Source organism: Streptomyces sp. NPDC001980 (assembly GCF_040296885.1).
Taxonomy (GTDB): Bacteria; Actinomycetota; Actinomycetes; order Streptomycetales; family Streptomycetaceae; genus Streptomyces.
Genome location: NZ_JBEOYD010000002.1, coordinates 1 through 56,477 on the forward strand (window position 1 = coordinate 1; position 56,477 = coordinate 56,477).

Below are 56,477 nucleotides of genomic sequence, written 5' to 3' on the forward strand. Positions count from 1 at the left end.
CCCCTCTTCCCCCCCCCCCACCCCGCGTGCGGCTCCCACCCCGTCTGGGGGGTGGACGCCGGTACGGCGACCCTGCGCGAGGCCGACCACCTGATCCACCGGCTGCTGGACCGACTGGCCCTCAAGGAGGGTGTGTTCGCCTGCACCCACCTGTTCCGCACCGACGAACGCCGGGGTACGACGGTCTCGCTGGCCGTCCCTGGCCCGGACGCGGACGCGGTCTGGCAGCAGCTGGTCGACCTGCTCCCGAAGGGCGCCGGCCTCGCCCTGGCCGACCGCGCCCACGGCCCCGACGACGCAGTGGACACCGCCCGGCTGGCCGCCGCCGCGCCCCCCGCCTCCGGCCGGGCCGTGGCCTACCCCGGCGTGGCGCACCTGACCGGCACCGTCACCGTCGCGGACCTGCTCGACCGCACCGCAGTCGAGCGCCTGGTCGTGCTCGGCGCACCCGACGCCGAACTCCCGCCCGACAGCGAGGTCCTGACGCAGGATCATGTACGCCCGGAGTGGCGCGACGGTGTCCTCACCCTCGCCCTGGTCCCGGCGGTGGGCGGCCGGCTGGCCCCCTTCGAGGTCCCCAACCCCACCCCCTGCTGCGCGGACCACGCCTGACGCGAGGGTAACCCCTTAGTGACATGGCCTGGTCAAGTCTGACAGGCTTCCGACTCGCACCACTTCGTAACGTGTGAGGCCGCCACCGGCGCACCCCAGCCGGACCGGCGGTCACTCAGCAGGCCAGGATCCCGGCCTCCGCAAAGGAGTTTCGTGTGAGATCGACCCCCCACAAGGCCTTCGCCACCAGCGCGCTGGCCATCGCGGCGCTCGCCGCGGCCCTGCTCCCCGGCAGTACGGCGTCGGCCGCCGACCAGGCGGCCTGCACCCCCGCCCAGGTCGTCACCAACGGCGGCTTCGAGAGCGGCACGTCACCCTGGACCCAGTCCTCGACCAGCGTGATCACCAACCGCTCCGGCCAGTCCGCCCACGGCGGCTCCAGCTTCGCCTGGCTGGACGGCACCGGCGGCACCCACACCGACACGCTCTCGCAGAGCGTCAGCATCCCCTCCGGATGCGCCGCGACGCTCACCTTCTGGCTGCACGTCGACACCGCCGAGACCACCTCGTCCACGGCGTACGACAAACTCACGGCGAAGATCGGCAGCACCACGCTGGCGACCTGGTCCAACCTGGACAAGAACACCGGGTACGTGAAGAAGTCGTTCGACGTGTCCGCCTTCGCCGGCCAGACCGTCACCGTCGCCTTCACCGGCACCGAGGACTCCAGCCTCCAGACCAGCTTCGTCGTCGACGACGTCGCTCTCGACACCTCGGCCGCCACCACCCCGGGCGACACCACCCGCACCCCGGCCTCGCCGTCGTACACCGTGAGCCTGACCAGCAACTCCACCGGCACCGGCTGGACCGGCCACGAGAGCGTGACCTTCACCAACGCCTCCGCGACCGCGCTCAGCGAGATCTACCTCCGGCTGTGGGACAACTACCACGGCACCTGCTCGGCCCCGCCGATCACGGTCAGCAACGTCACCGGCGGCACCGCGGGGGCACTCTCGGTCGCCTGCACGGCGCTTGAGATCGCCCTGCCGACACCGCTGGCCCAGGGCCAGAGCACCACGATCGGCTTCGACCTGGGCATCACCGTCCCCAGCGGCGCCGACCGGTTCGGCTACGACGGCGCCTTCAGCATGATCGGCAACGCCCTGCCCGTCCTCGCGGTCCGCGACGGCTCCGGCTGGCACCTGGACCCGTACACCAACAACGGCGAGTCCTTCTACTCCCTCGCCGCCGACTTCAAGGTGACCCTGGACCACCCCACCGGCATCCTGGTCCCGGCGACCGGCACCTCCGTCGACACCCCCGGCTCCAGCGGCCGTACCGTCACCACCGCGACCGCCTCCAAGGTCCGTGACTTCGCCTGGGCGGCCGGGCCGTTCACCAAGATCTCCGGCACCTCCCCGGGCGGGGTACCGATCAACATCTACTCGGTGTCGGGCATCAGCTCCTCCAGCGCCCAGTCCATGCTCACCACCGCCAAGTCGGCGGTCGACGCGCACGCCGGCCGCTTCGGGGCCTACCCGTACGGCGAACTGGACGCGGTCATCGACAACAACTTCTGGTTCGGCGGCATGGAGTACCCCGGCTTCGTCCTCGACCTGGTCAGCACCACCGCGCTCACCCACGAGATCGGCCACCAGTGGTGGTACGGCATCGTCGGCGACGACGAGTACAACAGCCCCTGGCTGGACGAGGCGTTCACGGACTACGCCACCGACCTGGCGCAGGGACTGACCGGCACCAACTGCTGGAACAGCGTGTCCTGGGCCTCGTCGGCGGAGAAGATCACCAACTCGATGGCGTACTGGGACGCCCACTCGTCCCGCTACTCCACCGTCGTCTACGGCTACGGCAAGTGCGCCCTGCACGACCTGCGCCGCCTGATCGGCGACACCGCCATGACCAACCTCCTGAAGAGCTACGCGAGTTCGCACTGGTACGGCGTCTCGACCACCGCCGAGTTCAAGGCGGCGGCCCAGGCGGCCACCAGCACCGACCTGACGTCGTTCTGGACCACGCACCGCATCGACGGCTGACACCCGTCCGGAAGGGGCGGGGAATTTCCCCAACGGGCAAAGTACAGACCAGGGGATCTTTCCCGCTCCGTGCGTACACCGCCGTGTGGTACCTCTTGCGTCGTCCGTACGCCGACGAACCCATGGTGTCCTTTACATGAGCAACTCCCGCCCCATCGCCCTGCGGCGCAGCGAGATCGCCGTGAGTCCCGAGCGACTGGCGATGCTCGGCGATGCCGTCTTCGCCATCGCCATCACCCTGCTCGCCCTCGACATCACCGTCCCCGAAGGCCTGCACGATTCGGAACTCCCGCACGCCCTGCGGGAGTTGCTGCCCGCGATCGGCGCGTACCTGCTGAGCTTCGCCGTCATCGGCATGCTCTGGCTGACGCAACACGCCCTGTTCCGCCTGATCAGGACCGTCGACCGCTGGCTGCTCTACCTGTACTTCGCCCTGCTCGCGGTCGTCGCGGCGCTGCCCTTCCCGACCAAACTGATCAGCGAGTACGGCGAGACGGCAACGGCCACGGCGTGCTATTCGGCCTCGATCGCGCTGTCCCTCGGTTTCCTCGGCGCGATGTACCTGCGCCTGCTGATCGCCCCGGCGCTGGCGGCCCCGGGCACGGACCCCGGGGAGCTGCGGACGACGGTCCGCCGCAACGTCCTGCACGTCCTGGTCTTCGTCACCGCGATCCCGCTGGCGTCGTTCTGGTCACCCGGCCTCGCCAAGTACTGGTGGCTGCTGGTGATCCCGGTCCGCGCCCTGCACCGGACGCCGGCACCGGCCGCACCGGCCGCGGCCGGGGAACAGCAGCCGTAGGCCTGCTCGGGTCACGGGATGGCCAGTTCGGCCCAGATGGTCTTCCCGGACCCGGTGTAGCGCGTGCCCCAGCGCTGTGACATCTGGGCGACGAGGAACAGGCCGCGGCCTCCCTCGTCGTCCCGGCGGGCCCGCCGCAGGTGCGGCGCAGTGTGCGCGTTGTCGGAGACCTCGCACAGCAGGCTGCGGTCCCTGATCAGCCTCAGCAGCACGGGCCCGGTGGCGTACCGGATGCTGTTGGTGACCAGCTCGCTCACCACCAGCTCCGCGGTGAACGCCAGGGCGGACAGGCCCCAGGTCTCCAGCTGGCGCTCGGTGTCCGTGCGCGCCCTCGCCACCATCGCCGGGTCGGGCGGCAGCTCCAGGTCCGCCACCTGTCCGGCGCCCAGTCGCCGGGTGCGGACCAGCAGCAGCGTGGCGTCGTCCGCCTGCGGTCCGGGCGGCAGCGTCGACAGCGCCCGGTCGCACAGCTCCTCCAGCGGGCACCGCTGCCAGGTCAGCACATGGGCGAGACGGTCGATACCGCTGTCGATGTCGGTGCGCCGGTCCTCCACCACCCCGTCGGTGAAGAACGCCACCACGCTGCCGTTGGACAGGCTCAGCTCGACGTTCTCGTAGGGCAGGCTGCCCAGCCCCAGGGGCGGCCCCGGCGCCAGCGCGGACAGTGCCACCGAGCCGCTCGCGTCGGCCACGATCGGCGGGGGATGGCCCGCGCTCGCCCAGACACAGCGGCCGCCCACCGGGTCGTAGATCGCGTACAGGCAGGTCACCCCGAGCGCCTCGTCGCCCAGCCCGTCGTCCGCGTGGGGTTCGGAGTCCTGCGCGACCAGACCGTCGAGGCGGGTGAGCAGCTCCGCCGGGTCCAGGTCCAGCAGGGCCAGGGTCCGTACGGTGGCGCGCAGCCTGCCCATGGTCGCGGCCGCCTGCACGCCGTGGCCGACCACGTCGCCGACGGTCAGCCCCACCCGGGCACCGGACAGCGGGATCAGGTCGAACCAGTCGCCGCCCACGCCCACCCGGCTGTCGGCGGGCAGATAGCGGTACGCGACGTCGACCGCGCTCTGCTCGGGCAGGCGTTGCGGCAGCAGGCTCCGCTGCAGTACCAGGGCCGTCGCGTGCTGGCTGGTGTACCGGCGGGCGTTGTCGATGCCGACGGCGGCCCGCTCGGTCAGCTCCACGGCGAGCGTCTGTTCCTCGGGCCCGAAGGGATCGGGGTTGCTGCTGCGCCGGAACGTGGCGAGGCCGAGGACCGCGTCCCGGGCGAGCAGGGGGACGAACAGGCTGGAGCGCCGGCCGGCCGGAGCCGGCCCGCCCGGTGACCCGGGCGGGTCGGCGTCGACGACGGGGCGGCTGGTGGCCAGGCTCAGTGCCTGCGGCGACGACGGCGGGTAGGAGACGGGACTGGTCCGGAACTCCTCCGGGGTCCGGCCGTGCATCCGCAGCAGGCTGTGCCCCGGCGCCGAACCCGTCGGCGGCTGCCGGCCCTCGATGACCGCCGGCGGGAGGTCCACCAGCACCTCGTCGGCCAGCTGCGGCACCGCCACGTCGGCGAGCTCCGCGGCCGTACGGCGCACGTCCAGCGAGGCACCGATGCGCTTGCCCGCCCGCACGAGCAGCGACAGGCGTTCCTGGGCGCGGTAGCGGTCGGTGATGTCCAGGGACTCCTCGAACAGCCCCAGCGGCTCGCCACGGGCGTCCAGCAGGCGGTGGTACGAGCAGGACCAGACGTGCTCGCGCACCGGGTCGGCGGGGGCCCGTCCCCGATAGTGCATGCCCATGATCGGTTCGCCCGTCGTGAGCACGTGCTCCATGATCTGGTCCTCGTCCGGAGGATGGTGGCGGGAGATGAACTCGCCCTCGGGAAAGAGGTCCGCGGCCGGACGGCCGACGTACTGGGCGACTCCCGCGAGCTCCAGATCGGTGGAGACGTTCCCCCAGACGACCCGCATGTCGGTGTCGAAGATCGTCAGGCCCACGGAGGACTCGGTGGCCAGCCCCTGCAACATGGCCAGCTGCGCCTCCCAGCTGCGCAGCGCTTCCAGCTCCGCCGCGAGCACGACGGTCGCGGCCACGCCCTGGGACGCGAGCGGGCTGAAGTTCACGGCCGCGCGCAGGGTACGCCCGTCCCGGCAGGCCAGATCCAGGACCGTGGCGCGGGGCCGGTGCGCCGTGCAGAGCGAGGAGGGCCGCGGTCCCGTCGCCAGCAGCAGGGCCGCCGGCCGGCCGAGCACGTCCTCGGCCGGATGCCCGAGGAGGCGCTGGGCCGACGGGCCCCAGCCCGAGATGCGGCCTTCGGCGTCCAGCACCGCGGCCGCGGCCTTGGTGAGGTCCAGAGGACTGTGGAAATCGACGTCGGCCGCGTTCGGAAAACGATCCATGGGCACCGCTTCCCTCCGTGCTCCCTCAGCATCCCGTGCCGCACGACGGACGACAACCGCACGCCCGGCCGGCGCCGCCTACCGGGGCTGCGCCGGGAGTAGGCCCCCGCCTACCGGATCCGGCTCGGCGCCGCTGCCGAGACCGCCGCTGCCGCCGGGCCCTGCGGCCGCGGCGGCAGCGGGAGCGGCCCCGACGGTATCCGGACGCTGATCGGTACCCGGCAGCCCCGGGCCGCAACGCCGTCCTCGACGCGTTCCTGATGCCGGAGCTGCGGGAGCCGCACACGGACCGGGCGGCCATGACCGCCCGGCCGGCCCCCTACCTGCGCTCGGGCGCGGGTCCGGACGTCTACGATCCGCGCCCTGGACGCCCCCGCAGCCGGACCCTCCCGTACCGGCACCGACGGCGGGGACGTCCCCGCACCCTGACCGTCGGGCACCGGTGCGAGCCGCGTCGCGAGGTCAGCCCGTGTGGCCCTCGTGTCCGCCGTGCGCTGCGCCGTGGTCGAACTTCATCGCCTCCTCGGGCATGAGCACGAAGGGCCGCATCATGCCCATGTCCTCGTGTTCGAGGAGATGGCAGTGGTACATGAAGCGGCCGTACGCGCCGTCGAACCTCCCCATCACGCGCAGGACCTGACCGCCCGGCACCCGGAAGACGTCCTTGTGGCCGAGCTCGTTCGGCGCGAGCGGAAGCTGCGTCGCCGGGTTGAACGCGATCGGCTTGTTCGTGCCGCCCAGCGTCGGGTCGAACCCGGAGACGTCGTACGCGTCACGGCCCAGCAGCTGGAAGTCGGCCAGGTGGATGTGCATCGGGTGGACGATCGGCGCGAGGTTGAGGAAGCTCCACTGCTCGTAGGAGCCCTCGGCGATGGTGAAGCCCAGCGCGTCGTTGAAGGTCCGGGAGGTGCGCCGGTAGGTCTTCGTCGTGCCGTCCGCCCCGGTCAGCTGGATGACGCCCTCGGCCGGAACCTGGTGGCTCTCTCGTGTTCTGCGGTTCTTTTCCCTTCACTCCACAGGACTCCCGAGCCACGGCCGACGTTCCAGGAATGCCCCGTTCCACCCGAAAGGGTGAGTATTTCCGGCCGGCCTTCCGGTGCCGCAAACGCCGCTCGGCACGGTCCGGGGAGGAGGACCGTGCCGAGCGGGTCAGGGCTGGGGTGGCGTCAGGCGGTGGTGCGGTGCCTGCGGCGGAGCGTCAGGTACGTGCCCGTGGCGCCGGCGGCCACCAGGGCGCCCGCACCGAGGCTGACCGGAAGGGCCGGGAACTGGCCGGAGTCGGTCGTGGCGGCCGTGTTCACCATCGCCGGGCCCGGGGTGATGTGGGTGCTCACTGCGGAGACGTGGCGGATCGGGCCGATGTGCTTGACGGAGCCGTCCGAGTTCAGCAGCACCTGCTTGTTGTTCGGGTGCCGGAAGTCGAACATGTTGGTCAGCGAGCCCGCGGTGGCGTCGAAGGAGTGGTCGCCGACGCGGCCGGTGTGCCAGTTGTCCTCGATGAAGCGGGTGATGGAGGACTGGTCGGTCTGGGTGTGGTCGACCTTGTTCACCTTGCTGTAGGGCGAGATGACCAGCAGCGGCTGCCGGGTGCCGGGGCCGCAGCGGTCGGCGTAGCCGCCGGACGCGGCCGGGCCGGACTGGCAGGCCGCGCTGTCCAGGGCCTTGCCGTTGGAGCCGACCGTGGTGTCCTTGGAGCCGTTGCGGGGCTTGGCGTAGGCGTGGTCGTACCAGCCGTCGGAGTCGTCGTAGGCGATGACGATCGCGGTGGACTTCCACTGCGGCGAGCTCTGGACGGCGTTGATCTCGTTGACGAGGAAGTGCTGCTCGTCGGTCGGGTCGGAGTAGCCGGCGTGGCCGTCCTGGTACTCACCGGCCTTGAGGAAGCTGACGGCCGGGAGCTTGCCCGCCTTGGCGGCCGCGCTGAAGTCGGTCAGGTCGTAGTTGTGGTTCGCCTGGCCGTTGTGACCGATCTCGTTGACGTTCTTCGGCGCCACGTGGTGCGGGTTGGACGTCGACTTGTAGTACGAGAACGGGTTGTGGTGCGGGCTGTAGTCGACCACGGAGGCGCCGCCGACGTTGGTGTGCGTGGTGTCGCACTTGGCCCAGGAGCCGGACGTGCCGTTGTAGGCCGTCGACGGGCGGAAGCCGCCCTGGAACCAGCCCCAGGTCACCTTCTTGGAGTTGAGCAGGTCACCGATGTTCCTGCCCTGCAGCGACGCCAGCGCGCTGGTGCTGGTGTGGTCCTTGTCGGAGCAGTCGTCGTAGGCCGGGTCGGGGTCGTTGACGACCGTGCCGACACCCTTCGCGTCCGGGGAGGCGATGGCGTACGAGTCGGGCGTCGACGTCTGCTTGCCGGTGACCGAGTCCACCGAGATCGCGCCGTGCGTCTGACCCGAGACCAGGTTGAGCGCGCCGGGCGTGGACGGGCCGTAGACCGAGCTGTAGGAGCGGTCGTTGAGGGCGTACTGCTGGGCGTAGTTCCACAGACCGGTGACGGTGTTGCCGTCGTAGTAGTCCATGACCAGGCCCGGCTCGCCGAACAGGCCGCCGGAGCACTTGTCGACCTCGGTGTTCTGCACGAACTGGTCGGCCTTGCCGCCGTCGTAGGCCAGCTGCTCGGGCCCGTAGGAGTGGTTCTGGTCGCAGGTCATCGCCTGCGACGGGGAGAGCCGCTTGGGCGCGTACTGGTTCGGGTTCTTCGTCAGCAGCCCGGCGTGCGCGACGGTGTCGATGTCCTTCGGGGTCTTCTTGGACGCCGTGAACTTCGTGCCGTCGGTGTTCGCGGCCTTCGGGTAGGTCGCGAAGTAGTGGTCGAAGGAGATGTTCTCGTCGAACAGCACGACCACGTGCTTGATCGGGGTCGCGGTCGACGAGCCGCCGCTGTGCCCGGCGGGTACGGCGGCCCAGCTGGGCGCGGTGCCTCCGAGGACCGTGAGTGCGGCGGCCCCCGCGAGAGCGCCGAGGCTCCTCATCGCCGTTCGTCTACCTGTGCTGGCCATGCTGGTTCCCCTCCGGGCATGAACGTCAGTGCGTCGTACAGGCAGGGATGCTTCGCCCGCTTCCCGGCGCTCCGGCGGAGCCATGATGGCGGGTGAATGAACACCGGGTCAGGGATGCTGGGGCAAACCTTGACTGTGTATTGACCATGTGGGCCACGGAATTGCCATGAAGTTGTTCGAACAAGCTCAGGCCAGCAGAGCGCGTCCGTACCAGTCGTTCCGGTCCCGCACCCCGGGCAGCGCGAAGAAGTAGCCGCCGCCGAACGGGGAGATGTAGTCGACCAGCGGCTCCCCGGCCAGCCGCTTCTGCACGGTCTCGAACTGCCGGGCCAGGTCCTGCTGGTAGCAGCAGAACAGCAGGCCCATGTCGAGGTTGCCGTTGCTGTCCATGCCCCGGTCGTAGTTGTAGGCGCGGCGCAGGAGCCGCTGCTCCGCGGTGGCCGTGGTGCGCGGGTTGGCCAGCCGGATGTGCGCGTCCAGCGGGATGACGTCACCCTTGGGGTCGTCGGCGTAATCAGGCGTGTCGTGCTCGGCGTTGCCGTCCAGGGGCGCCCCGGACTCGCGGGACCGGCCGAACATCCGCTCCTGCTCGCTGAGCGAGACCCGGTCCCAGAACTCCACCAGCATCCGGATCAGCCGAACCACCTGGTAGCTGCCGCCGACCGTCCACTCCGGTTCGCCGGAGTCCTTGCCGACCCACACCAGGCGGTCCATCTCCCGGGCGCTGGTGGTCTCCGGGTTGGCGGTGCCGTCCTTGAAGCCCAGGAGGTTGCGCGGGGTGCCGGACGGGCGGGGCGGGCTGGTGAAGCCGTCCAGCCGCCAGCGGACCTGTATGCCGCCCCGGGTGTGCCGGGCGATGTCGCGCAGTGCGTGCAGCACGGTGTCGGTGTCGTCCGCGTGCAACTGCAAACTGAGGTCGCCGTGGCACCACTCGGGCCGGAGGTCGTCGTCCGGGAAGGCGGGCATCGTCGTCAGCCGGCGCGGTCTCAGTTTTCCGAGCCCGTAGCGGTCGTCGAAGAGCGAGCCGCCGACGCCGACGGTCACCGCCAGCGCCCCGGAGGGCAGTTGCTCACCGAGGACGCCCGAGTCGGCGGGCGGGCCGGTGACCCCGACCGGGTCCGGGGTGCCGCCCGAGGTCAGGAAGCGGGCGCGGTCGGTGAGCGTGTGCAGCAGCTCGGTCAGCTCGGCGCGGCTCTCGGCGGTGACGTCGAAGGAGGTGAACACGGTCGTCCGGCGGGGCGCGGCGATCGCGGACTGCTGGCGGGCGCCGTGGAAGGGCGCGATCGCGGGCGCGGCGGTGGTGGTGTCCGCGGTGTCCGTGCCGGGCGCGGCCGCACCGCCCGCGGCCAGTCCCGCCCCCGCGAGGGCCGCGCCGCGCAGGAACCCGCGGCGGCCCACTCCGCCCTTGCCGGCCGTCTCGTTCGCGCTCATACCGTCCTCCGCGGATCGCACAGGGTCGCCACCGACGCCAGCCGCTCCACCAGGTCGCCGAGGACCGCGTCGACGTCCTCGCGCTGCCGGTGGCCGAGCTTTCCGAGAGGCGTCCAGGCGCCGCCGTGCTCGAAGCCGTCGAGCACCGTGCCCGCCTGCTTCAACTCGCTCTCCAGACCGGCCAGATCCGCGTACCGGGTGGCCAGCAGCGGGTGCAGCCGGGACATGACCTCCACCGTGCCGTCCAGGTTGGCGCGGGCGGTGGCGAGGTTGCTGCCGCTGCCGTAGTCGGTACGGCCGGTCAGCTCGAACTGCACCGTGTTCTCCAGGATCTCGTGCGCCCGCAGCCCCAGCTGGGCGGGGTCCATCCGGGTCTGTGCCCAGTCGTCGCGCAGCGCGGTGACCGCCTTCACCAGGCCGGCGGCCGGGCCGCGCAGACCGGCGGCGGACTCGCCGTGCCACAGGCCGTACTCGATCCGGTGGAAGCCGGTGAAGTCCTTGTCGTGCACCCCGCCCGGCAGCCCCGCGTCCGTGCCGTTGATCGCGCCGTCGGCGTCGCCGAAGGCGTCGTACGCCGCGCCCAGCCGCTCGTACTCCAGGTGCGCCGGCAGCCAGGCGGTGCGGGCGGCGCCGAGATCGCCGCGGTCGATCGCGTCCCGGAGGGTGGTCGTCAGCCGTACGACGTCGGACAGGCCGCTGCCGATCCACTTCTGGTAGGCGAGCGCCGGCGGGATCAGGTCGTGCTCGGTGACCGGCGCCGCGGCCGGGCCGTTGCTGCCCCTGGCGATCCGGACGGTCGGCCCGGTGACGGCGTCGGCGTCGTCGGGCACGCACTTGAACGCGTACGCGCCCTTGCCGAGCCGGACGGTCAGCTCCCGGGTCGTACCGGGCCCGATGTCCTCCACCTCGCCGTACACGGCCTGGCTCTTCGGGTCCTCCAGGAGGACCTCGGCGGACCCGTCGGTCGGGTTGTGCAGGTCGAAGACCTGGACACCGGAGACCGGCGCGCTCCAGCCCCGGCCGCAGCGGCTGGCGGACACCTCCACGGTGGTGTGCGGCAGCGCGGCCGGGTCGGCGTGTGCGGGGCGTGAGTCGTGCGTGAGCGCCAGTACTCCGGCCACCAGGCATACGACGGCGACACCGACGACCGTCCAGGGACGCAACGACCTCCAGTTGAGGCCGGACAACACCATCCCGAGCTCCCGGGGGTTCGTACCGTTCGTGATCGCCTCATGTTAGGCAGCCCTTTGTACTCGAACGGCCGTCCAGGGAAACCCATGACCAAGAGTTCCCTGCCGGTTCACCGGACCTCCGGAGGAACCCCTCAGTCGGTGCCGGGCTGGACCAGCCTGAAGAAGGCGCGGGCACCGGCGCGCCGCACGGACTGCCGCAGCCGCGCCGGGAACGGAGGGGCGGCGGGAACCGGGGCGGGGGCGCCGGCCAGGCGGGGGAAGAGCACCTCGGCGTTGCCGCGGTCGACGGCCGCGAGGGCGCCGGGGTCGACACCGCTGTCCAGCCCGTTGGCGAAGTACTGGCCCGCCGCGGCCGGCGCGAACGGCCAGTCGCTGCCGAACAGGACGTGCCCGGGCCGGGCGAAGGCGAGCAGCGTGGGCAGCGCGGCCGGACTGGAGGAGAGTGCGGTGTCGAAGTAGAAGCCGCGGAGGTCCTCCAGGATGTCCAGCGGGCTGCGCCCGGTGTCGGCCGCGAGCGCGACGGCCATGCGGTGGGAGGCGTACGGCACGAAACCGCCCGCGTGGCTGAGGACGAACCGGATGTGCGGATACCGGCGCACGACACCGTTTCGCACCAGGAGATAGGCGGCGCGGGTGGTGTCGAGGAGGAAGTCGGCGGCGAACGGCGGGATCCCCGCCACGGCGGGCCCGGGCAGCTCGGCCGGGTGCACGAACGCGACGGCGCCGTGCTCGTCCAGCACCCGCCACAGGGCGTCCTGGCCGTCGGCCCCGAGATAGTCGCCGGCGGTGTTGGCGAGGAGCGTGACGCCGTCGGCGCCGAGCCCGGCGAGCGACCGTTCGGCCTCCCGGGCGGCCGCGGCGGCGTCCGGCAGCGGCACGGTGGCGAACCAGCCGAAGCGGCCGGCGTGCTCGGCGGCGAGCGTGGCGGAGTAGTCGTTCAGCCGCCGCGCCATGGCGGCGGCCTCGCCGGGGTCGGGGAGGAATCCGGTGCCCGGCACCGAGACGGACAGGATCGCCGTCTCGGTGCCGAGCAGATCCATCAGCTCCAGCGCCGCCTCGGGACTCCACGCGGGCAGGGCGCGGCCGCCCGCCTCGCTGATCCCGTGCCCGGCGAGGGCGTCCCGGTAGAAGGGCGGGACCAGGTGCTGGTGGACGTCGATCCGGCGAGGTGCGCTGGTCATGGGACTGCCTTTCCCGTCGTGACGGCACTTGACCGCCCTCTGACGGCCTGCTTACCGTAGCGTCTATTCCAATTGGAATAGACGCTACAACAAAGAGCCGCGACAGGAGCGACATGAGGTGGCCCGGTGAGCAGTGAGACGAGCGCCGTGACCAGAGCCGGCGACGACGCCTACGACGTGGCGGTGATCGGCTACGGACCCACGGGGGCGACCGCGGCGAACCTGCTGGGCGGGACGGGCCTCAGGGTCGTGGTGGTGGAGCGGGAGGCCGACGTCTTCTCCCGGGCGCGGGCGATCTCCACGGACGAGGAGGTCATCCGCATCTGGCAGCGGATCGGGCTGGCCGAGCGGCTGAAGCTGGACATGCTCGCCGAGCGGCCGCTCGACTTCGTCGACGCGCGAGGCCGCACCTTGCTCAGCGCCTACCCCGCCCCGCGCGGCCATGGCCATCCGCCGCAGATGTTCATCTACCAGCCCGCGCTGGAACAGGTCCTGCGCGACGGCGTCGACCGCTACCCGAACGTGGAGGTGCTGCTGCGCCACGAGTGCCTGCGGCTGCGCCAGTCCGCAGACGGTGCCGGCGTCGAGCTGACGGTGGTCGGTGCCGACGATTCGGTACGACGGCTGCGCGCGAAGTACGTGATCGCGGCCGACGGCGGTGCCAGCCTGACCCGTGCCCAGCTGAACGTGGGGTACGAGGGGCGGACGTACGAGGACCGCTGGGTGGTCATCGACACGAAGATGCTGAAACCGTGGCCGGACCACGACCGGCTGCGGTTCCGCTGCGACCCGGCGCGCCCGGCGGTGGACTGCCCGACGCCGCTCGGCCATCACCGCTGGGAGTTCCCGATCCTGCCCGGTGACGACGAGAAACAGCTGACCAGCGATGATGCGATCCACGCGATGGTGTCGCGGTACGGGATCGGCCGGGACCAGATCAAGATCCTGCGGGCCACCGTGTACAGCCACCATGTGCGGTTCGCCGCCCGGTTCCGGGTGGGCCGGGTCTTCCTCGCCGGGGACGCGGCGCACGCGATGCCGCCGTGGATCGGGCAGGGCATGGCGGCCGGGGTGCGGGACGCGGCCAACCTGTGCTGGAAGCTGGCCGCCGTGCTGCGGGGCGAACTGCCGGAGGACCTGCTCGACTCCTACGAGGCCGAGCGAAAGCCGCACGTGAAGGAGGTGACCCGGCGGGCGGTGCTCGTCGGCCGGCTCATCACCGAACGCCGACTCCCGGTGGCCCGGGCCCGCAACGGCGTGCTGCGCGCGATCCGCCCGGTGTCGGGGCTCACCGCCCGCCTGGTGGACGCCAACTGGATTCCGGTCGCGTCCTACGCGAAGGGCTTCCAGGCCCGTCCGCGCACCAAGGCCTCCGGCCGTCAGATCCCGCAGCCCTGGGTGACCGGCTCCGACGGCGAGCGGGTCCGGCTGGACGACGTGCTCGGCGGCCGCTGGCTGCTGCTGCACCTCGGCCTGCCCCGCCCACAGCCCGCCTGGGAGCGGCCCGGTGTGCCTTCACTGGCCGTCCTGCCGGCGGGCTCGCGCCCCGCCGAGAACGCGGTCGTGGACAGCGACGGCGTGCTGCTGCCCTGGCTGGCGGAGCGTGGCGTGACCACGCTCGCCCTCCGCCCCGACGCCTACGTCTACGCCGCCGCGCCCGCCGGCGCCCAACTCCCTCCGCCTCCGGCCGGATTCGCGCCCGCACCGCGACCGGCCGCCGTCTCCGCCCAGTGAGGACCACCCCCATGACCACACAGAACCAGCCGCCGTCCATGCACGAGTCCCTGCTCGACGTCTCGGGCAAGAAGATCTTCGTCGCGGAGACCGGCGACGGCCCGCCCGTCCTCCTCCTGCACGGTGGCGGTCCCGGCGCCTCGGGAGTCTCCAACTACGGCCGCAACATCGCCGAGTTGGCCAAGGAGTACCGGGTCATCGTGCCCGACCTGCCCGGCTACGGCCGCAGCACCAAGGGCGTCGACGGGAGCGACCCGTTCGGCTACCTGGCCGACCACATCCGGGGCGTGCTGGACCGACTCGGCCTGGACAAGGCCCACCTGGTCGGCAACTCCTACGGCGGCGCCTGCGCGCTGCGCCTGGCCCTGGACACCCCCGACCGGGTCGACCGCATGGTCCTGATGGGCCCCGGCGGCATCGGCACCACCCGCGCCCTGCCCACCCCCGGTCTCCACAGCCTCCTCGACTACTACTCGGGGGACGGTCCTTCTCGGCCGAAGCTGGAGAAGTTCATCCGCACCCACCTCGTCTTCAACGCGGCCGGGGTGCCCGACTCGGTCATCGACACCCGTTACCAGGACAGCATCGACCCCGAGGTCGTCGCGAACCCGCCCCTGACCCGTCCGAAGTCCCTGCGCACCGTATGGAAGATGGACTTCACCCGTGACAAGCGTCTGGAGCGGCTGCCGGTGCCGACCCTGGTGCTGTGGGGCGCCGCGGACGGGGTCAACCGGCCCGGCGGAGGCCGGATGCTGGCCGAGCGCATGCCCAACTGCGACCTGTACATGGTGGCGAACACCGGGCACTGGGTGCAGTGGGAGCGCGCGGAGCTGTTCAACAGTCTGTGCGCGGACTTCCTGGCAGGCCGGCGATGAACGCGGATCCCGACGTCTTCGGGTCCGTCCATCTCGGCTACATCGTGATGGAGACCAACAGGTTCACCGACTGGCGCCGTTTCGGCACCGACGCCATCGGTATGCACCACGACGACCTCTCCCGCGACCTGATGAGGTTCCGCCTCGACGACCACGCATGCCGGTTCCTCCTGCGGCGCGGCCCCGCCGAGGACGTGGTCGCCATCGGCTGGCACCTCGACGACCACACCACCTTCGAGCAGATCGAGGCCCGCGTCCGCGCGCACGGCGTCCCCGTCGCCACGGGCACCGCCGAGGAGGCAGGACTGCGCGGCGTCGAGCGACTGCTGCGCTTCGCCGGCCCCAAGGGCATCACCCAGGAGATCTACACCACCCCCGTCCTCGCCGCGGACCCCCTGACGATGCTCGCGTCCGGCTGGGTCACCGGTGACTCCGGGATGGGCCATGTCGCCATCACCTCGGCCAGGCCCGCCCTGACGCGCGGCTACTTCGACACCGTCTTCGACGCCCGTCTCACCGACTACATCGACGAGACCATCAGCGGCGTCAAACTCAAGATCCGCTTTCTGCGGGTCGACGAACGCCACCACTCCATCGCCATCGCCGCGGTCCACGGCCTGCCCATCGACCCGATCCGCACCCGGGTCCAGCACCTCAACATCCAGGCGGCCTCCCTGGACGACCTGGCCCGCAGTTACGAGCGCATCCACGAACTCGGCTTCGACATGGCCCTGTCCGTCGGGCAGCACACCAACGACAGGGAACTCTCCTACTACGCCCGTACTCCCTCGGGCTTCGAGTGGGAGATCGGCTGGAACCCCCTCGTCGTCGACGAGTCCACCTGGGAACCCAGCACCCACCAGGGCATCAGCGTCTGGGGCCACACCCCGGTCGGCCAGACCATCGTCGACAGGCTCGGCCAGTTCCGCATCGCCGCCCGCTCCCTGCTCCACCCGGAGAAAACCGTCCCCGCGCTGAGCGGCGGCGGCATCCCCTAGACCGACGGCCTGCCCGCGTCGTCCGTCGCGGCGAGGATGCGGCGGCCGATCTCATGCAGTTGCCGGACCTGGGACCGGGTCAGCGGGTCGAGGACCATGCGGCGTACGGCGGCCACGTGGCCGGGTGCCGCGGCGGCGACCTTCTCCCAGCCCGCTTCCGTCAGCGTCGCCACGGTGAAGCGGACGTTGTCGGGGTCCGGCTCCCGGCGCAGCCAGCCCCGGTCCTCGAGCCGCTTGGCGACGTGGGAGAGCCGGGACAGCGAACCGTTGGCGAACATCGCCAGCTCGCTCATCCGCAGGGTCCGGCCGGGTGCCTCGGAGAGTCCCGCCAGCACCTGGTACTCGAAGTGACTGATCCCCGCGTCCCGCTGCAACTGCGCGTCCAGCTCCGCCGGCAGCCGGACCAGCACCCCGGCCAGCACGAGCCAGCACTGCGTCTCGTCGTCCGTCAGCCAACGAGGCTCGGGAGTCTCCATGGGAAAAGGCTAGCTTGACGGCTCAAGCGTCTTTACTCGTAGGTAGGTTGTCACTCAAGGCCAAGTCCCCACCGGGCAAAGCATGTTCACCCCTGCCATGAACGGAAGGGCAGTCATGGGGGACGAACGGCCACGGACCGGGTGGATCGGCTGGTCCGTCCTGGCCGCCGACCCTGGCCGGCGGTGAGGGTCGGTGCGACTGAGGCCCGGGACGCCCTTCGACGGGTCGGCGTGCTCCGGACGCAACGGTCAGGAGAAGATCGTCCCCGACCCACGCGTCCACCCGCTCCCGGAAGGAACCGACGAGATCATGCTCCTCATCGTGGCCCGCGGCCCGGCGGAGGTGTCCGGATGACCGGCGCCGAGGAACACGTCCTGCTGCACGTCGACGGACGCGCCGCGCACCTCACGCTCAACCGGCCGAAGGCCATCAACGCGCTGTCGCACGCCATGGTGCGCCGTATCGACGAGGCGCTCACGGCGTGGGAGCGGGACCCGGCCGTCCAGACCGTCGTCATCACCGGCGCGGGGGAGCGCGGCCTGTGCGCGGGCGGGGACATCCGCGCCGTCCACGACGACGCCAGGGACGGCGACGGGTCGGCGGCGGCCGCGTTCTGGCGGGACGAGTACCGGCTCAACGCCCGCATCGCCCGGTACCCGAAGCCGTACGTCGCGCTCATGGACGGCATCGTGATGGGCGGCGGGGTCGGTGTCTCGGCGCACGGCCGCGTCCGGATCGCCACCGAGCGGTCGCGGATCGCCATGCCGGAGACCGGGATCGGCTTCGTGCCCGACGTCGGCGGCACGTATCTGCTCGGCCGCGCGCCCGGCGAACTCGGCACCCATCTCGCCCTGACCGGCGCCCAGATCGGCGCCGCCGACGCCATGCTCTGCGGACTCGCCGACCACTCCATGCCGTCCGGCTCGATCCCCGCGTTCGTCGCCGACCTCGCCGCCCTGCCGGTACCCGAGGCGCTCGCCCGGCAGGTACGGCAGGCGCCCGAGGGGGAGTTGGCCGGGCACCGGGCGTGGATCGACGCCTGCTATGCGGCCGACACCGTCGAGGAGATCGTCCAGCGGCTGTTCGCGCACGGCGACCCGGCGGCGAAAGAGGCGGCGGACACCCTGCTCACCAGGTCACCCACCGCCCTGAAGGTCACGCTGGCGGCGCTGCGCCGGACCCGGCGACTCGGCACGCTGGAGCGGGTCCTGGACCAGGAGTACCGCGTCTCCTGCGCGACCCTCGCCACCCATGACCTGGTGGAGGGCATCCGCGCCCAGGTCGTCGACAAGGACCGCACCCCGCACTGGTCCCCGGCCACCCTCGCCGAGGTCACCGACACCGACGTCGACCGCTTCTTCGCCCCGCTCGGCGAGCGCGAACTGGGCCTCGCCCCACCCGCCTGAGCCGCCCCACCGGCCGCCCAGCAGGCGCGAGATGAAGATCACGCCTGGTGGTGCGGTCTTGGCCGTGCCCCTGACACGCGGTACGGTCTGTCCGATATCGACGACGGCGAGACGGAACCCGGTGGGAATCCGGAACGGTCGCGCCACTGTATGCGAGAGCCCCAGGGCTGCTCGTGAGTCAGACCCGTGGCCGTCGTCCTGTGCACCACCGAGTTGGGACGCGAACTCCCAGAGGAGGTCCTGCCATGGCGCAGACCGTCGCTCCGCCGACAGCCACCACCCCCGCCGTTCCCGCCAAGCTGCCGCTGTCCGCGATAGCTCCCTGGGCGGTCTTCTTCGGCATCCTGATGCTGATCCTGCTCTACTTCGTCGGCGCCGAACAGGGTGCCACCTCCGTGTTCAGCGGCACGGACGTCCACGAGTGGGTGCACGACGCCCGCCACCTGCTCGGCTTCCCCTGCCACTGACGCGAGGGACGCCGTACCACCCATGAACTCCGCAACGGTCCGGAACCTCCTGGTGCGGGGCATGCTCGCCGGCCTGGCCGCCGGCCTGCTCGCCCTCGTCGTCGCCTACGTACTCGGTGAGCCGAACGTCGACAAGGCGATCAGCTTCGAGGACGCCCATTCGCACGAGCACGAGATGGAGGTCGTCTCCCGCTCCCTGCAGTCCACCGCCGGCCTGGCCACCGGTGTCCTCGTCTACGGGGTCGCCTTCGGCGGCATCGCCGCCCTGGCCTACTGCTTCGCCCTCGGCCGCGTCGGCCGGTTCTCGCCGCGGGCGACGGCGCTGCTGCTGTCCGGCTGTGCCCTGGTCGCCGTGTACGTGGTGCCGTTCCTGAAGTACCCGGCCAACCCGCCGTCGGTGGGCGACCCGGACACCATCGGCAAGCGGACCACGCTGTACTTCCTGATGATGCTGCTCAGCGTGCTCCTCGCGGTCGCCGCCACCATCCTCGGCAAGCGGCTCCAGCCGCGGCTGGGCACCTGGTGGGCGACCGTGCTCGCGGTGGTCGCGTTCGGCGTCCTCATCGGGCTGGCGTACCAGTTCCTGCCGGTCGTCAACGAGGTGCCGGCGGACTTCCCGGCCACCCTGCTGTGGCGGTTCCGGCTCTCGGCGCTCGCCATCCAGGCGGCGCTGTGGGGCGGATTCGGCCTGCTGTTCGGCGAGTTGGCCGAGCGCGTCCTCAACCCGAAGCCGGCGAAGGCGCCGGCCGCCGCACGCACGGTGCCCGCTCCACACTGACCGGCGCCGCACGACGCCACGGCGGCACACCGCACGACACGAGAGGGCCCACCGGAACCGTCCGGGGGCCCTCTCGCCTTCGCTCACCTCGGCCTCGACCGGCCGGCGGCCGTCCACGAACAGCGCACACCCGTTGCGGTACGTCTGCTGTGAACCCGCCGTGAACCCGCCGTGTCTTCGGCGCGCGGCCGGTGCCGCACTCGCGTCCGGGGCCGCTGACAAGGAAAGATGGGCGGCGAGCGATCGATCAACGACTGCGGAGGAAGTGGACTCATGCCGCATGAGCGAGCGGGCCGGCCGGCGGCTCCGGAGGACCTCGTCGACGTGGCCCGGCTGGTCACGGCCTACTACGCGCTGCACCCCGACCCGTCCGACCCGGGCCAGCGGGTGGCGTTCGGCACCTCGGGACACCGCGGATCGTCGCTGACGACCGCGTTCAACGAGGACCACATCGCCGCCACCAGCCAGGCCATCTGCGAGTACCGGAGCGGCCAGGGCACCGACGGCCCGCTCTTCCTCGGAGCCGACACCCACGCCCTGTCCGAGCCGGCCAAGGTCACCGCCCTTGAGGTGTTCGCCGCCAACGGCGTGACCGTCCTGATCGACAGCGCCGACGGCTACACCCCCACCCCCGCCGTCTCGCACGCCATCCTCACCCACAACCGGGGCCGTACCACCGGCCTCGCGGACGGCGTCGTGGTCACCCCCTCGCACAACCCGCCCGCCGACGGCGGCTTCAAGTACAACCCGCCCAGCGGCGGCCCCGCCGCCTCCGACGCCACCTCCTGGATCCAGGACCGCGCCAACCAGATCATCGCGGGCGGGATGAAGGACGTACAGCGCATCCCGTACGAGCGGGCGCTCGCCGCGCCGGCCACCGGCCGGTACGACTTCATGGGCGTCTACGTCGACGACCTGCCCAGCGTCCTCGACCTCGACGCGGTCCGGGCCTCCGGGCTCCGCATCGGCGCCGACCCGCTCGGCGGCGCCTCCGTCGCCTACTGGGGCCGGATCGCCGAACGGCACCGTCTCGACCTCACCGTGGTCAACCCGTACACCGACCCCACCTGGCGGTTCATGACGCTGGACTGGGACGGCAAGATCCGCATGGACTGCTCGTCGCCGTACGCGATGGCCTCGCTGATCGAGAAGCGGGACGAGTTCCGCGTCGCCACCGGCAACGACGCCGACGCCGACCGGCACGGCATCGTCACCCGCGACGCCGGCCTGATGAACCCCAACCACTACCTCGCCGTCGCCATCTCCTACCTCTACCGCCACCGCGAGCAGTGGGCGGCGGGCGCCGGCGTCGGCAAGACCCTCGTCTCGTCCTCGATGATCGACCGGATCGCCGCCGACCTCGGCCGTCAACTGGTCGAGGTACCGGTCGGGTTCAAGTGGTTCGTCGACGGACTGGTCAGCGGCGCCATCGGGTTCGGCGGCGAGGAGTCGGCCGGCGCCTCCTTCCTGCGCCGCGACGGCTCGGTCTGGACGACCGACAAGGACGGCATCCTGCTCGCCCTGCTGGCCTCCGAGATCACGGCCGTGACGGACAAGACCCCGTCCGAGCACTACGCCGGCCTCACCGCCCGCTTCGGCGAACCCGCCTACGCCCGCATCGACGCCCCCGCCACCCGCGAGGAGAAGGCCCTCCTCGGCAAGCTCTCCCCGGCCCAGGTCACCGCCGAGACCCTGGCGGGTGAGCCGGTCACCGCCGTCCTCACGGAGGCCCCGGGCAACGGCGCGGCGATCGGCGGCATCAAGGTGACCACGGAGAACGCCTGGTTCGCGGCCCGCCCGTCCGGCACCGAGGACGTCTACAAGATCTACGCCGAGTCCTTCCGGGGCCCCGACCACCTGGCCCGGGTGCAGGATGAGGCCAAGGCGGTGGTGAACTCCGCGCTCGGCGGCTGACGACGGGGACGGCCCGGTGCCGGGTCGTCAGGTCGCGAAGGTGCGGCGGCGGGCCCGGGCGTCGGCCAGGTCCGCCGCGGCCCGGCGGGCGTCCGCCGCGAGGTGGGCCGAACCCCAGGCGAGCGCGGTGCGTTGGGCCAGCGCGTAGCCCTCGGCCGCCGCCCGGTCCTCGCCGAGCAGCCGGTCCAGGTCGGCGAGGGCGTGCGCGAGCGGACGGCTCGCGTACGCCGCGCCCGCCGCGCCGGCCAGCTGGTCCCGCAGCGGCCGCAGGTGCCCGAGGAGGGCGGCCGCCGTGTCGTGGTCCCGGTGCAGCACGGCGAGCTGGGCGCGGAAGTCGAGCTCCAGGCCGTGGAGATGGTCCCGCGGCGGTTCCGCGGAGACGGGTACGGCCAGCGCCTCGTCGAGTCTGCCCAGGCGCGCCAGGACCAGTGCCCACGCCACCGCGACCTGGCCGGGCGCCGACTCGAACACGGCCCGGACCAGCGGCTCGACGTCGGCCGCACGGTCCTGGACGAGCCGCATGGTGATCAGCCCGAGCGTGCGCAGACCGGTGGCGTGGTGGGCGCCCACCCGCTGCAGCAGAGTGTCCGCCTCGGCATATCCGGCCTCCGCGGCCTCGAAGCGCCCGGTCACGCAGGCCAGCATGGCGGTGGTCGCCGCGCTGAGCCCCTGCGCCCACACCAGTCGGTAGCGGCGGGCGAGCACCACACCCTCCGCGGTGTGCCGGTGCACGGCCGCCGGGTCGTTGCGGGCGGCGGCGGTCATCGCGTCCAGGTTCTCGCAGACCCAGCGATAGGCCGGCAGGTCGTGGGCCCGGGCGAGGTCGCGCAGCTCGGCGGTGAGCGGCGGCCGGGTGCCGGCCCGGGTCTCGTGCGGCAGCAACCGGGCCGAGGTCATCAACGCGGCGGCCATCAGGCGCGGTTCACCGTCGGCACGGGCGAGCGCCAGCTGGGCGCGGGACGCCTGCAGGGCCCGGGACGGGTCCTCGGCGGCCACCGCGTCGACGAGCACCTGGAGGACCCGGGCCCGCGTCGGACCGTCAAGGCCGGTATCGGCCGCGAGCCGTTCGAGACGGGCCAGCGTGGTCCGGTCGAACGGCCCTTCGAGCCGGCTGCGCCAGGGCGCGGGCTCGGTCCAGGCCCCGTACACGGCCGCGACCAGGTCGCCGCGGTCGGCCTGTTCGGCGAGTTCCACCGCGCGCTGCCGGGTGCGCCGGGCCGTGTCCGTGGCGCCGGTGCGCACCTGGGCGCCGAGGAGCCGTACCGACAGCTCGATCAGCCGGTCGGGCGGGGTGTCGTCGTCGCCCGTGGCCGCGGTATGGGTGTCGATCGCCTGCTGGATCAGGGTGACGGCGACGTCGTGGGCGTAGCGCTGCTCGGCGGCCTCGGCGGCCCGCAGTGCGTAGTCGACGGCGAGCGGGGCGTTGGCCGTACTGCCGGAACGGGCGAAGTGATGGGCCAGTGCGGCGAGTTCGCCGGGACGGTGGTGGCGCAGGAGGCGCGCGACACGGGCGTGCAGCCGGGAGCGACGGGCGCCGGACAGGTCGGCGTAGACGGTGTCGCGGACCAAGGCGTGCACGAACCGGACACGGCCGGGCCCGGGTTCGGCGAGCAGGTCGGCGGCGAGCGCCGCGTCGAGCCCCTCCAGCACCTGCTCCTCGTCCGCGTCGGCGGCATCGACGAGTAGGGCGACCTCGGCCTCCAGACCCAGCACGGCGGTGAGCTGTACGACGGACCGGGCGGCGGCGGGCAGCAGGGCGAGGCGCCTGCGCAGCACGTCACGCACCCCCTGGGGGACCTCGGAGACCGCGACCAGGGCGCCCTCGTCGGCCAGGAGCCGGGCGCTCTCCAGGACGTAGAACGGATTGCCGCCGGTGCGTTCGGCGAGCGCCGCCACGGTCTCCGGAGCCACGGGCGCGCCGCAGACGGCGTCCACCAGGGTGGCGGTGTCCTGGAGCGGCAGGCCGCCCAGCGCGATCCGGTGCGGGGCGGCCGGGGCGAGGTGGGCGAGGGTCTTGACCAGATGCTCGCCGACCTCGGCGGGCCGGTACCCGGCGACGGTGAGCAGGGGCACCCCGGTGACGGCGGCCGCTGCCTCGACCAGGGCCAGGGTCTCGGCGTCCGCCCGGTGCAGGTCCTCAAGCAGGACGGCGACGGGCGCCTGGGAGGCCGCGGCGCGCAGCCAGGCGGCGAAGGCGCGGTGCATGCGGAAGCGGCCGGCGCTGGCCTCGCCGTCCGTGGTGGGGGCGGCCGTGCTCGGCTCCGGCAGCAGTACCGTCAGCTCCTCCGGCCTGGCCGGGGGCACCTCGCGGGCGAGCGCGCCGAGCGCCTCCACCCAGGCCCAGGCGGGCGGTGCGCCCTCGTACTCGGGGCAGCGCCCGATCACCACCCGCCAGCCGGCCTCGCGCAGCCGGGCCGCGGCCCGGTCGAGGAACGCGGACTTGCCCGCCCCGGCCGCGCCCGTCACCAGCACCAGGCCGCCGCCCTGGCGTGCGGCCCGGGCCGCCCCGTCCAGGGCCCGCAACTCCTGGCCCCTGCCGATGAACAGACCGGGTCCGGTGCGCGCGGGGAGTTCGGCGACGGGCTCGGGCACGGCCGCCCGCAGCACGTCGAGCCGCCCGTTGAGCACGGCGTGCTCCACCTCCCGCAGGGCGGACCCGGGATCGCAGCCGAGCTCGGCACGCAGGACGGCGCCGGCGCGGCGCAACGCGGCGAGGGCGTCGGCCTGCCGGTCGCAGGCCCAGTGGGCGAGCGCGAGCAGCCGCCAGCCCTCCTCGCGCAGGGGACTGTCCCGGACGAGCGACTCGGCGTCGGCCGCGGCCTGTGCCGCCCGGCCGGTGCGCAGATCCGCGCCCACGGCCAGCTCCCGGGCCTCCGTGTACAGCCCGGTCAGCCGGGCCACCTCGGCGGCGGCCCACTCCTCGTCCGCGTGCTCGGCGAAGGCCGGCCCCCGCCACCAGCCCAGTGCCTCGGCGAGCAGCCGCCGGGCCTCCTCGGCCGGGGCGGTGCGGGCGCGCCCGACCCAGGTCTCGAACCGCCAGGCGTCCACCGCGTCCGCGGCCAGCCGCAGGGCGTACCCGGGCGCCACGGTGACCAGCACGGTGGCCGGGGCCCGCGGCGGGCGCCCCGGCTCCAGCGACCGGCGCAGGTTGGACAGATAGGCGTGCAGCGACACAGCGGCCTTGGCCGGCGGCTCACCCCGCCACAGCGCGTCCGTCATCCGGTCCACCGGTACGACACCGCCCCGGGCCGCGATCAGCAGGGCCAGCACGGCGCGCTGTCGCGGAGCGCCCAACTCGACCGGCATCCCGGCGACTTCGGCACCCAGCGGACCCAGGACTCGCATACGCAGCACGCCGCGGGAATTTACCCGAGCGTCGCCTTGATCCTGTCAACAGACGTTAAACGCGGGCTGCACGGAGCCGCCGGACCGACCGCCGCACGCACCGCCGGGCCGACCGCCGAGCCGACCGCCAAGTGGACGCCAAGAGGGGTGAGCAACGGTGGGCGGCTGACGCAGACACCAGATCGTTGGAGCAAGCAAGCGTGTCCCTCAACAGCAGCCACGGCGCCTCCGCCACCGCAGAGCGTCCTCATACCCACGAAATGGTCGTGGTCCACCGGGTCTTCCGCCGCGAGTCGGCGCTGCTGCCCCGGCTGGTGCGTGCCGTGCCCGACGGCGACCGGGCCGGTGCGGCGCGGGTCGCCGCCGCCCTGCGCGACTACACCCTCGGCCTCCACCACCATCACCACGCCGAGGACGAGCTGATCTGGCCGCTGCTGCGGGCCCGGGTCGCCCCCGAAAAGGCGCTGGTGGACCGGATGACCGAGCAGCACGAGGCGATCGACCGCACTTTGACGGCCGTCGCCGAGTGGACGCCCGTGTGGGAGGAGTCCGGAGACCGGATACCCGGCGAGGAACTGGCGCTGGCCCTGGACACGCACCGGATCGCGCTGCTGGAGCACCTCGACGAGGAGGAGCAGTCGCTGCTCCCGCTGATCGCCGGGCATCTCACCGTCCCGGAATGGGAACTGGTCGGACAGCGCGGCCTGGAAGGGCTGCCGAAGAACAAGCGCCTGCTGGCCCTCGGCGCGATCCTGGAGGAGGCCACCCCCGAGGAGACCGCCTTCTTCCTGGGCAGGGCCCCGCTGATCGGCCGGCTGCTGTGGCGGGCCGTCGGCCGCCGCCAGTACGCCGCCTACTGCCGGAGCATGCGTGCCCCGCTGGACGGAGAGTAGACCATGGCCCTCCTCGACTCCGCCCCGCTCGACGTCCTCGACGCCTACCGGACCTGCGAGTTCGCCACCCTGGGCCGGGACGGCACCCCGCTCGCCTGGCCGACGGCCGTGCGCCGCCGCCCGGACGGGACGCTGCTGCTCAGCACCTCCCTGGCGTTCGCGCAGAAGGCGCTGAACATCCGCCGGGACGGCCGTGTCGCCCTGCTCTTCTCCGACCCCACCGGCAGCGGCCTGGAGCAGGCCCCGCAGATTTTCGTCGGCGGCCGTGCCGACTGCCCCGACGAGATCATGACCGGGCCGGAGGGCGCCGAGGACTACTGGCGGATGCTGTTCGAACGGCAGCCGCACAGCAGGTCGTACGTCACGGCACCGATGCGGCTGGTGATGGACTGGTACTACCTGCGGCTGCTGATCACCGTGACGCCGCAGCAGGTCGTCGTACGGTCACCGTTGCCCGTGTCCGACGCGCCCGCGGCGTCGGCCGGTGAGCTGGTCGGCGCCGCGCAGCTCGCCCGCTTCCCGACGGCGGTGCTCGCCGCGCGCGACGCCTCCGGGGCGCCGGTACTGGCCCGGACCCGGCCGGTGCCCACGGGCGAGGGTTTCGCCGTGGACGTACCGGCCGACTGCCCGGCCGCCGCGGGCCCCGCCGCCCTGCTGGTGCACCGGCACGACGAGCGCCTCAACCACATGCACAACGCGCTCGTGCGCGGCGAACTGCGGGCCGACGGTACGGGATGGGTGCTGGCCCCGAGCAAGGTGGTGGAGCCGATGGGGTCGGGCCGGGTGAGCGACGCGGTGAGCGTGCTGCGCAGCACGAGGCAGGCCACCGACCGCTATCTGCGCCGGCGCGGCCTGCCCCGGCCGCGGGTGCGGTGGGCTGAGTTCAGGGCGCTGGCACAGGACGCGCGGCGCAGGTGACGTCCGTTGCCGGCAGCCGCCCGGTGGCGAGATACGCGTTGACCGTGCCGTCGGCGCAGCCACTGCCGTAGACCCCGAACACCGCGTGCTGGTCCGCGCCGCGCAGCGTCACCAGGCGGGAGCTGGGCCAGTCCCGGTGCACCGCCTGCGCGCCCTCGTAGACGGTGCGCGGGTCGCCGGTCGCGTTGACGAGGAGGGCCGGCAGGTCGTCCCTGATCGTGGTCGGGCGCTCGCGCGGCGGGTCCCAGAAGGCGCACGGCCCGATGTTGTTGGTCACAGGCCCGAACAACGGGTCCTGCATACGGGCCCGTTGGACGTCACGCCAGTACGTCTCCGGGTCGCGGGGCGCTCCGACGTCCCCGCAGAGGATGGCCATCTGCACACTGCCGTACTCCGACTCGGAACCGGTCAGCACGAAGCCGAGCGTGTCGGCGAGCCACGGACTCGGGTCGACGGTCCTGCCGTCGGCCGCGTCACGCAGGTCGCGGACGGCCGCCGCGAGGTCGCCGTACGCCGCGTCGTTGTCCTGCGAGAGGCCGCTGAAGACGACCATCGGCGCGACGCTCTCGTCCACCCGGTAGCCGCCCACCCGCAGCGGCGCGCGCCCGGCGGCGGCCTGGACCCGGTCCACGACCCTCAGTACCGCGTCCCGGCTGCGGCCCAGGCCGTACGTCGTGTCGCGGGCGGCGGCCCAGGCGGCCCAGTCGCGCAGCGCGTGCCGGTTGGCGGGCTCCGAGCCGCGCAGCAGGCGAGGGCTGTACCGGTCGGGGTCGGCCACGCCGTCCAGTACGACCCGGTCCGTGCGGTCCGGGAACATCGTGGCGTACACCTCGCCCAGGTACGTGCCGTACGAGTAGCCGAGGTAGGAGATCCGCCGCTCACCGAGCGCCGCGCGGATCACGTCCATGTCCCGCGCGGTGTTCCGGGTGGTGACGTACGGCAGCACGTCGCCCTCGTACTTCCGGCAGTCGCGGGCGAGTTCCTCGGCGAAGGCGGTCGAGCGGTCGAAGCCGGCCCGGTCGTGCCCCGGGCTTCGGATCGCCGACCCCGTGGGCCAGTGGCAGTCCATGGGGGTGCTGCGGCCGACGAAACGGGGGTCCACACCGACCACGTCGTACCGCTTGCCGACGTCCTTCATCGCCTCCCGCACCCACGGCGGGTCACCGAGCGTCTGGCCGCCCGGGCCACCGCTGTTGAGCACCAGGGCGCCGACGCGGTGGGCGGTGTCGGCGGCCTTGATCCGGGAGACGGCGACCGTGATCGTACGGCCGCCCGGGTCGTCGTAGTCCAACGGCACGGTGACGTCGGCGCATCGGGCGCCCGCCTTCTCGAGGTCCTTGCCGGTGTCGTCGTCGGGGCCGAGCACGCAGCTCTTCCAGGCGAGGTGCTGGTGGTGGTAGCGGGCCAGTGGGTCCGGGGCGCCGGTGGCGGCCGGTGCGGTGCCGAGGGCGAGGGCACTCGCCAGGGCCAGGGCGGCCGTGGCCGCGAAGCCGGTCATGCGGAGGTCCTTTCGCTGTCGCAGAGGGACGTGTCGACGAGGTCCTGGAAGTCCAGTTCGGCCTGGAGGCTGTCCGGGACCTGGTTCAGGGCGACGGCCACGCTTCGGCCACCGGGGGCGACGGCGACCAGCGCACGATGCCCGCCGGGCACGGTCCCGGCATGCCCCCACCACACCCCGCCGCAGGACAGCGGCGACGAGATCAGCCCCAGGCCGTACCGGGCACCCGGCCACAGCCGGTCCGGGTCGGCCGCCACCGTCCGCTCCATCTCGGCGAGTCGGACCGCCGGCAGCAGCCGTCCGCCGAGCAGCGCGGTGGCGAACCTGGTGAGATCGCCCTGCGTGGACACGAGGGCACCGCCGACCCCGCCGAAGGACACGTTCCAGTCGGTGCCGTCGACGCGCCGCCCGTCGCCGGACGTGAAGTAGCTGTGGGAATACGGCCCTTGGAGACGGGTCTCGTCTCCCGGCCAGTAGGTGTCGTGCAACCCGAGGGGCCGGATCACCCGGCGGCCGATCTCGTCCTCGGGAGCGTGCCCGGTGACCTTCTGGACGATCAGGCCGAGGACCAGGTAGTTGGTGGTGGCGTAGTGCCAGGACCCCTGAGGGCGGGGGAGCCGGAGGGCCCGGGCGATCAACTCGCTCGCCTCGAAGTGGCGGTACCGCAGCCGCTCGGGGTGCTCCCACTCCGGTGCGTCGAGATAGTCGGGCAACCCGCTGGTGTGCCGCAGGAGTTGCCGAACGGTGATGCGCCGGCCGTCGTAGCCGTGGGCGTCGATCAGGCCCGGCAGGTAGTGGTCGACGGTGGCGTCGAGGGAGAGCCGGTGCTCGGCGGCGAGTTGCAGGACGACCGTCGCGGTGAACGTCTTGGTGACGCTTCCGACGCGCAGCCGGTCGGTGGTGTTCATCGGGCGGCCGGTGCGCAGATCGGCGGTACCGGCGGTCTCGGTCCAGCGCCCGCACGGGCCGTCGGCGAGAACCGAGGCGCCGACGATGTGGTCGTCAGCGGTCAGCCGGGTCAGCGCCCGTCGGACGCCGTCCTGCGGACCGCACCGTTCGGCCGGTCCAGGAGGCGACGACCGGGCGAGGGCCGGCGGTGCGGACGCCAGTACGAGTGCCGCCACCGATAACGCCAGGGCGGACTTCAGGGAGAACGTTGCCATGCGTCATCACGCTAGGCACGGGCCGCCCCGCGAGCACTCCAGCGGGCTGCCGCATTCCCCGTGGGGGCAACCCCCGGCCGGAGCCTGCGGCGAACCCCCGGGTGGCTACGCCGACCGGCACGCCGCGAGGCGCTTCGCCAGGAACCTGCGTTCCGCCGCGTTCTCCGCCAACTCCAGCGCCCGCGCGTACGATTCGGCCGCCTCCCGGGTACGCCCCATGCGGCGGAGCAGGTCGGCGCGGGTCGCGGGCAGCAGGTGATAGCCGGTCAGGTCGTCCTCCGCCTCCAGCTCCGCCACCAGGGCGAGCCCCGCCGCACCGCCCTCGGCCATGCCCACGGCGACCGCACGGTTCAGCCGGACCACGGGCGAGGGGACGTACCGCTGGAGTTCGCCGTAGAGGCCCGCGATGTCGGCCCAGTCGGTGTCGGCGGCGGCCGGCGCGGTGGTGTGGCAGGCGGCGATGGCGGCCTGGATCTGGTACTGGCCGGGGCGGCCCCGGCGCAGCGCGCCGTCCAGGAGCGCGGTCCCCTCGTCGATCTCGGCGCGGTCCCAGGCCGTGCGGTCCTGGTCCTCCAGGGTGACCAGGTCGCCGGCCGCGTCCACCCGGGTGTCCCGGCGGGCGTCGTGCAGCAGCAGAAGCGCGAGCAGCCCGACGACCTCCGGTTCGTCGGGCATCAGCCGGGCCAGCAGCCGGGCCAGCCGGATCGCCTCGGCGCACAGGCCGGTCCGCATCAGGTCGGCGCCGGCCGTGGCCGCGTACCCCTCGTTGAACAGCAGGTACAGCACGCCGAGGACGCCCGCCGTGCGCTCGGGCAGCAGGTACGCGGGCGGCACCCGGTACGGGATGCCGGCGTTGCGGATCTTCCGCTTGGCCCGCACCAGCCGCTGCGCCATGGTCGCTTCGGGGACGAGGAAGGCACGCGCGATCTCGGGCGTGGTCAACCCGGCCAGGGTACGGAGCGTCAGCGCGACCCGGGCCTCGATCGGCAGCGCCGGGTGGCAGCAGGTGAAGACCAGCCGCAGCCGGTCGTCCGCCACCCCGCTGTCGTCGTCCTCGCCGAACGGGTCGTCCGGGTCGAACGGGTCGTACGGCCCCTCGTCCCGTGCCAGCACCGCCGCCTCCCGCAGCTTCCGGGCCCCCACCGCCTCCCTGCGCAGCACGTCCAGGGCGCGGTTGCGGGCGGTCGTGGTCAGCCAGGCGCCGGGGCGGCCCGGTACTCCGTCGCGCCGCCACCGTTCCAGCGCCTGGGCGAAGGCGTCCTGCGCGCACTCCTCGGCGAGGTCCCAGTCGCCGGTCACCCGGATCAGGGTGGCGACGACCTGGGCCCACTCCTCGCGGAAGGCGGCGGCGACGGCCGCCTCGACCTCGTCCGTGGTGCTCACTCCCAGACCGGCCGTACCTCTACCGAGCCGCCGGCGAGCGCCGCGGGGTGCCGGGAGGCCAGCGCGATCGCCTCGTCGAGGTCGGCGACCTCGATGACGTCGAAGCCCGCGATGTACTCCTTGGTCTCGGCGAACGGCCCGTCGCTCAGCAGGACCTCGTCGCCCTGGACCCGGACCGTGGTCGCGTCGGCCCCGGGCCGCAGCCGGGCACCGCCCCTGACGACGTCGCGACTGCGCACGTGCTGGATGTACGAGGCGAAGCGCGGGTCCTCGGCGATCTCGGCCGGGCTCAGCTCCTCCCCGCCGACGGGGGTGCAGATGAACAGGACGTACTTCATGACTGCTTCGCCTCCAGGGGCACCGAGACGTGTTCATGGGCGATCAGCCAGCTGAAACCGGTGTCCCGGTAGCCGGTGGTCGCACGCACCACCCGGTCCAGGCGCTCCCCGGTCACCCGGGTGCCGTGGATCCGGACCAGGGCGTGGCTGAAGGTGCTGCCCTCCCCGGGACGCACGCGGAGTTCGAGCACCTCGCGGTGCACGGGCCCGGTCAGCGTCGCGAACCACGCCTCGACCGCCTTGCGCAGCGCACCGATCCCCGACTGCACCTCTGCACCGGCCAACCCGAAGGCCTCCACGTCGGGCGCGTAGCAGGCCATCAGCCGGTCGACGTCCCGGTCGCGGGCGGCCTCGGTCAGCTCGGCGTCGATACGGCGAACGGCCACCTCGGCGTCCTCCATCAGCCCCTCGTCCCAGAACGGGCGCACCTCCATCGCCCCGATGGTGGCCACGGGGTGCGCGGCGGCGATCCGTACGGCCTCCTCCAGGCCGTCGCAGTCGACGACGTCGAACCCGGCCACGTACTCCTTGGTCTCCGCGAACGGCCCGTCGGTCCGCAGCACCTCGCCGTCCCGTACCCGCACGGTGACCGCCCGGTCCGGCAGCTGCAGCCGGTGGCCGTACAACCGGGTCCCGCGCCGGACGCCGTGCTCCTCCACCCAGGGTTCGACCGGCGCCATCCCGGACGCGTCAGCGGTGTCGTCGCCGCAGACCAGCAGCATGTACTTCATGGTTCCTCCCGGTCCTCATGAGCTTCCTACACCCCACCGACGAACGGCACCCCGCGCAATCGACACCCCTGCGCCGAATTCCCGTGCCGTCGTTCACCAGCCCATGCCGTGCCCCCGGCCCAGGACGCCGTGCGGGTCGTGGCGGCTCTTCGCCTCGGCCAGGGTGCTCCACCCGCTGCCGTAGTGCTCCCGCCAGTCGCCGGGGGACATCGGCACCGCGTTGGCCGGATAGGCGACCGCGCCCTTCGCCCGCGCGAACTCGTACGCCGTGCGGTTGGCGGCCACCATCGGGTCGGCCGTGCCCGGGGCGGCGGTGCGCAGCAGGGCGAGGAGGTGGACGACCTCGCCGCGCGGGCGGCGGAACAGCGGGGCCCGCAGGGTGCGGGTGAGGAGGGGGTAGAGCAGGACCAGGCCGTTGCCGCGCAGGTCCCGGAAGGCGGGGTCGGCGAGAACGTCGGTCACGACGGACGCGGCGGTGTCGTCGGGCAGCAGAAGATTGAGCCAGGGGTGCGGGTGGAACCACTCGCCGGTCGCGCGCAGGACCTCCTCGTCGGTGGCGACCCGGTCGGCGAACTCGGCGTATCCGAGGTCCGTGCTCTCGGACGCGGTGAAGGAGAGGTCCCCGAGGAGGGTCCTGTCGTCGGGCGGGGCCGCTCCTTGGTGGGCGGCCACCGCCTCCACCATGTACGTCCAGTCGTCCGCGGTCTCCTCGGTGGGGCGGGCCTGGCCTTCGAGGTAGTCGAAGCGCCGGTCCGTCGCCAGCAGGCGCTGGTCGGCCAGGTAGGCGTCGAGGTCGCGGTAGTACAGGCAGTAGCGGCGGACCAGGTCGGGCGCGGGCACCAGGCGCAGGGTGGCCCGGACGATGACGGCCACCTGTCCCAGGCCGGCCAGGACCGCGTGGAAGAGGGCGCCGTGCCGGTCCGGCGAGCAGACCAGGTGCTCGCCGCCGCCGGTCACCACCTCCAGCTCCAGCACCGAGTCCGCGACCAGGCCGTGCCGGTGACTCGCGCCGCCCAGTCCGCCCACGCTCAGCACACCGCCGACGCCGGCACCGAGGTAGTCGGTGAGGACGGGCGGGGTGAGCCCGTACGGCAGGGTCGCCGCGAGCACGTCCCGCCACAGCGCACCCGCCCGCACCTCCACCCGGTCCCCGGTCACCGGCCCGACCGCGCTCAGCTCACGCAGGTCGAGGACGATCCCGCCGCGCGCCTGCCCCTGGCCGTACATCGAATGACCGCCGGCCCGCGCCACCACCGGGATCCCGCGCGGCCCGGCATACGCCAGCGCGTCCCCGACCCCCGCCGCCGACCGGGGCCGCAGCACACCCAGCGGCGGCGCGCACACCAGGTGGCCGAAGTCCCCCGCGGCCTCCCGCAGGATCTCCGGGCGGGTGTCCAGCAGTTCCACGAATCGTTCGGAGACACGGTCCGACGCCGTCACGCGGCACGCTCCAAAGAGGGATCGGTCGACACGGGCGCACCCATCTTCGCGCCGCGGACCCGGGACGGTCCCCGTTTCCCGCTCCGACGCCTGAACAGGGCCGCGCGGCGCAGGACGGCCGGCGAAACGCCGCACGGGTCCTTTCCGGGAGCCGCTGAAGCGGCGAATATGCCGCACCATGGACATTCTGCTCGTCGCGAGCGCGTTCAACAGCCTGTCCCAGCGGGTCTACGCCGAACTGTCCGACCTCGGCCACCGGGTGGACGTCGTCCTCGCCGGCCAGGGCCCCGACACCGTCCGCCGCGCCGTACGGGACCGGCGCCCGGAGCTGGTCGTCGCGCCGATGCTCAAGACGGCACTCCCGGAGGACGTCTGGCAGCGGCACACCTGCCTGATCGTGCATCCGGGACCGCTCGGCGACCGGGGTCCCTCGTCCCTCGACTGGGCCATCGCCGAACAGGCGGCCGAGTGGGGGGTGACCGTGCTCCAGGCCGAGGCGGCCATGGACGCGGGCGCGGTCTGGGCGAGCGAGACCTTCCCGGTGGCGCCGGTCGGCAAGAGCGACCTCTATCGCAACGAGGCCGCCGACGCCGCCCTCGCCGCCGTCCACCTGGCCGTACGCCGGTACGCGGACGGCTCGTACAAGCCGCGGCCGCAGAGCGATCCCGCGATCCACGGCAAGGTCGCCTGGCGGGACGTCTTCCGGCAGGAGCGGCGGCGCATCGACTGGGCGGCCGACGACACCGCGACGGTGCTGCGCAAGCTGCGCGGGGCCGACTCGCAGCCGGGGGTGCTGGACGAACTCCTCGGCCGTGAGGTGTTCCTGCACGGCGGCCACCTTGAGGACCAACTGCGCGGAGAACCGGGTGAGTTGCTGGCGACCCGGGCGGGCGCGGTCTGCCGGGCCACCCGCGACGGCGCCGTCTGGATCCCCGAGCTGCGCTCCCGCAAGAACTCCGGCGACCCCGCCCCCTTCCGCCGCCCCGCCACCGACGTCCTCGCCGGCCCGGACCTCCCCGAGCGCCCCGCCCCGCTGGAACTGCCCCCGGACCGCCGCACCTGGACGGACATCCGCTACCGGCAGCACGGCGACGTCGGCCTCGTCACCTTCTCCTTCCCCGGCGGCGCGATGAGCACCGGCCACTGCCGGCGCCTGCTCGCCGCCTACCGGTACGCCCTCACCCGGCCGACCCGGGTCCTGGTCCTCGGCGGCCGCCGTGACTTCTTCTCCAACGGCATCCACCTCAACGTCATCGAGGCCGCCCCGGACCCCGCCGAGGAGTCCTGGACCAACCTCGACGCCATGGACGACCTGGTCGAGGCCGTGCTGCGGACCACCGACCGGCTCGTCGTGGCCGCGCTCGGCGGGAACGCGGCGGCCGGCGGTGCCATGCTCGCCCTCGCCGCCGACGAGGTCTGGTGCCGGGCCGGTGCCGTCCTCAACCCGCACTACCGGCGGATGGGCCTGTACGGTTCGGAGTTCTGGACCTACTCGCTGCCCCGTCGCGTCGGTGCGGAGACCGCCCGGCGGCTGACGGAGGAGGCCCAGCCGGTGAGCGCCGCGACGGCCGCCCGGATCGGGCTCGTCGACCGGCTGGTGCCGGTCCCCGCGGAGGGCTTCACCGCCGAGGTCGAGCGACTCGCCGCCACACTCGCCGGAGCACCGGATCTCGATCGCCGCATCGCGGCCAAGGCCGCGGCGCGCCGGGCCGACGAGGAGGAACGGCCGCTCGCCGAGTACCGCAGGGACGAACTCGCCCGGATGCACGCTCTCTTCTTCGACCCCACCGCCGGCTACCACTCGCTGCGCTCCGACTTCGTCCGCAAGGTTCCGGGCGGTGCCCGGTGACGCGGCTGCTGGTGGCGGGCGTCGGCAACATCTTCCTCGGCGACGACGCCTTCGGCCCGGAGGTGATCCGCGCCCTGGACGCACGTCCGCTGCCGCCCGAGGTGCGGGTCCGGGACTTCGGCATCCGGGGCATGGACCTCGCCTACACGCTGCTCGACGGCTGGGCGGTGGTCGTGCTCGTGGACGCGGCCGTACGCGGCGAACGCCCCGGCACCCTCTCCCTCGTCGAGCCGGAACTCCCCGACGGCCGCCCGGCCGCCCCGCCCGAGGCGCACGGCATGGACCCGGCGAAGGTGCTCGCCCTCGCCGCCCACCTCGGCGAGGAGGCCCTGCCCCGCGTCCTCGTCCTGGCCTGTGAGCCCGGGGAGCCGCCGCGCGGCGACGAGGACATCGCCCCCGGGCTGAGCGCACCCGTCCGGGACGCGGTCGGCCGGGCCGTCGCGGCCCTGCACTCCCTGGTGCGGGCGCTGCTCGCGGATCCCCTGGTCACGCCCGCGTTGGACCGCCCGGAGGAATCCGCGGCCCCCGCCGCGGCCGGTCGCCCGCCGACAGCCGCCACCGGCACGGAGGATCGCTGAGCGGACCTGGTGAAGTCGGCTGCGGAACCGCGCGACCAGCCCCCACCGGCCCGCGGCAGACGAACGGCACAACCAGCGAAGCACTCAGTGGACCAGGACGCGGACCTACCCGCTCCGCAGGTCCTTCCCGAACCCAGCGACCCAGGAGCGGAGTTTTCATGTGTCAGTCGGAGGAGGTCACCCGGGCCGTCCTGGCCAGGAACGACGGCCTGGCCGCGAGCCTGCGCAGCGACCTGGCCGCGCGCGGGGTCGGCGTGGTGAACCTGCTCTCCAGCCCCGGCAGCGGCAAGACCGAGCTGCTCGGCCGGGTGCTGGCCCGGGCCGGGGAGCGGGGCGTGCCCGTCGCCGCCTTCACCGCCGACCTCGCCACCGAGAACGACGCGAAGCGCCTGGCCCGTTCGGGTGCACCGGTGAAGCAGTTGCTGACCGACGGGCTGTGCCACCTGGAGGCCCGGCAGGTCCGCGGCCATCTGGAGGGCTGGCTGCCGCCGGACACCGCGCTGCTCTTCGTGGAGAACGTCGGCAACCTGGTCTGCCCGGCCTCCTACGACCTCGGCGAACATCTGCGGATCGTGCTGATGGCGGTGACCGAGGGCGAGGACAAGCCCGCGAAGTACCCCACCGCCTTCGGCTCCGCGCACCTGGTCGTGCTCACCAAGACCGACCTCGCCGGCCCGGCCGGCTTCGACGAGACCGCCTTCGCCGAACACGTGCGGAGGGTCAACCCCGGGGTGGAGATCGTCCGCTCCTGCGCCCGCACCGGCGAGGGCGTCGACACGGTCCTCGACCGGGTGCTCGCCGTACGGGACGGCGACCCCGCGCACCAGCCCCCGCTCGCCCCGCACCCGCACGGTCACGTCCACGCCCCGACCGCCTCGTGACCGCGCCCACCACGACGGCGGCCGTCCGCCGCCGCGTCACGGTGCGCGGAACCGTGCAGGGCGTGGGCTTCCGCCCCTACGTCCACCGGCTGGCCGCCGACCTGGCGCTCACCGGGTTCGTCGGCAACACCGCGAGCGGCGTGCTCATCGAGGTCGAGGGACCGGCGGCCGGCGTCGAACGGTTCTGCGAGCGGCTCGCGGGTGAGCCGCCGCCGCTGGCCACCGTGACCGCCGTGGCCGTCGAGAAGGTACCGGCCACCGGGGCGGACCCCGGCTTCACCATCCGCGCCACCGAACAATCGGCACCGGGCCGCACCCTCCTGCCGCCGGACACCGCCACCTGCGCCGACTGCCTGCGCGAACTGGCCGATCCGGCCGACCGCCGGCACCGCCACCCCTTCATCACCTGCACCCACTGCGGGCCCCGCTTCACCATCGCCACCGGCATGCCGTACGACCGTGCGGTCACCACCATGTCCGGCTTCCCCATGTGCCCCGTCTGCACCCGGGAGTACGACGCCCCGGCCGACCGCCGCTTCCATGCCCAGCCGGTGGCCTGCCCGGGCTGCGGCCCACGGCTGCGGCTGGTGCCCGCCGCGGGCAGTGGGGTGAGAGCCGCTCGCGACGGTGATGCCCTCTCACGGGCGCGAGAACTGCTCGCCGCCGGGCGGATCGTCGCCGTGAAGGGCATCGGCGGCTACCACCTGGCCTGCGACGCCTCCCGTGCCCGGGCGGTCGACACGCTCCGCACCCGCAAGGCGCGCGGGGAGAAGCCGTTCGCGGTGATGTGCGCGGACCTCGCCGAGGCGGAGCGGATCGCCGAGGTCGGAACGGCCGAGCGGGCCGCGCTCACCAGCCCCCAGCGGCCCATCGTCCTCCTCCGCCCCCGCCCCGCCACCCGGCTCGCGCCCGGCGTCTGCCCCGGCAGCCCGCACCTCGGCGTCATGCTGCCCTACACGCCCGTCCACACCCTCCTGTTCGGCCTCCCCGGCGACCCGCCCGGCCCCCGCGTCCTGGTCATGACCAGCGGCAACCGCTCGGGCGAGCCCATCGTCACGGACGACGACGAGGCGCGGACCCGGCTGTTCGGACTCGCCGACGCCTGGCTCGCCCACGACCGGCCCATCTCCTCACCGTGCGACGACTCCCTGCTGCGGGTCCGCGCCGACGGCACCGAGCAGGTCCTGCGCCGCTCCCGCGGCTACGCGCCGCGCCCGCTGCGCCTGCCGGTCCCGGTGCGGCCCGCGCTCGCGGTGGGCGGCGACCTGAAGAACGCGCTGTGCGTCGGCGAGGGCGATCTGGCCTGGTTCGGCCCGCACATCGGCGACATGGGCGACCTGGCCACCCTGGAGGCGGCCGTCCAGGCGGAACGGCACCTGCGCCGGCTGACCGGGATCCACCCCGAGTGCGTCGCCGCCGACCGCCACCCGGGTTACCACTCGGCCGCCTGGGCCCGCCGCCGGGCCACCCGACTCGGTCTCGGCAAACCGGTGTTCGTCCAGCACCACCACGCCCACATCGCCTCCGCCATGGCCGAGGCCGGCCTCGACGGCAGCACACCCGTCATCGGCGTCGCCTTCGACGGCACCGGCTACGGCGACGACGGCTCCGTCTGGGGCGGTGAGGTGCTCCTCGCCGACTACACCCGCTACCGGCGCCTCGCCCACCTCGCCCCGGCCCCGCTGCCCGGCGGGGACGCGGGCGTCGCCAACCCGTGCCGGACGGCACTGGCCCGGCTGTGGGCGGCCGGCCTGCCCTGGGACGCCGACCTGCCCAGTGTCGCCGCCTGCTCCCGCGAGGAACTCCGGCTGCTGGAACGGCAGTTGCCGAGCCAGGTCGGCTGCGTGGCCACCTCCAGCATGGGGCGCCTCTTCGACGCCGTGTCGTCCCTCGCGGGTGTGTGCCACCGCGCCGGGTACGAGGCCCAGGCCGCCCTGGAGCTGGAGGCGCAGGCCTGCGCGGCCTGGGGCGCGGAGACGGCCGCGTACCCCTTCGGTGACCGCTTCGACCCGGCTCCCGCCCTGCGCGCGATCATCGGCGACCTGCGGCGCGGCGCCCCGGTGCCGGTGATCGCGGCCCGCTTCCACCGCGGGGTCGCCGAGGCCGTCCTGGACCTCTGCCGCGGCGCGCGCCGGGCCACCGGACTGACCACCGTCGCCCTCACCGGAGGCGTGTTCGCCAACGCGCTCCTCGAGGACGCGAGCGCGGACCTGCTGCACGGCGCCGGATTCAGGGTCCTGCGGCACGGCGAAGTCCCGCCGAACGACGGCGGACTGGCGCTCGGGCAACTGATGGTCGCGGCCCACGGGCCACGACCCGACGACGACCGACGCAAGGCAGTCAGCGACGAGACGGAGTGACCCATGTGTTTGGCAGTGCCCGGCAGAGTCGTGAGCATCGACGCCGCCGCCGATCCGCTCACCGGCCTGATCGACTTCGGCGGTGTGCAGAAGCAGGCGTGTCTCGAGTACGTGTCCGACGTGAAGGTGGGGGAGTACGTCATCGTCCACGTGGGCTTCGCCCTGCAGCGCCTTGACGAGGAGTCGGCCCTGGCCTCCCTCAGGCTCTTCGAGGAACTGGGCCTCCTGGAGGAGGAGTTCGGCGACGCCTGGCAGCAGGCGGCCCGGCAGGCGGCTCAGCCGACCGAGGGGAGCGAGGTCCGGTGAAGTACCTCGACGAGTTCAACGACCCCAAGCTGGCGCGCCGGCTGCTGGACGAGATCCGGGCCACCGTCACCCGGCCCTGGGCCCTGATGGAGGTGTGCGGCGGCCAGACCCACTCCATCATCCGGCACGGCATCGACCAACTCCTCCCGGACGAGGTCGAGTTGATTCACGGGCCGGGCTGCCCGGTCTGCGTCACCCCGCTGGAGTGCATCGACAAGGCACTGGAGATCGCCGCCCGCCCCGACGTGATCTTCTGCTCGTTCGGCGACATGCTCCGTGTCCCCGGCACCGACCGGGACCTGTTCCGGGTCAAGGGCGAGGGCGGTGACGTCCGCGTGGTCTACTCACCGCTCGACGCGCTCCGGCTCGCCCGCCGCCACCCCGACAAGCAGGTGGTGTTCTTCGCCATCGGCTTCGAGACCACCGCACCCGCCAACGCAATGGCCGTCCACCAGGCCAAGCGCCTCGGCCTGACCAACTTCACCCTGCTGGTCTCCCACGTCCGGGTCCCCCCGGCCATCGAGGCCATCATGACCGCCCCCGCCTGCCGGGTGCAGGGCTTCCTGGCCGCCGGGCACGTGTGCAGCGTGATGGGCATGGCCGAGTACCCCGAACTCGCCGAACGGCACCGGGTCCCCCTCGTCGTCACCGGCTTCGAACCGCTCGACATCCTGGAGGGCATCCGCCGCACGGTGGGCCAGCTGGAGCGCGGCGAGCACCGTGTGGAGAACGCCTACGCCCGTGCCGTACGCGCCGACGGCAACCCGGCCGCGATCCGCATGATCGAGGAGGTCTTCGAGGTCACGGACCGGAACTGGCGGGGCATCGGCCGCATCCCCGGCAGCGGCTGGCGGCTGAGCGAGGCCTACCGCGCCTTCGACGCCGAGCACCGCTTCGACGTCACCGGCATCCGCACCGAGGAACCCGCCGAGTGCCGCGCCGGCGAAGTCCTGCAGGGGCTCATCAAGCCCACCGACTGCGCGGCCTTCGGCACCACCTGCACCCCGCGCACCCCGCTCGGCGCCACCATGGTCTCCAGCGAGGGCGCCTGCGCCGCCTACTACCTCTACCGCCGGATGTCCGAACCGGCGCTCCCGCGCGAGGAGATGAACCCCGTTGGCTGAGCAGACCGTCGTCGACCCCGCGAACTGGAGCTGCCCGGCGCCGATCCGCGACCAGCCGGTCGTGGTCATGGGCCACGGCGGAGGCGGCGCCCTCTCCGCCGAACTGATCGAGCAGATCTTCGCCCCCGCCTACGGCAACGCCCTCCTCGCCGGGATGACCGACTCCGCCGTCCTCCACCTCGGCGGCGCCCGCCTGGCCTTCTCCACCGACTCCTACGTCGTACGCCCGCTGTTCTTCCCCGGCGGCTGCCTCGGCGACCTCGCCGTCAACGGCACCGTCAACGACCTGGCGATGAGCGGCGCCCGGCCCGCCTACCTCTCCGCCGCCTTCGTCCTGGAGGAGGGCGTCGCGCTGTCGGTCGTCGAACGCATCGCGCGGGCCATGGGCGCGGCGGCCGAGACGGCCGGTGTCACGATCGCCACCGGCGACACCAAGGTGGTCGAGAGCGGCCACGGGGACGGGGTGTACGTCACCACCGCCGGCGTCGGCCTGGTCCCCGAGCGCGTCGACATCCGGCCGCAGCGGGCCCGGCCCGGCGACGCCGTCATCGTCAGCGGGCCGATCGGCCTGCACGGTGTCGCCGTGCTCAGCGTGCGCGAGGGGCTGGAGTTCGGCGTCGAGATCGCCAGCGACACCGCGCCGCTGGCCGACCTGGTCGCGACCATGCTGGACGTCACCCCGGACGTCCACGTCCTGCGCGACCCGACCCGCGGCGGCCTGGCCGCCTCCCTGAACGAGATCGCCCGCGCCTCGGGTACGGGCGTACGGCTCGCCGAGCGCGCCCTGCCGGTACCGGACGCGGTCGCCAACGCCTGCGGTTTCCTCGGCCTGGACCCGCTCTACGTCGCCAACGAGGGCAGGCTCGTGGCCTTCGTCCCGCCGACGGACGCCGACGCGGTGCTGGAGGCGATGCGCGCCCATCCGCAGGGAGCCGGCGCGACCCTGATCGGGGAATGCGTGACCGAACACCCCGGCATGGTCGTGGTGGCGACCGGACTCGGCGGCACCCGGGTCGTCGATCTCCCGCTCGGGGAGCAACTGCCGCGCATCTGCTGACGACATCTCTGGAAGACAGGATCACTGGAAAGCAGGATCTCTGGAAGACAGGATCTCCCGAAGACAGGGCGACGACCCCGCCGGTGCCTGGACCGTCCCGGGCACCGGCGGGGTCATTCGACCGCGGTGATCTCCAGCTCCCGGCCGCTGCGCAGCTCGGTGGAGGGCCGGTCGCAGCGCGGGCACCAGAAGAACGGCGGCATACCCACCGCGAACTCCTCGGCGCACGGCCCGCACCAGGCCTGTGCGGTCACCTGCTCGACGACGAGCCGGGCGGCGGCGAGGGCGGTGCCCTCGCGCGCCACCTCGAAGGCGAAGTCCAGGGCGTCGGGGACGACCCCGGACAGTTCGCCGACCCGGACGGTCACCGCGCAGACGCGGTCCGCGCCGTCCGCCCGGGCCCACTCGTCGGCCTGCTCCACGATCGCGGTCGCGATCGACAGTTCGTGCACGGCCGGCTCACGGATACCGGTGACCGGCACGCAGTCCGCCGGCGATCCGCCAGATCCTCATCTCGCGCATCATGCTGGGGATCTCGGTGACGAACAGCGCCAGGAGCAGCGCGCCCACCACGGCGACCTCGGCGGCCAGCACGCGCTGGGCCGCCGTTCCGGTTCTCTTGCGTTGCATCTTCACAGCGGGCACTCCCTGTTCTGTGTCACGGTTCTGTGTCACGCGGGCGGGATGTTCGGCATGATGTCCAGCAGCACGTCGTGCCGCTTCCAGTGGATTCCGGTCGAGCGCCGCGCGTCGGCGGTGCCGTCCTGGTGGTGTCCCGTCTGGGCGGTGTTCGGCCCCCGGTTGCCCTGGTGCAGACCGGGCACGTGGGACGGTGTGTCGGGCCGGGCCTGGGCTCGGCCGACTCGGATGCTGCCCATGGGGTTCTCCTTCCTGTGTTGCCGTTCCTCAAGGCCGCTCGGTGAGCTCCTCGAAGAAACGCTCCACGGCCGGCCACATCCGGCCACCGCCGGACAGGCCGCGCCACTCCCGGCGGACGACGGCGAGCATGCGGAAGCAGTCGTCGACCGGGACGATCCAGTGGTGGTCCAGCCCGTGCACCGTGTTGACCAGCAGCGCCTCGACATCGGGGGTCATGCCGGCCAGCGGCGGGCAGCCGGCGACCGCCCGCTGCCAGGCCGACGCCTCCACCTCCCAGCGCATGGCCCCGGCCGGGCTCGGCCCCTCGGCGGTGACCGTGCCGTCGGCGCGCGGCACGAAGAAGACCAGGCCGACCGGGACCCCGAGCGCCGCGGTGTCGACCTCCGGAAGGCGGACCCGGCGGGTGGGGATCAGCCGGAACTGTCCGTCGCCCGCGCCGGTGCCCTGCCGGGTGTCGGCGAACAGCACCGAGCAGGCCCGGCAGGCACAGCGGACCTCGGCCCGCCCGGTGTCGTACAGATGCGGATGGTTCTCGGACAGCGGCTCGGCGCACAGGTCGCACACCTCCGCCCCGGCCGCCGGCTGCCGGTCGGCCGAGGAACGGATGAGGCGGGCCAGGGCTCCGCCGGCGGGTGTCCGGGTGGTCACCGGGTCTCCTGCGGCCGGCGCAGGGAGTCCAGGGGGACGAAGGCGGGCGCCGGGGCCTCGGGCACCGGCTGCACGTCGGCCAGCTCGGGGGCCGCGGCGAGCACCGCCTCCCGGACGGCGTCGGTCACCTCCGTGGTACCTCCGCCGCACCCCGAGCCGCAACCGCCGCCGGTGGCCAGCCGCACCCGGCCGACCTCGCCCTCCACACCGGCCCACTCGACGTCACCGCCGCGTTCCCGCACGGCGGGGCGCAGCCGCTCGACCGCACGGGCGGCCCGGCGCTCGGGCGGGTCGGGGTGGATGTCGTGCAGGACCATGAGGTGGTCGAGCAGCTCGTCGTCGGCGAGCCGCTCGGCCAGCGGCGGGTCCGCGTGGTCGAGGACGCGGGCGAGTGCCTCGCCGTAGACCTCGGTCAGCAGTCGTACCGCCTCGACGGCCGAGCCGCCGGTCGGCCCCGGAGCGGACTCCAGGCTCTCCAGCAACCCGTCGAGCCGGGCCAGCCGGGACTCGACCGCCGCGCCGTCGAGCCGTCCGTCAGCCATGGTTCGCCCCGTACACCGGCGAGTGTGTGACGGTCAGCGTCTTGCCCTTGCCCGTGTACATGTGGACACCGCACGGCAGACAGGGGTCGAAGCTGCGGACCGTGCGCATGATGTCGACGCCCTTGAAGTCGTCAGGACCGTTCTCCTCGAAGATCGGCTGGCCCATCACGGCGTCCTCGTACGGGCCGGGGGTGCCGAACTTGTCGCGGGGGCTGGCGTTCCACGGGGTCGGTGGGTACGGGTGGTAGTTGGCGATCTTCTTGTCCTTGATCACCAGGTGGTGCGAGAGGACCCCGCGCACGGCCTCGTGGAAGCCGCAGCCGATCGCCTCGTCCGGCACCTCGAAGTCCTCGAACACCTTGGTGTCGCCGGACCGCACCAGACCCATCGCCTCGTCCAGGAACTGCAACGCCATGGCGGCCGCGTAGGCGACGAAGTACGGCCGGGCACGGTCGCGCTCAAGGGTGTTCGACCACTTCGGGATCTTCCACTCCAGCGTGGTCTCCGGCAGGCTCGCGCCCTTGGGCAGCGAGATGCGCACGCTGGTGCCGGTGGCCTTGATGTACGGCGTGTCGACGATGCCGTTGAGCGCGGTCGACCAGAGCCGGGCCAGCGGGCCGCCGCCGGTGTCCAGGGCGAGATGGTCGCCGGTGCGCTGGTCGTACCAGCGGGGGCTCATCACCCAGCTGTAGTTGCCCTCGAAGTCCCGCTTCTGCGGCACCGGGAGGGTGGTCTGGTTCCACGGGTGGCGCATGTCGACGGGGTTGCCGAGCGGGTCGTGGGTGACGAACGGGTCCTCGTTGACCCAGTCCTCGTAGAACGAGCTGCCCAGCATGATCCTGAGGCCCAGGTTGATGTCGACCAGGTTGTTGGTGACCAGCTCGCCGTCGACCACGATGCCCGGGGTGACGTACATCGCCTTGCCCCAGCGGTCCATGTTCTCGTACTTGTAGTCGACGACCTTCGGGTCCTGCCAGGCGCCCCAGCAGCCCAGGAGGATACGGCGCTTGCCGACCTCCTCGTAGCCGGGCAGCGCCTCGTAGAAGAAGTCGAAGACGTCGTCGTTCATGGCGACGGCCTTCTTCACGAAGTCGATGACGTGCATCAGCCGGCTGAGGTAGTCGGTGAACGCGGTCGGCGACGGCATGGTGCCGACACCGCCCGGATAGAGAGTCGAGGGGTGGACGTGCCGGCCTTCCATCAGGCAGAACATCTCCCGGGTCGTCCGGGAGACCTTCAGGGCCTCCTTGTAGACCTCGCCCTCGAAGGGGTTGAAGGCCTTCATGATGTCGGCGATGGTCCGGTAGCCGTGGATGTCACCGCGCGGCGCGTTGGTCTTCTGCGCGCGGGCCAGGACGCTCGGGTTGGTGGCCTTGACCATCTGCTCGCAGAAGTCCACGAAGACCAGGTTGTCCTGGAAGATCGTGTGGTCGAACATGTACTCGGCCGCTTCGCCGAGGTTGACGATGTGCTCGGCGAGCGGCGGCGGCTTCACGCCGTAGGCCATCTGCTGGGCGTAGTCGGAGCACGTCGTGTGGTTGTCGCCGCAGATGCCGCAGATGCGGGAGGTGATGAACCCGGCGTCGCGCGGGTCCTTCCCCTTCATGAAGACGGAGTAGCCGCGGAAGAGGGAGGAGGTGCTGTGACACTCCACCACCTCCCGGTTGGCGAAGTCGATCTTCGTGTAGATGCCCAGGTTTCCGATGATCCGGGTGATCGGATCCCAGGACATGTCCACGATCTGCGCGGGCTTGCGCCCTTTCTGCCGGGCCTCGGTTGTCATCGGCGTCGCTGACCTTTGCTGTGGGGGGATGTGGGGGGATGTGGGGGGTCGGGAGGGTGCCGGTGTGTCAGGGGCGCCAGCGCGGGGCGTAGCCGCTGGTGAGCTTGCGCTTGTTGTGGCGCCACTTCGGCTCGTGGTTGACCAGCTCGTTGGTGAAGCCGCGCAGCCTGCGGATGACCGCCCCGTACGGCTTGATCGCGAGCGAGGAGAGGGTGCCGCCGGGCGGCTCGTCCATGAACGGCATGAACGCGTCCGGGAAGCCCGGCATGGTGCAGCCGATGCAGATGCCGCCGACGTTCGGACAGCCGCCGATGCCGGCCATCCAGCCCCGCTTGGGCACGTTGCAGTTCACGACCGGACCCCAGCAGCCCGTCTTGACCAGGCACTTGGGCGAGTTGTAGTCCGTCGCGAAGGACGCCTGCTCGTAGTACGAGCCCCGGTCGCAGCCCTCGTGGACGGTGCGCCCGAACAGCCACTGCGGTCGCAGCATGTGGTCCAGCGGCGGCGGGGGAGCGGTGCCGGCGGCGTGGTAGAGCACCCAGACCAGGGTCTCCATGAAGTTCTCCGGCTGGACCGGGCAGCCCGGGATGTTCACCACCGGCAGCCCGCCCTGGGACGTGAAGTCCCAGCCGAGGTAGTCCGCGAGGCCCATGGCGCCGGTCGGGTTGCCGGCCATCGCGTGGATGCCGCCGAAGGTGGCGCAGGTGCCGACGGCCACCACCGCCCAGGCCCGGGGCGCCAGTTCGTCGATCCAGTCGTTGAGGGTCTGCGGCTGACCGGTCTCCGGGTCGTTGCCGAAGGACGTCCAGTAGCCGTCGCCCTCGATGATGTTCTGGTTCGGGATGGAGCCCTCGATGACGAGGATGAACGGCTCCAGTTCGCCCCGCGCGGCCGCCCGGTACGGCGCGAGGAAGTCCTCGCCGCCCAGGCTCGGGGAGAGCACCTTGTTGACCAGGTTGACCTTCGGCATCCCCGGGATCAGGCCCAGGACCAGGTCCTCGATGGAGGGCTGGTCGGCGGCCGTCACCGAGACGGTGTCGCCGTCGCAGCTCATGCCCTCGGAGATCCAGAGGATGGTGATCTCGTCGAACCCCTGGTGCTCGCCGTCGGCTCGGCCGGCTTCGCCGACGACGGCCGTGGTGCCGTTCTTGCTGGTGCTCATGCGCTAGGCCTCCGATGGAGTGGGTCCCGGGGACGGCTCGGCAGCCGCCGCTGGATCCGGGACGTCGGTGCCCCCGAGCGGCTCGACTTCGTCGGGCCGGAAGTAGTGGAAACGGCCGTACCAGCCGTGCAGTTCGGCCGCCGGGTCGTCGTCCACGGTGACGGCGAGATGGGTGCTGCCGTCCACGTCGTGGAAGACGGCGGCCACGGTCGCGGTCCGGCCGGCGAGGAACATGTCCTGGGCGTCGGCGCCTCTGCCGCGCGGGCGCAGCCGCACCGGGCTGCCGCCGCCGACGCGCACGCCGTCGACGAGGACCGTGTCGGTGGCCGGGGACAGCCCGTCGTCGCCGCCCTCCTGCCACCAGGCGGGACGCTCGGCGAGGAAGTCCTCGCCGACGGAGTCTGGGCCGACGGGGGGTGCGCCGAGGGAGCGTTGGCCGACGGGGGCTTCGCCCTGGGAGCCTCTGCTGCCGATGGCTTCGCCCCGGGAGCCTTCGCTGCCGATGGCTTCGCCGGCCGGGCTGAGTGAGCGGATGGCGCCGTGCAGGCGCTCGAAGACCTCTGGCGGCATGGTGTCGACCCGGTCGAGGATCTCGGCGGCCCGCGGGTCGGTGGCCCGGGCCTCCCGCTTCTCCTCGTCCGTCAGCAGCATGGTGCGCAGGGTGAGGATCTCATCGATCTCACCGGCGTCGTGCAGGTCACCGGGGCTCTCCGGCGCAACCTGCGGATGGTCGGGGAGGATGATCGGCGAGGAGAGCAGCAGGGCGGAGACCGAGCCGTCCTCGGGGGCGACGGCGGGGGGCGCGCCGCCGAGCACCGGGAAGGTGAAGTCGTTGCGGCAGCTCCGGGCGGCCTCCTGGAGGGCGTGGCCCGGGTCGATCAGGGAGACGAACTCCGCGCCCTCGACGCCGAGGAGGGTGTGGGTGGCGATGAGCGCGTGCCGCAGGGCCCGGTCGCGCGGGGCGTGCGGATCCCCCAGGTGCCCTTCGTTCGTGGTGCGCACCCGGAGCCGGAAGAGGTCTCCCCCGAGCGGCTCGGCCACGAGGACGGTACGCGCCCGCACCTCCGCCCGGCGACGTACGATCCGCCCGGCGCCGGAGGGCAGCTCCTCGGTGTCGGTACCGGCCGGCGAGCCCACCGGAAACCCGTGCTCGGCCCCGTCCAGCGTGGCCGAGAACTCGGCCTCGCGGGCCACCGCCTCCTCGAAGGTCAGCTGCACGGTCCCGTCGTCGCAGCTCAGCGACTCGACCGGCCGTCCGTCGGCGTCCTCGACCTGCTTGTGCTGGAGCTGGAGATACCGCACCCGCAGCCGCACGACCGCATCCGGCCGGTGCACCCGCAGCAGGCACTCCGTCTGCTGGTACCAGGAGTCCGCCGAACCCGACACACCCGGTCTGACCGGACCGTCGGCCTCCGCCCGGTCACGGGGGAAGAGGACCCCGAACTGCCAGCGGGCACGATTCTTCGGCGAGGACCGCCGATAGGGGTAGAGGAGGTAGCCCTCGTAGAGCACGGCGTCGGCGACTGCACTCATCGCTTCGAAGGTCGGCGCGGGGCGGCCGAAGCCGTCCACCAGGGCAGTGCGGGGCGCTCTGCCGTCGACCAGTCCCTCGGCCATGCAGCCTCCTCGGATCCGTGCGCGCGCCCATACCTTCCACCACGGTCACACCGGTCACGCCCGCTCGCCTCTTCTGGCCGAGCGGGGGTGGGCCGGACGGGTGGTGCCTGGGAGTGCGCCGGATCAGCGGCGGAGACGGCCCGGGCCACGATCGCGTCCCGCACGAGCGTCAGGCTGGGCGGACTGACGCGAGGTCAGGGCGGTGGATGGCGGCCGGGGGCGGTCTCAGGGGGCGACGAAAAGGGCGGGGAAGCGCGGCCCGAGCCAGGGCTTGCGTCCGTAGGCGAACACCTGGCCCCCGGCCATGGCGAGCCACGGGTTGCGGCGGCCGAGGGCGATGAGCAGGAAGGCGACCGGATCGATGAGGATCGTGCAGTCCGGGTGGTCCCGTGGTTCCGGATCCACCTGTACGGCACCGTCGGCCAGCGTGACGCCGAAGGCACCGCCGCCACCGCGCAGCCGGATCGTGTAGCGGGCGGTCAGACCGGCGGTGGCCGTGCCGTCCGCCACGGTCGGCATCACCGAGAGCAGGAACGGCAGGCACCACGCGACCCGTCCGGCGTCGATCATGTGCGGGCGGCGCAGTGCACGGGCGAGATCGTAGCCGTGGCCCAGCATGTGGGTGAGGAGATAGGAGGCGAGCACGGACCGGTCCATAGGGCCGAGCGGAGTCACCGGCGCCGGACCGTCGGCCGTCGCGGCCAGCGCGTCGGCGCACCGCTCCGCCTGCTTGGTGATCATCGCCGCGAGCGGCGCCGCCCCGCGCTCCGCGAACACGGCCAGCGACTCGGCGTTGGCCGCCTCCAGGCTCTGCGGCGTACCGTCCCCGTACGGCCGTTCCCGCCCCAGAGCCAGGTCGGCCATCAGCTCGTTGGCCAGCGCCAGATGAGCCGCCGCCTCGCCGACCGTCCACTGCGATCCCGGTACGGGTCCACTCGTGTCGGCGACGCCGTCGAGTACGGCCGTGATGTCGGCGGCGGTCCGCCGTATCGCCTGCCCGAGCCCTGCGGGCAGCGCCCCGCGAACGTCCTGCCCTGCCGCCTGATCCACGCCGGTCACCCCTGTTCTGTCGCGCGGTACCCAATCAGACGCACGGGCCGGCCACAACCCCCGCGGCGATCACCGCGCCCCGAGCCCCCGCAGGAAGGTGTCGACGACCGTGTCGGCGGCCTGGGCCGCGTTGAGCTCGGGCAACTGGTGCGACGCCAGATGCATGAGCTGCGGCAGCAGTGAACTCGCCCAGGCGGGCGGCAGGTCGTCGCGGAGCAGCCCCTCGTCGGTGGCCCGCCGCAGGAAGTCGTCCACCTCACGGACCAGGGCGTCGCGCCGCTCCCGGATCGCGTCGTCGGCCCGCAGCCGGGTGAGCTCCACGGGCCATGTGCGATTGACGCCGATGATCTCCTCGACGTACCGGTGCAGCGCCACGGCGACCGGGGCCTCCCGCAGCCTGGCGTGCTCGACGGCCCGCTCGACCGCGTCGTACCGCGCCTCGTAGATCGCCGCCAGCAGTTCCTCGCGGGACGCGAACCGCCGGTAGACGGTGCGCCGGTCGACACCGGCCTCGGCGGCGATCGCGGCGATGGTCGCGCCCGGATCGACGGCGAGCATGCGGGCTCCGGTGGTCAGAACGGCTTCCAGATTGCGTGCTGCGTCGGCTCTCACCCGCCAGAGCATATCCGGAGGTGTGGAACCTGTCTCACCTTCTGGCACGTGCATGAGGCCACCATTCACAGAAGTGCTACATTGCAGTGACAGATAGCAGAACCGGTTCGTCACAATCCCCCGGAGAGGGCACATGATCACTTACGACCGTCTCTACATCGCGGGCTCGTGGACGGCGCCCAGCGACCCGGAACTCCTCGACATCCGTTCGCCGCACGACCAGGCGGTCATCGGCCGTGCCGCCCAGGCCCGGCCCGCCGACGTCGACCGCGCCGTGGCAGCCGCCCGGGCCGCCTTCGACGAGGGCCCCTGGCCGCGGACGGCACCGGCGGAGCGGATCGCCGCCATACGGCGGCTGAACGCCCTGCGGGAGGCCGACGCGGAGCGGATCGCCGACCTCGTCTCGGCCGAGAACGGCTCGGCCCGCTGGTTCACCAGGGCCGGCCAGCCGGGGCTCACCCGGCAGGCCGAGGCCTACCTCAGGGCCGCGGAGGCGTTCGGCTGGGAGGAGGTGCTGGAATCCGGCTCGGCGGTCCGGACGGTGGTGCGCCGCGAGCCCGTCGGTGTCGTGGCCGCGGTCATCCCCTGGAACTCCCCGTTCTCGGCCGCCATGGCGAAGATCATCCCCGCGCTGCTGGCCGGCAACACCGTCGTCCTGAAGGTGTCCCCGGAGAACTCGCTGAGCATGGGGCTGCTCGCCGAGCTGCTGGACCGGGCCGGGCTGCCGGAAGGCGTGATCAGCGTCCTCGCCGCCGACCGGGAGACCAGCGAGTACCTCGTCTCGCACCGCGACATCGACAAGATCGCGTTCACCGGCTCGACCCGGGCCGGCCGCAGGATCGCCGCCATCGCGGGCGAGCAGCTGAAGCGGGTCAGCCTGGAGCTGGGCGGCAAGTCGGCCGCGCTCATCCTGCCGGACGCGGAACTCGACCGGGCGGTGCCGGGACTGAAGTTCGCCTCGCTCCTCAACAACGGCGAGTCCTGCATCGCGCAGACCCGCGTCCTCGCGCCGCGCAGCCGGTACGAAGAGGTCGTCACCGCGCTCAAGGACCTCGTGGAGTCACTCAAGGTCGGCGACCCGGCCGACCCCGACACCTTCATCGGCCCGATGGTCCGCCGGGACCAGCAGCAGCGCGTGCGCGACTACATCGAACTCGGCATCAGGGAGGGCGCCCGGCTCGTCACCGGCGGCCCACAGGTCCCGCCAGGGCTGGAGAACGGCAACTACGTCACCCCGACCGTGTTCGCCGACGTCGACAACTCCCTGCGGATCGCCCAGGAGGAGATCTTCGGCCCCGTCCTCGTGGTCATCCCCTACGACGACGAGGACCACGCGGTGCGGATCGCCAACGACTCCGAGTACGGCCTCTCGGGCGGCGTGTGGTCCGCCGACGAGACCCACGCCCTCGCAGTCGCCCGCCGCCTGCGCACCGGCACGGTCACCGTCAACGGCGCACCCATCTCCTTCGACGGCCCCTTCGGCGGCCACAAGGCCAGCGGCATCGGCCGCGAGTACGGAGCGGTGGGGCTCGCCCAGTACGTCGAGTACAAGTCCGTCACGTTGGCGGCAGCCGGGGCCTGAGCCGGGAGGCTGCTGATCTGCACCAGTCTTCTGACTTCCCGTCAGCAGGTCTCGCGAGTTCGCCGGATTTCGCGGGACTTCCCGCCCGAGTGCGCAGGCCAAGGGCGTTGGCCGCGCCGGTGCGCGGCGGCCCTCTCCTCGTCGGTGGCCTCATGGGCCGTCATGTCCTGCTTCCTGGGGCCGTCCTGGAGTTCGACGTGCGGATCGGCCTCGATGTTGAAGTACCACAGCGGATGTTTGGGGGATCCGCCCAACCAGCCGACCACCGCACAGCGCCCGTCGTGCTCGACGCGCATCACCGGCGCTTTGCGGATCTTGGGGCCGTGCGGTCGGGGCCGACTTCTCACCGGAGGCCGTCGGGGCTTACGCGCCGTGCTCTGCGAGTGCGACCTTCCGGCCCGTGCGCGCCGCCTCTCGGACCCGTTCCAGCATGGCGTGCCGCCGGGCGGCGTGCCGGAAGTCGGGGACGCCGTCCTCGTCCGGTGCGAGGCTCCCGGTGATCTGGTCGCGCAGAAGCGCGTACTCGTGGGCGACGTTATAGGCGGGCTCGGCGGATCGCTCGGTCCAGTGTGTCAGCGACCGCTGGTAGCGGGCGTGGACCGGAAGTTCGGCCAGGCCGCCGTCGTCGCCCCGGGCGCCGTACAGCCGCAGCCGCCCCATCCACCACAGGTCGTGGTCTGCCTTCACGACGAGGTCGCCCTGGGTGCCGTTGATCTCCCAGTGGAACCCGGTGGCCCGGGATGTGCCGCCGCGGAACTGCATCGCGGCCACGGCCCCCGATTCGAGCAGACCGGTCACGGCGATCTGGTCCTCGGTGCTCTTGACCGCGACCGCCCCGCTCGTCACGTGGGTGACCTCGGGACGCAGGTTCTCGATGTGAGCCGATACCTCGCGGAATTCGCCGAGCACCATGGTCAGCGCGTCGACCGAGTGCCCGAAGGGGATCGTCAGCAGTGTGGCGCCGCTCGTGACGTCCAGCAGGTACGCATGGTCGTCGTCGTACATGGCGCCCCAGGGCCCGCCCCAGCCGAGCATGCTGGTCGACAGCACCCGCCCCACGTAGCCGTCGGCGACCAGGTCCCGCAGATACCGAAGAGGCGGCGCCGACCGTGCCTGCAGGCCGACAGCCGTGAGCACACCCATGCGCTGCGCGAGGTCGGCCAGCTCTTCGGCCTGCGCGAGGTCGGCACCGAGCGGCCACTCGCTGAACACCATCTTCCCCGCTTCCAGCGCGGGCCGGATGAGCTCCAGGTGATGCGGAACCTTCACCGTCACCACCACGAGATCGACTTCGTCACTGCGGGCCAGCTCCTCCGCGCTGCCGAAGGCCAGCGGCACCGCATACTTCTCACCGGCCGCACGCGCCGACTCGCCGCTGCTGGCACTCACGGCCCGCAACTCGTATCCGTCGAGCTCGGCCAGCGCCGGCACATGGGCGGTGGCCGCCCACCCGCCGCTCGCGCTCAGCCCCACGACACCGACACGAATCAGCTCCCGACGAGGGAAAGTGGACGTCATGTGCACCCCAGCGCTCGCGACCGCCTGCTCTCCCACCACAGAACGTCCCATCGCCATGGAGGTCACGGTCTGAGCATCACGTTCAGCTACATGCCGGTGGTTTCCAGGCAGCGGAAGGATGGGTGCGAATCGAGTCGGGGATGCGCCTACCACACCAACGAATCCGAGGGAGGTAAGCAACACCCGCGCTGATCTGAAAGGAGATCGCGAGCTTTCGTGAACTCATCTCCGGACCCCTTGCAGTCGTGGTCATCGGCGGCCTGATCAGCTCCACGCTCCTCACTCTGGTGCTGATCCCCACCCTGTACACCATGGCGGAGACGCGCCGCGAGCGCCGTCACGACAAGCGGAGGAAGGGGCAGGTGGCTGCGGCGGAGCAACCCCGTACGCAGCCAGTGGTCCCGGCGCACTGACCCGTCCGGCCCGCCGCATCCGCCCGCGCCGACAATCTGTTCCGTTGAGCGGACATGCTCCACCAACCGGTTCAGGCCAGTCCCCATGCTGGGCTCCCATCGCGCCAACCCCGGTGCGGCGGTAGGCGAATGAGCCGGTTCCAGGCCTCCGCCCGCACGGATCTCACCCACCGCGGCGGCGGTCGCACACCTCACCGGACGACCACACGTCACCTACGCCTCCCAAGGAAGCGAGTCGCATGGTGCTCACCACCGCGAAACGGGTCCTGCGCAGCCTGGTCGTGATCATCCTGGTCACGATGGGCTCCGTGGCACTGCTGAGTCTGGCGCCGGGATCGGCCGCCTCCGTCATCCTGGGGGAGAACGCGACACCGGCGGCGGTCGCGAAACTGAACGCCAGACTCGGCATGGACCAACCCCTCTGGCATCAGTACACCGACTGGCTCGGGCACGCCGTCACGGGCGATCTCGGCACCTCGCCGGTCACCAACGAATCGGTCACGCACGCGGTCCTGTCCCGACTGCCCGTGACACTGGAACTCGCCGCCATCGCACTGACGTTGTCCTTGGTCGTCGCCCTGCTCCTGGCCATCGTCTCCGCGGCCTGGGAAGGGTCTGCGGTGGACCGTGGGGCCACGGCCCTCTCGTCGGTGCTCCTGTCGGTGCCGGCCTTCATCGCGGGGCCCGTGCTCATCTACTTCTTCTCGCTGAAGCTGGGCTGGCTCCCCGTCAGCGGATGGGCCCGGGTCAGTACCGACGGCCTCGGAGCGAACCTGCGCGGCGCCCTGCTCCCGGCCGTGTCGATCGCCCTGACCGAGATCGCGGCCTTCCACCGGGCGCTGCGGGCGGATCTCATCTCCACCCTGCGCGAGGACTACATCGCCGCCGCCCGGGCCAAGGGGATGAGCCCCGCCTACGTCATGGTCCGCCACGCGCTGCGGCCGTCGTCGTTCTCCCTGATCACACTCGCCGGCATCAACCTCGGCCGGCTGATCGGCGGGACCGTCGTCGTCGAGATCCTGTTCTCGCTGCCCGGCCTCGGCCAGCTGGTCGTCTCCTCGATCGTCTCCCGGGACCTCGTCTCGGTGCAGGGAATCGTGGTCTTCGTCGTCGTGGTCTACGTCCTCGTCAACACGCTCGTCGACCTCAGCTACCACTGGCTCGATCCGCGGGTCAGAAAGGCGGCCGCAGCATGACGAGCGTCCAGCGCACCGTCACGAAGGGACCGGACACCGGGACCGGTGACGGCGCCGGGACGGAGCCCTCCGTCCCGGCCGTGCGCCGCAGACGGTCGATCCTCGTCGGGATCGCCTACACCTGGCTCGCCGTGATCGTCCTCGCGGCGGTGTGCGCCGACGTCCTCCCGCTGGCGCCCTACGACCGCCCTGTCGGCCTGCCCCGGCAGACACCGAGCCTCCACTCGCTCGACCTGCTGCTCGGCACCGACCAGCTCGGCCGCTCGCTGCTGTCCCGGTGCGTCTACGGAGCACGGGTCTCGCTGCTGGTCGGAGCCGGTGCGGGCCTGATCGGCTCGGCCGTGGGGACCGTACTCGGCATGGTCGGCGGATATCTCCGCGGCCGTACCGACTCGGTGATCAGGCTGATCGCGGACGCGATGCTCGCGTTCCCGCCGCTGATCCTCCTGCTCGCGCTGGCCGCCGTCCTCACCCCCAGCGTGCCGACCATCCTCATCGGGCTGACCCTGCTGGTCGTCCCGGCCTTCGTCCGGCTGGCCCGAGCCAACACGCTGTCCTGGGCCTCCCGCGAGTTCATCACCGCCGCCCGCACCATGGGCGCGAGCAGGCGGCGCATCCTGGCCCGGGAGATCCTGCCCAACCTGCTGCCCTCACTGGGCGCCTACCTGCCCGTCGTGATGGCCGCGCTGATCGTGGCGGAGGGCTCACTGAGCTTCCTCGGCATGGGCATCCCACCCCCCTCACCGAGCTGGGGCGGAATGATCTCCGACGGCAAGGACTCCGTCGGTGACTACCCGCACCTCGTCTTCGTGCCCACCGCGTTCATCTTCCTGACCGTGTTCGCCCTCAACCAGGCCGGTGACCACCTGCGCCACCGGTTCGACCGCGGTCTGCACGACTGACGCGGTCCGGCCCCTGCCCGCTCCGGGGCGGCCGGCTTTCCCGAACGGTCCACGACAAGGGGTCAACGATGATCCGTAGAAGGTACTTCACCACGATTGCCGCAGCAGCCACCGCGGCACTCCTGCTCGGTGCCTGCGGGGGCGGCGGCGGTGGGAAGAGCGCCGGGGGATCGACCGGGGCGACGGGCAAGCCGGTCGCCGGCGGGTCCGCCCGCGTCCTCACCCTCAGCGAACTCCGCACCCTCGATCCCGCGCAGATGGGCAACAACTTCGTCAGCGGCGCCATCGTCGGCAACGCGCTCTACGGCACCCTGCTGACGGACGATCCCCAGTCCGGGAAGATCCGCGGCTCCCTGGCCAAGTCCTTCAGCTCCTCGGACGGCGGGAAGACCTTCGAGCTGAAACTGCGTGACGGGCTGACGTTCTCCGACGGCACCGCGCTCAACGCCGCCGCCGTCAAGTACAACTGGGACCGCATGCGCGACCCGGCCACCGCGTCCCCGTACCAGGCCGATGCCTCGCTGGTGACGTCGACGAAGACCGTCGACGCGACGACGCTGAAGGTCACTCTGGCAGAGCCCATGGCCCAGTTCGCCCAGTCCGTCGTCACCACGTCCATGAACTGGATCGCCTCACCGGCCGCGCTCGGCAAGGGGGCGAAGGCCTACGACGCACACCCCGTCGGCGCCGGCCCGTACACGCTGAAGGAGTGGCGCCGGCAGGACGCCATGGTGCTGGTGAAGAACCCCAAGTACTGGGACGCACCCAAGCCCTACCTGGACCAGCTCACCCTGACGGTCGCCCTCGACGCCACCCAGCGCGTCAACACCGTGATCAGCGGCGGCGCCGACCTCGCCATCGAACAGAACTGGGAGAACCTGAAGAAGGCGTCCGACGCGGGGCTGCCGACCACGACGTCCCCGCTCAGCGGTGGCACCTACCTCGCCCTCAACACCCGGCGCGCGCCGTTCAACGACATCCGGGCCCGCGAAGGGCTGTCCGACGCCATCGACTTCAACGCCCTGAACGCGTCGGTGTACAACGGGACGGGCGAGACCGTCGACACGGTGTTCCGCAAGTCCTCGCCTCTCTACAGCGACATCCCGGTGGGCAAGCCCGACGCGGCCGCCGCGCAGAAGTTGTTCGACGAGATCGCGGCCGACGGCAAGCCCGTCTCGTTCACCTTCACCACCACCGCGTCGACGGAGAACAAGGCCCAGGCGGAGTCGATCCAGTCCCAGCTCAGCAAGTTCAAGAACGTCACCATGAAGATCAAGGTGGTCGACTACGCGGAGTTCATTCCCCTCCAGACCTCGCACGACTTCGACGCCGTGGTGTCGTCCGCCGCCTTCAACGACCCGGAGCCCAGGCTCTGGACCGCGTTCCAGGGCGACTCGCCGACCAACATGACGGGCATCAACGACGCCCAGCTCAACCAGGCCCTGCTGAAGGGCCGCACGGCGACCACCGTCG

Annotated in this window: 50 protein-coding genes and 1 pseudogene (1 of these 51 running past the window's edge); 25 read left to right on the top strand and 26 right to left on the bottom strand. The window is 72.5% G+C overall.

Translation table 11 applies throughout. From position 1 onward, the window contains the following. The 3 genes from ABT137_RS02395 to ABT137_RS02405 form a co-directional block, all read left to right on the top strand. Positions 1-612: hypothetical protein (locus ABT137_RS02395; RefSeq protein ID WP_502984459.1), on the top strand; the 612-nt coding region annotated here is incomplete at its 5' end. Positions 613-767: 155 nt separating this feature from the next. Beyond that, positions 768-2,606, top strand: a complete 1,839-nt coding sequence (locus ABT137_RS02400) for a M1 family aminopeptidase (RefSeq protein WP_351701160.1) — start codon at positions 768-770, stop codon at positions 2,604-2,606. A 136-nt stretch (positions 2,607-2,742) separates the two neighbouring features. Next, positions 2,743-3,405, top strand: a complete 663-nt coding sequence (locus ABT137_RS02405; RefSeq protein WP_351701163.1) for a TMEM175 family protein — start codon at positions 2,743-2,745, stop codon at positions 3,403-3,405. A gap of 11 nt (positions 3,406-3,416) precedes the next feature. On the opposite strand, the gene ABT137_RS02410 is transcribed toward ABT137_RS02405, so the two are convergent. From ABT137_RS02410 to ABT137_RS02435, 6 genes and pseudogenes are all read right to left on the bottom strand, one after another. Beyond that, positions 3,417-5,783 carry a SpoIIE family protein phosphatase gene (locus ABT137_RS02410; protein WP_351701166.1) on the bottom strand — a complete coding sequence of 789 codons (2,367 nt, stop codon included), beginning with the start codon at positions 5,781-5,783 and terminating at the stop codon, positions 3,417-3,419. A gap of 462 nt (positions 5,784-6,245) precedes the next feature. Further along, positions 6,246-6,758: pseudogene (locus ABT137_RS02415) on the bottom strand (multicopper oxidase domain-containing protein); the annotation flags it as partial. 191 nt (positions 6,759-6,949) lie between these two features. Beyond that, on the bottom strand, positions 6,950-8,782 hold the full coding sequence (locus tag ABT137_RS02420; protein WP_351701169.1) for a phospholipase C: 1,833 nt from the start codon (positions 8,780-8,782) through the stop codon (positions 6,950-6,952). 186 nt (positions 8,783-8,968) lie between these two features. After that, positions 8,969-10,213 (bottom strand): iron uptake transporter deferrochelatase/peroxidase subunit, encoded by a 1,245-nt coding sequence (efeB, locus tag ABT137_RS02425; protein ID WP_351701172.1) that lies wholly within the window; start codon positions 10,211-10,213, stop codon positions 8,969-8,971. Continuing rightward, on the bottom strand, positions 10,210-11,406 hold the full coding sequence (locus ABT137_RS02430) for an EfeM/EfeO family lipoprotein (protein WP_351701175.1): 1,197 nt from the start codon (positions 11,404-11,406) through the stop codon (positions 10,210-10,212). The genes efeB and ABT137_RS02430 overlap by 4 nt, the downstream gene beginning before the upstream one ends. Before the next feature lie 131 nt (positions 11,407-11,537). Further along, positions 11,538-12,587 (bottom strand): amidohydrolase family protein, encoded by a 1,050-nt coding sequence (locus ABT137_RS02435; RefSeq protein ID WP_351701178.1) that lies wholly within the window; start codon positions 12,585-12,587, stop codon positions 11,538-11,540. Positions 12,588-12,713: 126 nt separating this feature from the next. Here ABT137_RS02435 and ABT137_RS02440 point away from each other — a divergent pair, with 126 nt between their 5' ends. Genes ABT137_RS02440 through ABT137_RS02450 form a run of 3 tightly spaced genes read left to right on the top strand, consistent with a single transcriptional unit; the run spans position 12,714 to position 16,194 of the window. Beyond that, positions 12,714-14,321 (top strand): bifunctional 3-(3-hydroxy-phenyl)propionate/3-hydroxycinnamic acid hydroxylase, encoded by a 1,608-nt coding sequence (locus tag ABT137_RS02440; RefSeq protein ID WP_351701181.1) that lies wholly within the window; start codon positions 12,714-12,716, stop codon positions 14,319-14,321. Between the two features lie 11 nt (positions 14,322-14,332). Further along, positions 14,333-15,196: an alpha/beta fold hydrolase gene (locus tag ABT137_RS02445; protein WP_351701184.1), complete on the top strand. Its 864-nt coding sequence runs from the start codon at positions 14,333-14,335 to the stop codon at positions 15,194-15,196. Continuing rightward, positions 15,193-16,194: a VOC family protein gene (locus ABT137_RS02450; RefSeq protein ID WP_351701186.1), complete on the top strand. Its 1,002-nt coding sequence runs from the start codon at positions 15,193-15,195 to the stop codon at positions 16,192-16,194. The genes ABT137_RS02445 and ABT137_RS02450 overlap by 4 nt, the downstream gene beginning before the upstream one ends. Here the strand turns inward: ABT137_RS02450 and ABT137_RS02455 are convergent. Continuing rightward, positions 16,191-16,670 (bottom strand): MarR family winged helix-turn-helix transcriptional regulator, encoded by a 480-nt coding sequence (locus ABT137_RS02455; RefSeq protein WP_351701189.1) that lies wholly within the window; start codon positions 16,668-16,670, stop codon positions 16,191-16,193. The genes ABT137_RS02450 and ABT137_RS02455 overlap by 4 nt on opposite strands. 193 nt (positions 16,671-16,863) lie before the next feature. On the opposite strand from ABT137_RS02455, the gene ABT137_RS02460 reads away from it, so the two are divergent. The 5 genes from ABT137_RS02460 (at position 16,864) to pgm (ending at position 21,236) form a co-directional block, all read left to right on the top strand. Next, on the top strand, positions 16,864-17,025 hold the full coding sequence (locus ABT137_RS02460) for a hypothetical protein (protein ID WP_351701192.1): 162 nt from the start codon (positions 16,864-16,866) through the stop codon (positions 17,023-17,025). Then, on the top strand, positions 17,022-18,077 hold the full coding sequence (locus ABT137_RS02465; RefSeq protein WP_351701195.1) for an enoyl-CoA hydratase/isomerase family protein: 1,056 nt from the start codon (positions 17,022-17,024) through the stop codon (positions 18,075-18,077). Before ABT137_RS02460 ends, ABT137_RS02465 begins: the two co-directional genes overlap by 4 nt. A 245-nt stretch (positions 18,078-18,322) precedes the next feature. Next, positions 18,323-18,544: a CbtB domain-containing protein gene (locus ABT137_RS02470; RefSeq protein ID WP_089103609.1), complete on the top strand. Its 222-nt coding sequence runs from the start codon at positions 18,323-18,325 to the stop codon at positions 18,542-18,544. 22 nt (positions 18,545-18,566) lie between these two features. Continuing rightward, positions 18,567-19,322 (top strand): CbtA family protein, encoded by a 756-nt coding sequence (locus tag ABT137_RS02475; protein WP_351701198.1) that lies wholly within the window; start codon positions 18,567-18,569, stop codon positions 19,320-19,322. 273 nt (positions 19,323-19,595) lie between these two features. Next, positions 19,596-21,236, top strand: coding sequence for a phosphoglucomutase (alpha-D-glucose-1,6-bisphosphate-dependent) (pgm, locus tag ABT137_RS02480; protein ID WP_351701201.1), 1,641 nt, complete (start codon positions 19,596-19,598; stop codon positions 21,234-21,236). 27 nt (positions 21,237-21,263) lie between these two features. Here pgm and ABT137_RS02485 read toward each other — a convergent pair whose 3' ends face one another. Then, entirely contained in the window at positions 21,264-24,581 is a 3,318-nt protein-coding gene (locus ABT137_RS02485; protein WP_351702319.1) for an ATP-binding protein, read from the bottom strand. 200 nt (positions 24,582-24,781) lie between these two features. On the opposite strand from ABT137_RS02485, the gene ABT137_RS02490 reads away from it, so the two are divergent. Beyond that, positions 24,782-25,474, top strand: coding sequence for a hemerythrin domain-containing protein (locus ABT137_RS02490; RefSeq protein WP_351701204.1), 693 nt, complete (start codon positions 24,782-24,784; stop codon positions 25,472-25,474). A 3-nt stretch (positions 25,475-25,477) separates the two neighbouring features. After that, positions 25,478-26,392, top strand: coding sequence for a pyridoxamine 5'-phosphate oxidase family protein (locus ABT137_RS02495; RefSeq protein WP_351701207.1), 915 nt, complete (start codon positions 25,478-25,480; stop codon positions 26,390-26,392). Here ABT137_RS02495 and ABT137_RS02500 read toward each other — a convergent pair. From ABT137_RS02500 to ABT137_RS02525, 6 genes are all read right to left on the bottom strand, one after another. Then, positions 26,358-27,890: an alpha/beta hydrolase gene (locus ABT137_RS02500; RefSeq protein WP_351701210.1), complete on the bottom strand. Its 1,533-nt coding sequence runs from the start codon at positions 27,888-27,890 to the stop codon at positions 26,358-26,360. The genes ABT137_RS02495 and ABT137_RS02500 overlap by 35 nt on opposite strands. Then, positions 27,887-29,053: a serine hydrolase domain-containing protein gene (locus ABT137_RS02505; RefSeq protein WP_351701213.1), complete on the bottom strand. Its 1,167-nt coding sequence runs from the start codon at positions 29,051-29,053 to the stop codon at positions 27,887-27,889. The genes ABT137_RS02500 and ABT137_RS02505 overlap by 4 nt, the downstream gene beginning before the upstream one ends. A 105-nt stretch (positions 29,054-29,158) precedes the next feature. After that, positions 29,159-30,436, bottom strand: a complete 1,278-nt coding sequence (locus ABT137_RS02510; protein WP_351701216.1) for an RNA polymerase sigma factor — start codon at positions 30,434-30,436, stop codon at positions 29,159-29,161. Further along, entirely contained in the window at positions 30,433-30,774 is a 342-nt protein-coding gene (locus tag ABT137_RS02515; protein ID WP_351701219.1) for a YciI family protein, read from the bottom strand. Before ABT137_RS02515 ends, ABT137_RS02510 begins: the two co-directional genes overlap by 4 nt. Beyond that, entirely contained in the window at positions 30,771-31,505 is a 735-nt protein-coding gene (locus tag ABT137_RS02520; RefSeq protein ID WP_351701222.1) for a nuclear transport factor 2 family protein, read from the bottom strand. Before ABT137_RS02520 ends, ABT137_RS02515 begins: the two co-directional genes overlap by 4 nt. A gap of 93 nt (positions 31,506-31,598) precedes the next feature. Beyond that, positions 31,599-32,945 (bottom strand): FAD-binding protein, encoded by a 1,347-nt coding sequence (locus tag ABT137_RS02525; protein ID WP_351701225.1) that lies wholly within the window; start codon positions 32,943-32,945, stop codon positions 31,599-31,601. Positions 32,946-33,123: 178 nt separating this feature from the next. Here ABT137_RS02525 and ABT137_RS02530 point away from each other — a divergent pair, with 178 nt between their 5' ends. From ABT137_RS02530 to hypE, 7 genes are all read left to right on the top strand, one after another. Beyond that, positions 33,124-34,794, top strand: a complete 1,671-nt coding sequence (locus ABT137_RS02530; protein ID WP_351701228.1) for an enoyl-CoA hydratase-related protein — start codon at positions 33,124-33,126, stop codon at positions 34,792-34,794. After that, the gene (locus ABT137_RS02535) at positions 34,791-35,372 is read left to right on the top strand and encodes a hydrogenase maturation protease (protein WP_351701230.1); all 582 of its coding nucleotides are present in this window, start codon (positions 34,791-34,793) and stop codon (positions 35,370-35,372) included. Before ABT137_RS02530 ends, ABT137_RS02535 begins: the two co-directional genes overlap by 4 nt. Positions 35,373-35,530: 158 nt before the next feature. Then, complete coding sequence (hypB, locus tag ABT137_RS02540) at positions 35,531-36,253, top strand: hydrogenase nickel incorporation protein HypB (RefSeq protein ID WP_351701233.1); 723 nt, start codon at positions 35,531-35,533, stop codon at positions 36,251-36,253. Further along, positions 36,250-38,613 (top strand): carbamoyltransferase HypF, encoded by a 2,364-nt coding sequence (hypF, locus tag ABT137_RS02545; protein WP_351701236.1) that lies wholly within the window; start codon positions 36,250-36,252, stop codon positions 38,611-38,613. Before hypB ends, hypF begins: the two co-directional genes overlap by 4 nt. A gap of 3 nt (positions 38,614-38,616) precedes the next feature. Then, positions 38,617-38,919 (top strand): HypC/HybG/HupF family hydrogenase formation chaperone, encoded by a 303-nt coding sequence (locus ABT137_RS02550; RefSeq protein ID WP_351701239.1) that lies wholly within the window; start codon positions 38,617-38,619, stop codon positions 38,917-38,919. Next, positions 38,916-40,043 (top strand): hydrogenase formation protein HypD, encoded by a 1,128-nt coding sequence (gene hypD, locus ABT137_RS02555; RefSeq protein ID WP_351701242.1) that lies wholly within the window; start codon positions 38,916-38,918, stop codon positions 40,041-40,043. Before ABT137_RS02550 ends, hypD begins: the two co-directional genes overlap by 4 nt. 67 nt (positions 40,044-40,110) lie before the next feature. Then, a complete protein-coding gene (hypE, locus tag ABT137_RS02560) occupies positions 40,111-41,100 on the top strand; it encodes a hydrogenase expression/formation protein HypE (protein WP_351702322.1) in 990 nt (329 codons plus the stop codon). 113 nt (positions 41,101-41,213) lie between these two features. Here the strand turns inward: hypE and hypA are convergent, their stop codons facing one another. From hypA to ABT137_RS02610, 10 genes are all read right to left on the bottom strand, one after another. Then, the gene (gene hypA, locus ABT137_RS02565; protein WP_351702325.1) at positions 41,214-41,552 is read right to left on the bottom strand and encodes a hydrogenase maturation nickel metallochaperone HypA; all 339 of its coding nucleotides are present in this window, start codon (positions 41,550-41,552) and stop codon (positions 41,214-41,216) included. A gap of 7 nt (positions 41,553-41,559) precedes the next feature. After that, positions 41,560-41,730 carry a hypothetical protein gene (locus tag ABT137_RS02570; RefSeq protein ID WP_351701244.1) on the bottom strand — a complete coding sequence of 57 codons (171 nt, stop codon included), beginning with the start codon at positions 41,728-41,730 and terminating at the stop codon, positions 41,560-41,562. A 41-nt stretch (positions 41,731-41,771) separates the two neighbouring features. Continuing rightward, positions 41,772-41,978 carry a hypothetical protein gene (locus ABT137_RS02575; protein ID WP_351701247.1) on the bottom strand — a complete coding sequence of 69 codons (207 nt, stop codon included), beginning with the start codon at positions 41,976-41,978 and terminating at the stop codon, positions 41,772-41,774. 28 nt (positions 41,979-42,006) lie between these two features. Continuing rightward, the gene (locus tag ABT137_RS02580; RefSeq protein ID WP_351701250.1) at positions 42,007-42,627 is read right to left on the bottom strand and encodes a DUF5947 family protein; all 621 of its coding nucleotides are present in this window, start codon (positions 42,625-42,627) and stop codon (positions 42,007-42,009) included. Beyond that, the gene (locus ABT137_RS02585) at positions 42,624-43,169 is read right to left on the bottom strand and encodes a NifU-related iron-sulfur-binding protein (protein ID WP_351701252.1); all 546 of its coding nucleotides are present in this window, start codon (positions 43,167-43,169) and stop codon (positions 42,624-42,626) included. Before ABT137_RS02585 ends, ABT137_RS02580 begins: the two co-directional genes overlap by 4 nt. Further along, positions 43,162-44,952, bottom strand: a complete 1,791-nt coding sequence (locus ABT137_RS02590) for a nickel-dependent hydrogenase large subunit (protein ID WP_351701255.1) — start codon at positions 44,950-44,952, stop codon at positions 43,162-43,164. Before ABT137_RS02590 ends, ABT137_RS02585 begins: the two co-directional genes overlap by 8 nt. Before the next feature lie 67 nt (positions 44,953-45,019). Continuing rightward, the gene (locus ABT137_RS02595) at positions 45,020-46,114 is read right to left on the bottom strand and encodes an NADH-quinone oxidoreductase subunit B family protein (protein WP_502984460.1); all 1,095 of its coding nucleotides are present in this window, start codon (positions 46,112-46,114) and stop codon (positions 45,020-45,022) included. A gap of 3 nt (positions 46,115-46,117) precedes the next feature. Next, positions 46,118-47,731, bottom strand: coding sequence for a hypothetical protein (locus ABT137_RS02600; RefSeq protein WP_502984461.1), 1,614 nt, complete (start codon positions 47,729-47,731; stop codon positions 46,118-46,120). A gap of 225 nt (positions 47,732-47,956) precedes the next feature. Further along, a complete protein-coding gene (locus ABT137_RS02605) occupies positions 47,957-48,781 on the bottom strand; it encodes a maleylpyruvate isomerase family mycothiol-dependent enzyme (RefSeq protein ID WP_351701258.1) in 825 nt (274 codons plus the stop codon). Between the two features lie 69 nt (positions 48,782-48,850). Further along, entirely contained in the window at positions 48,851-49,339 is a 489-nt protein-coding gene (locus ABT137_RS02610; protein ID WP_351702333.1) for a TetR/AcrR family transcriptional regulator, read from the bottom strand. A 187-nt stretch (positions 49,340-49,526) separates the two neighbouring features. Here ABT137_RS02610 and ABT137_RS02615 point away from each other — a divergent pair, with 187 nt between their 5' ends. Next, the gene (locus ABT137_RS02615) at positions 49,527-50,975 is read left to right on the top strand and encodes an aldehyde dehydrogenase (protein WP_351701261.1); all 1,449 of its coding nucleotides are present in this window, start codon (positions 49,527-49,529) and stop codon (positions 50,973-50,975) included. 41 nt (positions 50,976-51,016) lie between these two features. On the opposite strand, the gene ABT137_RS02620 is transcribed toward ABT137_RS02615, so the two are convergent. Continuing rightward, on the bottom strand, positions 51,017-51,271 hold the full coding sequence (locus tag ABT137_RS02620; protein ID WP_502984462.1) for a nitroreductase/quinone reductase family protein: 255 nt from the start codon (positions 51,269-51,271) through the stop codon (positions 51,017-51,019). Between the two features lie 67 nt (positions 51,272-51,338). Beyond that, positions 51,339-52,550, bottom strand: a complete 1,212-nt coding sequence (locus ABT137_RS02625) for a Gfo/Idh/MocA family oxidoreductase (protein WP_351701264.1) — start codon at positions 52,548-52,550, stop codon at positions 51,339-51,341. Positions 52,551-52,738: 188 nt separating this feature from the next. Between ABT137_RS02625 and ABT137_RS02630 the strand changes: the two genes are divergently transcribed. From ABT137_RS02630 to ABT137_RS02645, 4 genes are all read left to right on the top strand, one after another. Beyond that, a complete protein-coding gene (locus ABT137_RS02630; RefSeq protein ID WP_502984463.1) occupies positions 52,739-52,906 on the top strand; it encodes a hypothetical protein in 168 nt (55 codons plus the stop codon). Positions 52,907-53,145: 239 nt separating this feature from the next. Beyond that, positions 53,146-54,102 carry an ABC transporter permease gene (locus ABT137_RS02635; RefSeq protein WP_351701267.1) on the top strand — a complete coding sequence of 319 codons (957 nt, stop codon included), beginning with the start codon at positions 53,146-53,148 and terminating at the stop codon, positions 54,100-54,102. Further along, a complete protein-coding gene (locus ABT137_RS02640) occupies positions 54,099-55,004 on the top strand; it encodes an ABC transporter permease (protein ID WP_351701270.1) in 906 nt (301 codons plus the stop codon). The genes ABT137_RS02635 and ABT137_RS02640 overlap by 4 nt, the downstream gene beginning before the upstream one ends. A 68-nt stretch (positions 55,005-55,072) precedes the next feature. Beyond that, a protein-coding gene (locus ABT137_RS02645; RefSeq protein ID WP_351701273.1) for an ABC transporter substrate-binding protein crosses the window boundary here: on the top strand, positions 55,073-56,477 show its 5' portion. The gene runs 170 nt beyond the window's last position; 1,405 of the gene's 1,575 nt are visible here — the first part of the coding sequence; it begins with the start codon at positions 55,073-55,075; its stop codon lies beyond the right edge, outside the window.

What these genes read in the sequence shown, in the direction of transcription:
- ABT137_RS02405 (WP_351701163.1), top strand. Translation starts at nt 2,743, where the DNA reads ATGAGCAACTCCCGCCCCATCGCCCTGCGGCGCAGCGAGATCGCCGTG.
- ABT137_RS02410 (WP_351701166.1), bottom strand. Translation starts at nt 5,783, where the DNA reads ATGGATCGTTTTCCGAACGCGGCCGACGTCGATTTCCACAGTCCTCTG.
- ABT137_RS02420 (WP_351701169.1), bottom strand. Translation starts at nt 8,782, where the DNA reads ATGGCCAGCACAGGTAGACGAACGGCGATGAGGAGCCTCGGCGCTCTC.
- efeB (WP_351701172.1), bottom strand. Translation starts at nt 10,213, where the DNA reads ATGAGCGCGAACGAGACGGCCGGCAAGGGCGGAGTGGGCCGCCGCGGG.
- ABT137_RS02430 (WP_351701175.1), bottom strand. Translation starts at nt 11,406, where the DNA reads ATGGTGTTGTCCGGCCTCAACTGGAGGTCGTTGCGTCCCTGGACGGTC.
- ABT137_RS02435 (WP_351701178.1), bottom strand. Translation starts at nt 12,587, where the DNA reads ATGACCAGCGCACCTCGCCGGATCGACGTCCACCAGCACCTGGTCCCG.
- ABT137_RS02445 (WP_351701184.1), top strand. Translation starts at nt 14,333, where the DNA reads ATGACCACACAGAACCAGCCGCCGTCCATGCACGAGTCCCTGCTCGAC.
- ABT137_RS02450 (WP_351701186.1), top strand. Translation starts at nt 15,193, where the DNA reads ATGAACGCGGATCCCGACGTCTTCGGGTCCGTCCATCTCGGCTACATC.
- ABT137_RS02455 (WP_351701189.1), bottom strand. Translation starts at nt 16,670, where the DNA reads ATGGAGACTCCCGAGCCTCGTTGGCTGACGGACGACGAGACGCAGTGC.
- ABT137_RS02465 (WP_351701195.1), top strand. Translation starts at nt 17,022, where the DNA reads ATGACCGGCGCCGAGGAACACGTCCTGCTGCACGTCGACGGACGCGCC.
- ABT137_RS02470 (WP_089103609.1), top strand. Translation starts at nt 18,323, where the DNA reads ATGGCGCAGACCGTCGCTCCGCCGACAGCCACCACCCCCGCCGTTCCC.
- ABT137_RS02475 (WP_351701198.1), top strand. Translation starts at nt 18,567, where the DNA reads ATGAACTCCGCAACGGTCCGGAACCTCCTGGTGCGGGGCATGCTCGCC.
- pgm (WP_351701201.1), top strand. Translation starts at nt 19,596, where the DNA reads ATGCCGCATGAGCGAGCGGGCCGGCCGGCGGCTCCGGAGGACCTCGTC.
- ABT137_RS02485 (WP_351702319.1), bottom strand. Translation starts at nt 24,581, where the DNA reads ATGCGAGTCCTGGGTCCGCTGGGTGCCGAAGTCGCCGGGATGCCGGTC.
- ABT137_RS02495 (WP_351701207.1), top strand. Translation starts at nt 25,478, where the DNA reads ATGGCCCTCCTCGACTCCGCCCCGCTCGACGTCCTCGACGCCTACCGG.
- ABT137_RS02500 (WP_351701210.1), bottom strand. Translation starts at nt 27,890, where the DNA reads ATGACCGGCTTCGCGGCCACGGCCGCCCTGGCCCTGGCGAGTGCCCTC.
- ABT137_RS02505 (WP_351701213.1), bottom strand. Translation starts at nt 29,053, where the DNA reads ATGGCAACGTTCTCCCTGAAGTCCGCCCTGGCGTTATCGGTGGCGGCA.
- ABT137_RS02515 (WP_351701219.1), bottom strand. Translation starts at nt 30,774, where the DNA reads ATGAAGTACGTCCTGTTCATCTGCACCCCCGTCGGCGGGGAGGAGCTG.
- ABT137_RS02520 (WP_351701222.1), bottom strand. Translation starts at nt 31,505, where the DNA reads ATGAAGTACATGCTGCTGGTCTGCGGCGACGACACCGCTGACGCGTCC.
- ABT137_RS02530 (WP_351701228.1), top strand. Translation starts at nt 33,124, where the DNA reads ATGGACATTCTGCTCGTCGCGAGCGCGTTCAACAGCCTGTCCCAGCGG.
- hypB (WP_351701233.1), top strand. Translation starts at nt 35,531, where the DNA reads ATGTGTCAGTCGGAGGAGGTCACCCGGGCCGTCCTGGCCAGGAACGAC.
- ABT137_RS02550 (WP_351701239.1), top strand. Translation starts at nt 38,617, where the DNA reads ATGTGTTTGGCAGTGCCCGGCAGAGTCGTGAGCATCGACGCCGCCGCC.
- hypE (WP_351702322.1), top strand. Translation starts at nt 40,111, where the DNA reads ATGGGCCACGGCGGAGGCGGCGCCCTCTCCGCCGAACTGATCGAGCAG.
- ABT137_RS02570 (WP_351701244.1), bottom strand. Translation starts at nt 41,730, where the DNA reads ATGCAACGCAAGAGAACCGGAACGGCGGCCCAGCGCGTGCTGGCCGCC.
- ABT137_RS02575 (WP_351701247.1), bottom strand. Translation starts at nt 41,978, where the DNA reads ATGGGCAGCATCCGAGTCGGCCGAGCCCAGGCCCGGCCCGACACACCG.
- ABT137_RS02585 (WP_351701252.1), bottom strand. Translation starts at nt 43,169, where the DNA reads ATGGCTGACGGACGGCTCGACGGCGCGGCGGTCGAGTCCCGGCTGGCC.
- ABT137_RS02590 (WP_351701255.1), bottom strand. Translation starts at nt 44,952, where the DNA reads ATGACAACCGAGGCCCGGCAGAAAGGGCGCAAGCCCGCGCAGATCGTG.
- ABT137_RS02595 (WP_502984460.1), bottom strand. Translation starts at nt 46,114, where the DNA reads ATGAGCACCAGCAAGAACGGCACCACGGCCGTCGTCGGCGAAGCCGGC.
- ABT137_RS02600 (WP_502984461.1), bottom strand. Translation starts at nt 47,731, where the DNA reads ATGGCCGAGGGACTGGTCGACGGCAGAGCGCCCCGCACTGCCCTGGTG.
- ABT137_RS02610 (WP_351702333.1), bottom strand. Translation starts at nt 49,339, where the DNA reads ATGCTCGCCGTCGATCCGGGCGCGACCATCGCCGCGATCGCCGCCGAG.
- ABT137_RS02615 (WP_351701261.1), top strand. Translation starts at nt 49,527, where the DNA reads ATGATCACTTACGACCGTCTCTACATCGCGGGCTCGTGGACGGCGCCC.
- ABT137_RS02620 (WP_502984462.1), bottom strand. Translation starts at nt 51,271, where the DNA reads ATGCGCGTCGAGCACGACGGGCGCTGTGCGGTGGTCGGCTGGTTGGGC.
- ABT137_RS02625 (WP_351701264.1), bottom strand. Translation starts at nt 52,550, where the DNA reads ATGGCGATGGGACGTTCTGTGGTGGGAGAGCAGGCGGTCGCGAGCGCT.
- ABT137_RS02635 (WP_351701267.1), top strand. Translation starts at nt 53,146, where the DNA reads ATGGTGCTCACCACCGCGAAACGGGTCCTGCGCAGCCTGGTCGTGATC.
- ABT137_RS02640 (WP_351701270.1), top strand. Translation starts at nt 54,099, where the DNA reads ATGACGAGCGTCCAGCGCACCGTCACGAAGGGACCGGACACCGGGACC.